Raw genomic sequence first — 57,671 nt, 5'->3', positions numbered from 1 at the left:
CATCACCAAATAAATTGAAAGTTAGCATTGTTAATGCTATAAACATAGCTGGGAATATTAATTGATTTGGGTAAAATAACATTACTTGTTGCCCTGCTGATGCCATTGCTCCCCAACTAGTTTCTGGTGGCTGAATTCCTAAACCTATAAAGCTTAAAAATGCTTCTGCAAATATATAACTAGGTATATCAAAAGTTATATATACAATGATTATTCCTATTGTATTTGGTAGCATATGCTTTAGTATTATTCTAAAAGAACTTCCACCTAAAGCTTTAGAAGCCATTACATATTCTGAATTTTTAAGCTTCATTACTTCTCCACGAACCATTCTAGCAATACCAGTCCACCCAGTAATAACTAAAGCAATTATTAATGGAATTATTCCAGTTCCTAATCTTACCGAAATTAATATAACTATTATTAAGTAAGGAATACTATTTAAAATTTCTACAATTCTCATCATTATAGCGTCTACTTTTCCACCAAAATATCCACTTATTCCACCATATAATATTCCAAATGTACACTCTATTAAAGTTCCAACAAAAGCTATTAAAAGTGATACTCTTCCTCCAATCCAAATTCTATCAAATAAATCTCTTCCTAAGCTATCTGTTCCAAATAGATGTTTTAAAGAAGGTCCTAAATTCATTTCATCTAAATTTTGTATTTTATAATTATCTCCTGCAATCATAGGTTGTACTATACACATTAAAACCAAAATTAAAAGTACAATTAAAGAAGCCATAGCTACTTTATTCTTTTTTAATCTTCTAAAAGCATCTTGAAAATAAGTTAAATTAGGTCTATTTATTTCTTCACTAATATTTTTATCTATTCCAATTCTCTTAAACTTTTCTCTAGTTATTTCTGCCATAATACCCCTCCTTATGATTTTCCAAGTTTTATACGAGGATCTATTAAGCTATATAAAATATCAACTATTAATATAGATAATATAAATAACGCTGAAAAGAATATTGTTAATCCCATTATTACGTTATAATCCTTTGTATAAATTGCATCTATTAAAGCATTACCAATTCCAGGTACAGCAAATATTCTTTCAATTACTACTGTTCCAGTAATTATTGTTGCTATTTGTGGCCCAAGTATAGTTACTATTGGTAATATTGAATTTCTTAAAATATGTTTTAAAGAAATATCTCTAAAAGATAATCCTTTAGCTTTTGCAGTTAAAATATAATCTTGTCCAATAACATCTAAAACTGAAGCTCTCATATATCTTGCATAAGTTGCAATTCCACCAAAGCTAAGAGCAATAGTTGGAAGTATTGCAAATTTAAATCTTTCTAAAAACGGAGTTGAGCTATCATACCAACCTGCAATTGGAATTCCAGCTGTTCCTCCCAAAAATGATTGAATTAATGTAGCTAATACAAAACTTGGTATCGAAACTCCTAAAATTGCAATTATCATAACACCAAAATCAATTGGTGTATCTCTTTTAAATCCTGCAATTATTCCTAGAAATACTCCTACAACTAATCCAACTGCTACAGCTCCAAGACCAATTCTAACTGAAGCTGGAAAATTATCTTTAATTTTATCGTTAACTGTTACACCTGGAGTTACAAAAGATTCTCCTAAATCTCCTTTTAAAAGATTTTTTAAATATAAAATATATCTTTCAGTAATAGGTTTATCTAATCCATATTTTTGTTCCATAGCTTTTGATACATCTTTTGGTAATTTTTTAGCTTGAGAACTAACTGGATTTCCTGGCATACTATTCATTAAAAAGAAAGTTGCAGTAATGACTACAAACAAAGTTATAATCATTAAAGCTATTCTTCTACCAAAGTATCTAAACATTATTATTCACTCCCCTAAAATTTATTTATATCCAATTGATAAGTCTCCTTTAAGAAATTGAAGTCCATCTTAATTGATAAGTTCCCCCAAACCTAGGTAGTTCTAATCCTTTTACATATTTCTTTTGGAATGAATATATTTCTTTAAAATAATTTGGTGCCACTGCTGGATTATCTACCACTTCAATCTTTTCAACTTCTTTATATATCTTTAATTTTTCATTATCATCTGTCATTGTTTTTATTTTTGATAAAAGTTCATTTACTCTTTCATCATTATATTTACCATAGTTACTTCCATTTTCAGGAGTAAATAAATCTAAGAATGTCATAGGGTCATTATAATCTGCTCCCCATCCTGAACTTGACATATCAAATTCTCCCTTATCAACTTTACTTAAAAAGTCTGAAAAATCTGCTGAAGTAACTAATTTAACATTTACTCCTATAACTTGTTTCCAAGTATTTTGCATGTATTCTCCTTGCATCTTACTAACTGCATCACTATTTTGTAATAAATAATTTATTTCATACTTACTTGGATCCGGATCAAGTCCAAGTTCTTTTAATCCTTTTATAAATAAATTTTTAGGATCTTTATTCATTACCTCTTTTAAAGGTTCACTAACCTCACTTCTATAATTTATATTTCCAACTTGAATCCCCTCTGGAACTAATCCATAAGCTGGTATATTTCTTCTCATTACTTTTTCAGTTAATCCTTCTCTATTGATTGCAATTGATAAAGCTAATCTTATATTCTTATTTTTAAGTAATTTATTACTAGAATCTAAATTATATAATGTATAGAATACAGAAGAACCTACCTCATTTATTTCATTCCACTTTCCTTCTTTAACCCCATCTTTAAGTGGTTTTAAATATTCACCAGAACCTGAAATTACATCTAATTGATTACTAACAAACATTTTATAAGCTGTATTTGCTTCTTTTATTTCAGTAAACTTAACTTTATCAAGTTTTATATCTTTTGAATTCCAATAATTTGGATTTCTTACTAATTCAATTTTTCCACCTTTTTGCCACTCTGAAACCATAAATGGTCCACTATATACTTGTGTATTTAAATTAGAACCATATTTGCTTCCATATTTATTAACTACATCTTCTCTTTGAGGTGCCAAAGCTGGAAATGCTACTATTTGTGTAAAATATGATATTGGCTCTGATAATTTAACTATTATAGTACTATCATCAGGTGTTTCTATTCCAACTTCAGATGCTGGAACTTCATTTTTAAAATATTTTTCTCCATTAACAACCCCAAATAAGAAAAATGAATATGGTGCTCCTGATTTTGAATTTAATAATCTCATCCATGCATATTTATAATCTTTTGAAGTTAGTGCTTTTCCATCACTCCACTTTAAATTTTTCCTTAACTTAAATGTATAAGTTTTTTTATCATCACTTACTGTATAACTCTCTGCTGCTCCAGGTATTATTTTATTATCTTTAAAAATCAATAAATTTTCCTGTGTATTTTGTATTATATTAAAAGAAACCTCATCACTACCTTTAACAGAATCTAACGTTTTTACTGCTCCTGTAACTAATCTTAGAGTTTTTTTATCTTTCGTCTCTTTTTTGCTGCTGTCCCCACAAGCTGTTAATGCAAATGAAACTACTGATACTAAAAAAGCTAGCATTATTATTTTTTTCTTCATATAGAAAGCCCCCTTCCGAACTGCTTAAGAAAGATATTATCAAAATTTACACTAATTTGTTATTTATAATTTGAAAATAATATATTAATTTTAAAATTTTATTAAACTTGACTTTCTATAATTATTCCTATTTCAAAATTATCAGTTTTATATTATTAATTTAATACATATGTATTTTATACAAACACATATGTATTTAGATTATAACTTTTGGAACTAACCTTATAAAACTTTAAAAATAATCTAATAAAAAAAATCTAAGAGTTAAAATAAACTCCTAGATTTCTATCTATTTTTCTTTACTTCTCTAATTAAAGTACTTTTACTTATTTTGGTTATTTGACTTACCTCATTATAACTTAAAGCTCCACCATTTACTGCTAATAAACTCAATGCATGATCCAACTGCTTTCTTGTATACTTTTTTGGTCTCCCATCTTTAAAGTCTTTATTTTTCTTAGCTATAATTTTTCCTATTGCAGCATTTTCAATTAAAGAATCTTTTTTAAATTGAACCATACATCTAAATGTATCTATTATTTTTTTATTTTCTATTTTATTATCAATAACTCCTAAATCTAGTACTTTTATACTTCCACCTTTTTTAAGTATTTCCTCAACTATATTTCCACAATCTATTATCTCTCTAGAAAAATTTATTAAACTTTCAACTACAACAGTATCTCCTTCTCCTATTAATGATAATAAATTTCTTAAATTTGGTCGTTTATTTGAGTATGTACTAGAAGAATCATAAAGTATTTTATCGCATTTTTCTTTTTCTAAAATATTTATTTTTTCTAATAGTTGCCCTTTTTCTTCATTAATTCTGATATATCCATATAACATAGAATCGCCCCCTAAACTATATTTTGATACCAACTTATGAACCAAAAATATTATGTGATTTTTTTACATAAATTTTCTTATTAATATAAAGTTGTTACGAAATTAATAATTATATTTAAACATAGTTTTAATATATTTCTTTCTATTATACGCTATATATTTTATGAATTTTATTTACATTTAGTAACTAAATAATTAATTTTATGTAAATAAAAGCTGTAAGATTCTAAATATTTTAGATTCTTACAGCTTTTAAAATTATCTTTAATTAATTATTTAGTTCCAAATAATCTATCTCCTGCATCTCCAAGTCCAGGTACTATATATCCATGCTCATTTAATTTTTCATCAATTTGAGCTACAAATATATCTACATCTGGATGTGCTTCTTTAACCATTTTTATTCCTTCTGGTGAAGATATTAAACACATAAGTTTTAAGTATTTAGCTCCTCTATTTTTAAGCATTGTTAATGCATCAGCAGCTGAACCTCCAGTTGCAAGCATTGGATCAACAACAATAACTTCTCTTTCAGCTATATCTTGTGGTAATTTACAGAAATACTCTACTGGTTGTAAAGTTTCTTCATCTCTATATAATCCTACATGCCCTACTTTAGCTGCTGGTATAAGATTTAATATACCATCAACCATTCCAAGACCTGCTCTTAAAATTGGAACTACAGCAAGTTTTTTACCTGCAAGCATTTTACATGTAGCAGTACATATTGGTGTTTCAATTTGTACATTTTCTGTTGGTAAATCTCTAGTAACTTCATAAGCCATTAACATTGCTACTTCTGAAACTAATTGTCTGAAATCTTTTGACCCAGTTTCTTTATTTCTTATAAATGCTAATTTGTGTAGAATTAGCGGATGATTAATTTCTGTTACTTTACTCATAATTTAATTCCTCCAAAAAACTATTTATTGTATTTTTCTTCTATTTTTGAAATTTTATCAATTCTTTTTTGGTGTCTTCCACCTTCAAATTCTGAATTGATAAAAGTATCAACTATATCTAATGCTAATCCAGGTCCAACTACTCTTTGTCCCATAGCAAGAATATTAGCATTATTATGTTGTCTTGTTGCATGAGCACTAAATGTATCTGAACATAAAGCTGCTCTTACTCCTGGTACTTTATTAGCTGAAATGCTTATTCCAATTCCTGTACCACATACTAATATTCCTATTTCAAATTCTTTATTAGCTACTGCTTCTGCTACTGGAAGTGCATAGTCTGGATAATCACATGAATCATTTGTCATAGGACCAAAATCCTTAATTTCATGTCCTTTTTCTTTTAGATGCTTAATTATTTCATTTTTTAATTCAAATCCGCCATGATCTGAACCTAATGCAATTTTCATAACTTTACCTCCAAATTTACTTTAATCTATAAAAAAAGAAAGTAGTAGAACATAAATAAAATTTATGCTCTTCCTTCTTCCTTTATTTTATCTAAAACAATAGGCATTAATCCCTTTAGTTTTCTATATATTTTTTCATAAACACTAACTGAGCTACCATAAGGGTCTAAAATTTCACCACTTACGCCAGCATATTCGCATATTGAAAATATTTTTTCTTTATATTTTGGAAAATTCTCTTTTATAAATTCTTTTGAATAATTAGTCATAGTTAAAACTAAATCAGAATCTCTTAATTTATCTTCATTAATAGAAATAGCTTCCCTACCTCTTATATCAATATGTAGATCATTTAAAATTTCCATAGCAGCATTTTCTGTAACAACACTACCTCTAATTATTGATATTCCTGCTGATTTTGCAATTATTAAATTTTCAGATTCTATTTTATTAAATATTGCTTCTGCCATAACACTTCTACAAGTATTTACAGTGCAAACAAAGAGAATATTCATAAAAACCTCCAAAATTATACTGTTATAATATCATATCCTGCTGCTTTATTAAGTCTATTCATAATAGCAATACCAAGTCCTTTTTCTTCAAATCCCTCTGCTAATATAATATCAACTCCAAGTTCATTGAATTGTCTAAGAGCTTCAAAAAGATTGCTTGCAACTTCGTCTAATCTCTTATAACTTCCTATTACTATCTTTTCTCCTAACTTATAGCTGTCTTTTGATTCTTCTGTTGCTAAAATTCCAACCTTCTCTCCAGCATCTATATAATTGTGTACCATTTCGTTTATTTTTTCAATAGTTTTTTCTCGATTTCCAAGAATTATTTTTAATTTAGCGTTTGGTGCATAGTGTCTATACTTCATTCCTGGTGCTTTTGGTTTAAAATCACTATCATTTCTTAATAAACCTTTATCTATTTCTATATCTTCTCTAATAGTCCTAAGCATTTCTAAAGTAATTCCACCTGGTCTTAAAACTAATGGTGGCTCAACTGTACAATCAACTATTGTTGATTCTAAACCAACATCACATTTTTCCCCACCTATAATGTAATCAACTTTTCCTTTTAAATCTTCAACACATACATCTATAGTTGTTGGACTTGGTCTTCCACTTATATTAGCAGATGGTGCTGCTATAGGAACTCCTGATTCTTTTATAAGTTCTAATGCAACTTTATTATTTGGCATTCTTATTCCTATTGTATTTAAATTTGCACTTGTTTGCATTGGTACAATATCTCTTTTTTCTAATATTAAAGTAAGTGGACCTGGCCAAAATTTTTCCATTAATTTTTTAGCTACTTCTGGAACATTTTTAACATACTTATCAATTTCTTTTGATGCTACATGTATTATTAAAGGATTATCTTGAGGTCTTCCCTTAGCTTCAAATATTTTCTTTACACACTCTGCTTTTAGTGCATTTGCACCTAGTCCATATACTGTTTCTGTAGGAAATGCTACTATTCCATCTTTTTTTATACATTCTGCTGCTTCTTTTATAAACTTACTATCTTCTTTTCCATCTAAAACATAGACCTTTGTTTCCATGTTAATGCCCTTCCTTCTTAATCTATAGTATATCCTCTTGATATTTTTATATTTTGTATAGCCTCATCTGTGTAACTTGATCTAGCACAATATGTAAATAAATCTCCTAACATTGTATATTTTTTTAATCCACCTTTTTTTAATATAAGATAATAAAAAACTTTATCAGGATTCACATTCTTAATCTTTTTATATTCATCACTCATTTTAGGATATTTTCTTAAAAGTCCCTCAACTACTGGTTTAAATCTAGAATTTCTAAATTTTACTGTACTTATTACTATAACCTTCATATCTTCTTCTATACCTTCTGTATGAATTAAAGCTACTTGATCACATAAAATAAGATTCTTCTTATTAAATAAACCAGTTTTAAATGTTAGTTTATTATTCAAATATTTATATTCTAATTTGAAGCTATCTATTCTTTTTAGAATTACTAATATTATTAATAATTCCATAATTATTGCATAACCTATAAAAAAGCCATTTATAATACTTGTAGCCCATAATGCCCCAGGTATTATTATAGCTAAAATACACATGTAAATATAAAATCTTATATTTTTCTTCTTCTCTACTCTTAATGCCTTATTTATATCCATACAAGAGCCCTCTCCCTTAAGTACTTCTAATAGATAAATCTAAAGGTGAATAAAAACAATAATTAAACATTAATTTTTTGTTTCATTATTGTTCATTCACCTTATAGAAAATTTTCAATTATTTAAAAATTAATTAGCAGTATTACCCATCAATTTCATTTTTTCTGCTTGATCAGCAGTAATAAGTGCATTTATTACTTCTTCGATATCTCCATTTAAGAAAGTATCTAATTTATATAATGTTAAACCAATTCTGTGGTCTGTTATTCTTCCTTGTGGATAGTTATAAGTTCTTATTCTTTCACTTCTATCTCCAGTACCAACTTGTGATTTTCTATCTTCAGCAATTCCTGCTCTTCTTTCTTCTTCAGCTAATTCATATAATCTAGCTCTTAAAACTTTCATAGCTTTTTCTTTGTTTTTAAGCTGTGATTTTTCATCTTGACATGAAATAACTATTCCTGTTGGAAGGTGAGTAAGTCTAACTGCTGAGTCAGTTGTATTTACACATTGTCCTCCATTACCTGATGCTCTAAATACATCAAATTTAATATCTTTTTCATTGATTTCAACTTCTACATCATCAACCTCTGGTAATACAGCAACTGTAGCTGTTGAAGTATGAATTCTACCACTTGATTCTGTATCAGGAACTCTTTGTACTCTATGTACTCCACTTTCATATTTAAGTTTTGAATAAGCTCCTTGACCTTTTATCATGAATACAACTTCTTTAAATCCACCAATTCCAGTTTCATTTGCATCCATTAGCTCAACTGCCCATCTGTTGCTTTCTGCATATCTTGTATACATTCTGAAAAGATTAGCTGCGAATAAAGCTGCTTCATCTCCACCAGCACCAGCTCTTATTTCAACAAATACGTTTTTATCATCATTAGGATCTTTTGGTAATAAAAGAATTTGAATTTCATGTTCTAATCTGTCTCTTTTTTCAGTTAAATCATTGATTTCTTCATGAAGCATTTCTCTCATTTCTTTATCTGATTCTTCTTCTAACATCATTTTATTAGCTTCTAAATCTTCTAAAGTAGTTTTGTAATCTCTATAAACACCAACTAGTATTTCTAGTTCAGCATGTTCTTTACATAACTTTCTCCATTCAGCTTGATTTGCCATTATAGATGGATCACTGATTTTTACTGAAAGTTCGTCATATTTATTTTCTGTAAATGCTAATTTATCTAATAACATATTATCTCACTCCGTACTAAATTTTTTCATATTCTATAATTATATCATAGTCTTTCTCTCATTTTCAACAATATACCTTCCAATAACCACTCTATCAAGCCCTGCTAAATCTTTAATAACCTCTATCTCTTTATAGCCTGCCTTCTCCATTAATCCTTTAACATCATCACCTTGGTCAAATCCAATTTCAAAAGCTAATACTCCATTTTCTTCTAAAGCCTCTACACTATGTTCAACTATATTTCTATAAAATACTAGTCCATCAGCTCCACCATTTAAAGCAGTATAAGGTTCATATTCTTTTACATCATTCATTAATTCTTTTATATCTTCTTCCTTTATATAAGGAGGATTAGATACTATTATTTTATATTTCTTAGAATCTTCTATTATTTTATCTAATAAATTACTCTTAATAAAATTAACTCTTTCTTCTAAACCATGCTTCATTATATTTTCCTTTGTAACCTCTTCTGGTATAGGAAAATAATCTATTGAATCAACAGTTATATTCTTCCTAAAATGAGCTAATGCTATTCCAATTGCTCCACTTCCACAACATAGATCACAAATTTTTATTTGGTCATCTTCTTTTATCTCTTTTAAGACTCTCTCTACTAACACTTCTGTGTCCCCTCTTGGAATTAAAACTCCCTCTCTTACATTTAAGTCTAATCCCATAAACTCACAAGTTCCTAAAATATATTTTATTGGTTTATTTTTCATTCTTTCCTCAATTAATGAAAAATACTCTTTTTCATCTTCTAAACTAACTTCTTCATTGCCATTAGTTAACATATATAGTCTATCTTTATTTATGACTTTTCCTAAAAGAAGTGTAGCATCTAATCTTGGTGTTTCAATTTTATTTTCTTCTAATTTTTTAGTTCCTAAGTTTATTAAATCCAGAATCATTTTTTTATCCTCCGGTATTCCTTCTGCTGTTTTTAATGCGGCTATAGCAACCTCTAATTGGCTATCATCTGGTTCTCTAGTTGTTAAATTTTGAAGTTTTAATCCTGGTGCAGATATAATCTTTGCTAATTTGCTATTATTTTTTCCTAGCCATCTTATTATTTCGTAACTTATTCCTGATACCAATGGAATAAGTAATATTCTTAAAATTAGCCTCTCGAAAAATCCACCCCATCCTGTAAAAGTAAAAAGAAGTATACTGACAAGCATAACTAAAAATAAGAAATTAGTTCCGCATCTTGGATGAAATCTTGAATATTTTCTTACATTTTCAACAGTTAACTTTTCTCCTGCTTCATAACAAAATATTGTCTTATGTTCAGCTCCATGATATTGAAATAATCTATATATATCATCTAATTTACTTATTCCATACATATATAATATAAGTATACTAATTCTAATAATAGCTTCTATTATATTTAAGCCTATATCTCCTAAGCCAAAATATTTAAATAAAGATGCTATTGCTGTTGGAATAGCTAAAAATATAATTGCTGATAATACAAGTGATAATCCTATTGTGAAGTATATTATTGCATCATTTGCTTTTTCCCCTAACTTTCTTCTAAGAAAATCTTCAAATTTAGACTCTTCACAATCTTCAAAAAAACTAGAAGAATAATTTAAAGCTTTTATTCCTTGTCTAAGAGAATCAACAAGTACAAATACTCCTCTTATAAATGGTATATTTAAATATTTATGTTTTTTAGTAACAGGAATAGTTCTTTGCATATCAATTTCAATTTTACCTTTTTCGGTTCTAACAGCTGTTGCGATTCCTTTAGAGCCTCGCATCATAACTCCTTCTATAACCGCTTGCCCACCAACATCACTTCTCTTCATTCAATACCCTCCAAAAATTTATTTATTTTCTTTAAATCTAAAAAAGCATTCCCCACATAAAGATTCATATTGAATATCATCTGTATTATCAATAGCTACTTGCTCTCCTTCAAAAACAAACTTTCCATTTATTTTTCTTGCATTAACTATTGCTTTATTTCCACATTTACATATAGTTTTCATTTCTTCTATACTATGTGCTATTAATAATAGTCTCTCACTACCTTCAAAACCATTCATTTTAAAATCTGTTCTAAGTCCATAGCAAATTATAGGAATTCCATTTTTAACTGCTATTTTAAATAATTCATCTATTTGATAGCTCTTTAAGAATTGTACTTCATCTACTAAAATGCAGTTAAGTTTCCCTTTTTGTTCTACATCTTTTTCTATAATTTCTACTATATTATCTTTCTCTTCAATTAAATAATCAACTTCTCTTATTACTCCTAATCTTGAAACTAAATTATTTCCACCTTTTTTATCAGTAAAAGGCTTTAGTAAGACTACTCTCATTCCTCTTTCTTCGTAATTATGTGCAACTTGCATTAAGTGTGTTGATTTTCCTGAGTTCATAGCCCCATATCTAAAGTATAATTTGCTCAATTTTTTATCTCTCCCTCTTCTTTAAACTTTTATAATTGATTATATCATTTATATAAATTTATAAAAAGACATTTTTCCAAATAGCACTTGTTGACTGCCCTATATACATATGTTATACTCTAGTAGTTATTTGAAAAATAAAATTTTTTATAAAGAGGTGAAATAAATGAAACAAGGCATACATCCAGAATACCATCACGATGCTGTGGTTAAGTGTGCATGTGGAAACACTTTTACAACTGGTTCTGTTAAAGAAGAGTTAAAAGTTGAAATATGTTCTAAATGCCACCCATTCTTCACTGGTAAGCAAAAAATTGTTGACGTTGGTGGAAGAGTTGATAAATTCAACAAAAGATTCAACCTTAACAAATAGAAATTTAGGGGAAAGACATCGTCTTTCCCATTTTTCTTATAAAAAATTGTATTTTATTTAGTAAAAATAAATGTTAGACTATATTTATCAATTTTAAATAAAGAGAGTGAATTTAATGAAAAAGGTTTTAATTTTATCAGCTTCAACTGGACAAGGTCATAACCAAGCTGCTGATTCATTAAGTGTTGCCTTTAAAAAGAGAGGATTTGAAACATCTAGACGTGACTTTTTAGAAGGAAGTAGTAATCTTCTACTAGCATTATTTGTTGGGTCCTATGAAGTTTCTGCTATGAATTTTCCTGGAATGTATGGATTATTTTATAAATTAACTAATAATCCTACAATTAATACATTATCAACTATTCCATTTTATCTTGTTAGAAAAAGAGTTTTTAATATGATAAAAGAGGAAAATCCTGATTTAATTGTTACAACACATCCTCTTAGTATTTGTTTAATTTCAGGACTAAAAAGAATGGGAGTTAAAGTTCCATTTATATCAATAGTAACTGATTTTAAGGCACATTATACATATGTTAGCAAATCTACTGACCTTTATATAACTGGAAGCAAATTTACTAAGAATTGGCTCATAAAAAAAGGAATAAATGAAGATAAAATATACCCTCTTGGTATTCCTATAAAGGAAGATTTCTTCTTAAGAGACCCTAATATAGATGATATTAAACAAGATGGTTATTTCAACGTCCTATTAATGAGTGGCAGTATGGGATTAAGAAATATTTCTTTTGTATTAGAAGAACTTTTAAAAAATCCAAATAAACTTAGGATAACTGTAATATGTGGAAATAATAAAGAACTTAAGAAGAACTTAGATCATCATCTAAGTGAAAATTATAAAGATAAAAAACTTCATATATTAGGCTTCTCAAATGATATAGCTTCATTTATGGAGTATTCTGATGTTTTAATTTCAAAACCAGGTGGACTTACTGTTACTGAATCAGTAGCAAAAAATTTACCATTAATAATTCCATTCTCTATTCCTGGTCAAGAAAGCGAAAATACAGAATTTTTAACTTCTAATGGCTTAGCTCTTAGTGTAGATAAAATTTCAGATATAAATACTCTTATTAATGATTTAATAGAAAATCCTAGTAAGCTTTCTGAAATAAAGTTTAGAATAAAAGCTCTATCAGATACTTATTCTATTGAAAAGATAATAGATTTATCTGAAAAGCTAATAAAGTGATACAGAATTTAAACTCTGTATCACTTTATTTTTTATAATTTTGTCATCTTTTCAAATACTCTTATAAAATCATCATTATTTTTTGTTTTTGATAAAATCTTTATAAGATTTTCAGTTACATTATCTCCATTTCCATCAGAATACATTGTTTTTCTAATGTTGTATGCAACTTCTTTTTCTTCTTCTGATAATAATAAATCTTCTTTTCTTGTTCCAGATTTATAAATATCTATAGCTGGGAATATTCTTCTTTCTTGAAGTCTTCTATCTAAGTGAACTTCCATATTTCCTGTCCCCTTAAATTCTTCGAAAATCATATCATCCATTCTTGACCCTGTATCAACTAAAGCTGTTGCAAGAATAGTTAAGCTTCCACCTTCTTCAATATTTCTAGCTGCTCCAAAGAATTTCTTTGGCATAATTAAAGCTCCTGGATCTAGTCCACCTGAAAGTGTTCTTCCTGTTGGAGTTATTGTTAAGTTATATGCTCTTGAAAGTCTTGTTAAACTATCTAATAGTATAACTACATCTTGTCCTTGCTCAACCATTCTTTTTCCTCTTTCAAGAACCATTTGTGAAACTTTAGCATGATTTTGAGGTTCTTCATCAAATGTTGAATATATAACTTCTCCATTTATTGAACGTTGCATATCAGTAACTTCCTCTGGTCTTTCATCAATTAAAAGAACTATTATTTTTATATCTGGACAGTTAATAGATATATTTCTAGCAATTGTTTTTAAAAGTGTTGTTTTACCTGCCTTTGGAGGTGCTACAATAAGACCTCTTTGTCCCTTTCCTATTGGACAAATAATATCCATAAGTCTTGTTGATAATTCATTATTATCTTTTCCCTCAAGTCTTATTCTTTCTTTTGGATATATAGGCGTTAATTTTTCAAATCTAGTTCTTCTTATAGCTTTTTCTGGAGATTCATCATTTACTGTATCAACATAAATTAATGCCTTAAATTTTTCTCCTTCTTTTGCTTCTCTAGCTTTACCTTGAAGTTTATCTCCAGTAGAAAGATTAAATCTTCTTATTTGTGCTGGTGAAACATATATATCTGCACTACTACTTAAATAGTTTTCTCCTCTTAAGAATCCAAAACTATTACTCTCTTGTATCTCTAATATTCCTGAAACAGTTTGAACATTTGATGAGAAACCTGTTTCTGTACTTCTATTATTTCCATAATTACTATTTGAATAATTATTATTAGAATAATTTGAATTTTGATTTTCTACTTGTTTATTTTCTCTTGTTTTTGGTGATATTTTTTCTTGTAATATAACACCATCTTTATTTATTTTATTTTCTACAGCATTTATCTTATTTTCTATTTTACTCTCTTTATGATTTAATATTTCATTTATTAAATCATCTTTTTTGAACTTTGATATATTTTTTATTTCTAGCTCTTTAGCTATTTCTTTTAGCTTAACTAAAGTCATACTTGAATATAATTCTTTTGACAAAGCTACACCTCCATATTTATATGTAATTTTATAATCAATTGGGAATTTTAACTAAGAATATTAGAATTACAAGACTTTTATTATATTATCCTTTATGATTTAAAATTTTGCAAGATTAAATATTTAAATAAAAAAAGAATACTCTATTTTAAAGAGTATCCTTTTTTATTATTATTTATTCTTATTTTCCATAGCTGCTTTAATAAATCCTGCAAATAATGGATGTGGTCTATTTGGTCTTGATTTTAATTCTGGATGGAATTGAGCTGCAACAAACCATGGATGATCTTTTATTTCTATTATTTCAACAAGTCTTGAATCTGGGCTTGTTCCTGCTATTGTCATTCCTGCTTCTTCTATTCTTGTTCTGAATTCATTATTAAACTCATATCTATGTCTATGTCTTTCGTATATAACTTCATCTTTGTATAATTCATATGATTTAGTATTTTCATCTAATCTACAAGGATATAATCCTAATCTCATAGTTCCACCTAAATCTTCTATATCTTTTTGGTCTGACATTAAATCTATTACTGGATATTTAGTTTCTGGATTTAATTCTGAACTGTGAGCTCCTTCTAATCCTAAAACATTTCTCGCAAACTCTATAACAGCACATTGCATTCCTAAACATATTCCTAAGAATGGTACTTTATTTTCTCTTGCCCATCTTATAGCTTCAATTTTACCTTCTACTCCTCTATCACCAAATCCACCTGGAACCAATATACCATCTACTCCTTTTAATGCTTCATTAGTATCCATATTTTCTAATTCTTCTGAATTAATCCATTTTATATTTACTTTAGAGTTATTATCTAATCCACCGTGACTTAATGCTTCAACTACTGAAATATAAGCATCATGTAATTCAACATATTTCCCAACTAAAGCTATGTTAACTTCTTCTTTTAAATTCTTTATTTTTTGAACCATATTTATCCATTCAGTATTATCTATATCTCTGCATCCTAAGTGTAATTTTTCGCATACAAGATTATCTAATCCTTCATCATGTAATAATAATGGTACTTCATATAAATGTTCCGCATCTAAGTTTTGAATAACTGATTTTCCATCTATGTTACAGAATAAACCTATTTTATTTTTTATATCTTCTGATAATTCTTTTTCTGATCTACAAACTATTATATCTGGTTGGATACCTATACTTCTTAATTCTTTAACTGAATGTTGAGTTGGTTTAGTTTTTAGTTCTCCAGCTTTTCCTAAGAAAGGAACTAAAGTTACGTGTATGAAACAAACATTTTCTCCTCCAACTTCACTTCTTACTTGTCTTATTGCTTCTAAGAATGGTTGTGATTCAATATCTCCAACAGTTCCCCCGATTTCTGTAATAACTACATCTACATCTCTTTCTTTTGACACTCTATAAACTTTTTCTTTTATAGCATTTGTTATGTGAGGTATAACTTGAACTGTTCCTCCAAGATATTCTCCTCTTCTTTCTTTTGAGATTACTGACCAATAAATTCTTCCTGTAGTAATATTACTATTTTGACTTAAATTTTCATCTATAAATCTTTCATAATGTCCTAGGTCTAAGTCTGTTTCTGCTCCATCATCTGTTACGAATACTTCCCCATGTTGATATGGACTCATAGTTCCTGGATCTACATTTAAATATGGGTCAAATTTTTGTATTGAAACTTTAACTCCTCTATTTTTTAATAATCTTCCTAATGAAGCTGCAGTTATTCCTTTTCCTAATGCAGATACTACTCCACCTGTTACGAATACATATTTTGTTTGTTTCATTTTATATCCTCCCTTAATTTTCATCTTTTTTGTTGACATTCACGTTTTAACTCTGTATAATAGATATTACCCCATAAAAATAAATTGTGGGGTTATTTGCGCTTGTGCAAATCTTAACAACATAGATATTATACTATCACAATCAAAATTCAATTTCTAGTCTTATTTTGTTCATATTATTGGTATTTTTTTACTTTGTTCGCATAAGGCTTTATTTTTTTGCCCTTTTTTACTTAATCATATTATTATCTTACCTATTTCCTTTTATACTAATTCAATACTTATATATCTTTGTTCATTATTATAAAAAAATATTTTATATTTAATTTAAAAATATAAATATTTATATTGCAAAACTAATTATGTTTTTTATAAAAATATATAAAAATTATGCCTTAAAAGGAATTCCTTTTAAGGCATTATGTTCTTTTATTTAGTTTGTATGTCTAAACTTATTTGTGTTTTAAAAGGTGCTTGATCTAAAACTTTCATATCATATTCGATAAAAACTTTACCACCATTTTCTGTAACATCAATATTTAATTTATGTGTATTTATTGTAAGCTCTAACATACCATAAGGAGTATTATATAAAGATACAGTAGATTCACCTTTTCTAAAATCCATTTTAGTACTTGTACTTCCTTCTCTTTCAAGTACTACATAATCTTTATTTACTCTTAAAGTAGTATTAGTACCAGCCATTCCTGATATTTCTGTTTCCTTATATTTGGCAACAAATTCATCTTCAGTAATTATAAATTTTCCTGGTGATAGAACTTCAATAAGTTCATTGTTTTCCATAGTAGCATTACTTAATATTTTTATAACTGCGTCTTTTTCCATAAAAATACCTCCTACTTCATTTGAACTATATATTTTTCTATCTCTTCATCAGTTGCAGGTTTAATAGATAATGTACCATCAAATTTACATCCAAATTTACCATATGATACTTCTACAGCTTCCTCATCTTTTCCTTTGCTATATCTACCTGCAATTTTAGCTCCTAATTTAATATCTTCTTCACTAGCATCTCCACTAATTATAACCATAGCTCCATTATGGCTTACAGGATACATTACTGTATCTTCTTTAGATAAAAGACTTTTTATAGCATCTCCTTCTTCTTTTGTTCTTGTTACTATAATAGTCTTACCAGCTTCACTTACAAAGTGTCTACCATATCTTAAAAGCTCAATTTCTTTTGGTGTTGCATCACCTTGTCTTTGAAGTGTTTCTTTTAATCTTAATGAGAAGTTTGGTTCTGTTAATCTACATCCACCTGCTGGTGATGGATAATCTTTTATTCCCCATTCTTCTGCAAGAGCCATTTGTGGTTTTCTACTTCTTCCTGAAATTTTAAGTAATTTTGATCTATCTACTAAACCACTTTTCTCCATTTCAGTTTCTTCTAAGTTTTGTGCACATAAAGGTCTTAAGATTTTGTCTGCAAATCCAGATTCAGCTTTTACTTTTCCTAGTGCTTGTTTATTTTGTGACATTGGTCTTTGATTTAAAACTTCACCAGTTATTATAAAGTCTGCATCAAATTTTTTTAATAATTCTCCTGAATATCTCATCATCATTGCGTGACAATCTATACATGGATTCATATTTTTTCCCCAACCATGCTTTGGATTTTTAACCATTTGGAAGTGTTCATTTGAAAAATCAACTACTTCTAATGGAATATCTATTTGCTTTGTCATTCTTCTCGCATTCTCTTCATTAAAGAAATAAGATCTAAAACAAACTCCTATAACTTCAATACCTTGATCTTTTATTAATTTTGCTGCTAGTATACTGTCTAATCCACCAGATACCATTGCTAATGCTCTAGTCATAAATTTTCCTCCTAATTTATATATATAAATAAAAATCCCTAACTTCTTTTTTATTTAAGCTACAAATTAAAGTTTATGATTATTAAGACTTTTTATCAAGTATTTTTTGAATTTTAAAACAATTCTTTTATTACTTCAAAAATTTTAACTTTAACTTTTACATCTTCTTCCTTTTCATACGCTACATTCCCATCTATCATACTATCCATAGTCTTTTCTGTTTCTTCATAAGATAATTCACCTTTAGTTACATCAGTAAAACATAATGGTGGAAACATAACACACCACCAATTTTCACCTTTATAATCACCTATTAATATTCTAAATGCTTCATACTCTCCTTGAGGAAGAATTATATTCCCATAAATTTTTTCTGGGAAATTTTCTTTTTTAAGTTCAATTGAAACTTTATAATCATAACCTTCTTCTTTTATTATTTTTTCTGCTATAGCTTGTACTTTATCTTTATTCTCTTTTAATAACTCTCTAGTCATTTCTAAGCTTTCAGATTTCTTTAAAATTGGCTCCATATATTTTATAACATTATCTTTTACTTTTAATTTTAAAGCTTGATCTTCATCACTATTACTATTAGCTAACACATGAAATCTTATTAGCTTGTCCTTAACATCTTCATAAGAATAAGTTATTCCTCTGTCTGATTCTACTTTTTTTATATTTTCTACACATCCTGTAAGTGTAAATAAATTTATAATTAATACTATTCCTAATAATTTTCTCATAAATAAAACCCCCTTAATAGTAATGATTATTACCAATCAAGAGAGTTTTATACAAAAGTTATATATTTTTAAATTGTTCTAGTCAAAAATACATCTTTATATCTTTTTTTCATATTGTCGTAACAATATTGAGCTTTTAACATATCATCAAAAAACGCAAAAACTGTTGGGCCACTTCCACTCATCATTGAACCTAAAGCCCCCATTTTAATCATTGAATCTTTTATTTGAATAATTTCTTTATGTTTTCTTAAAGTTACATTTTCAAGTAAGTTTTTCATGTTTTTAGATACAAATTTTAAATCATCTTTATCCATTGCATCTAGGATATCTTCTGTGTTTGGATGAAATATTACTCTATCTAAATCAAACTCTTCATATACTGCTTTAGTTGAAACACCAAAAGCTGGCTTTACTAAAACTACTATTTTATTTTTAAAGCCCTTTAGTTCAGTAACTTCTTCTCCGATTCCTTCACAAAGAGCTGTTCCCCCTTTTATACAATAAGGTACATCTGCTCCCAATTTTAAACCAAGTTCCATTAATTTTTCTTCACTAGCATTTATATTAAATAATTTATTCATTATCTTTAATACAGCTGCACCATCAGTACTTCCACCTGCAAGTCCTGCACATACTGGAATATTCTTTTTAATTGTTATGTTAACCCCTGAGTTAATATTATAATTTTCCATAAAAAGCTTTGCTGCTTTATAAGCTAAATTTCTCTCATCATTCGGAACATAAGGCTTATTACAATTTATATTTATTCCACTTTTACATTTATCAATTATGATTTCATCATATAAATCAATAGCTTGCATTATCATTTTTAATAAATGATATCCATTTTCTTTTTTTCCCACTATATCAAGTGAAATATTAATTTTGGCATGTGCCTTTATCTTCATACGATTCCCCTTCTCTTAATAAATATTAATCATAATTTTAACATAGGAAAAACTATGTGTCTATTTAATGATTAAAAATAAGCAATGCATATAGTGTTTTTGTTTATTTAATATAAAAATTTATATTTTTATAAAAAAATAAGAACTAAAGTAAATTATTTTATATCTATTACTTTAGTTCTTATCACAAATTTCTACTATTTTTAAAATACAATAAATAATTTTCTCCTTAAAATATTAAATAAATAATTTAATTATTTTAAATTTTATTTTTGTTCTAATTTATTTCTAAATTACTTTATTTAATTAATTATTGAAAAATGATCAAATTTTAACTTCTTATTGCAAATTATTTTTAACATTATTTTCAACTAAATTATCATTTTTACATTTTTCAATTACACTTAAGACTTTTTCTCTATCCTCATAGAAAACTATTATTAAATCTCCCTCTTCACTTATTTCTAAAGCTCTCTTCATAGCGTCTCTTTCATCAATAAAAAGTTCTTTTTGGCTATTTTTAATATTTCTAAATATTAAACTTGCCATTTCTCCTGGAGCTCTTCCTCTTCTATCATAATCTTCTTTTACTATTATCATATCTAAGAAGTCACTACATAATCTACCTATTTCAGCAGCCATTTCATCACTTCTATCTCCAGCTATTCCAACTACTCCAATAACTCTATTTTTTTCTAACTTATCTATTGCAGCAAATACTCCTTTATAGCCTTCTCCATTATGTCCATAATCAAGAATTACAGTTCTACCAAAGACATCATACATATTAAATCTTCCAGCATTACATTTGCTATCTAACGCAAAAGTTTTAAAGCCTCTTGAAATCATACAATAATCTATTCCCATTCCAACTAAAGCAGCACAAGCCGCTAAGGAATTTTCAATATTAAATTCTATCTTTCCATCTAAAGTTATTGGAACATCTGATACTTTTATAACATCATATTTTCTATTGTTATTTACAACACTTATATAATCATTATCTATAAATACCCCTATTCCACCAGTTAATATCTTCTCTTTTAATAGTTCATTTTCTTTATTTTTTGTAAAATAAATCGTATTACCTTTAACTCTATCTAATATTTTTACACTCCAAGGGTCATCAATATTAATTACAGAATAACCATCTTCTTTTACTTCTTCTAATACAAGAGATTTTACAAACGCTAGATCTTCCATTGTATAAATCTCATCTAAACCTAAGTGATCTTCTGTTATATTAGTTAAAACTCCAACATCAGCTAAATCATATGCTAATCCTTTTCTTATCATTCCGCCTCTAGCAGTCTCTAAAACAGCTACATCAACATCATTATTCATAAGAATGCTTTTAGCACTTTCATATCCTGTATCATCACCTAAATCAATACATTTATCATCTATAAAGATACCTTCAGTTGAAGTCATACCAACCACATTTCCCATCATTTTTAGAACATGTGATATCATTCTAGTTGTTGTAGTTTTTCCGTTAGTTCCTGTTATGGCTACTAAAGGAATATTTTTAGGATTTCCTTTATATAAATAATTTACTATCTCCTGTCCAACATCTTTTACTTCTCCATAAGATGGATGATGGTGCATTCTTATTCCAGGTGCAGCATTTACTTCTACTATTATTCCTCTTCCTTTTAAAGGTAAACTTATATCATCTGTACAAACATCTATTCCACAGATATCTAATCCTATAGCTTTAGCAGCTCTTACTAATAGTTCTTTATTTTCATCACATATTTTATCTGTAACGTCCTCTGCTGTTCCTCCAGTTGATATATTAGCATTTCTTCTAAGAATTATCTCTTTTCCATTTTCTAAAATATCTTCTTTTGAATATCCTGCTTCTTTTATTTTACTTAAAACTTCATTATCTATTTTTATTTTTGTTAATGGTTTTTCATGGTCTTCTCCTCTTAAAGGATCTTCATTAACTTTTTCTATTAGTTGCAATATTGTATCTTTTCCATTTCCAACTATTCTCGGTGGTCTTCTTAAAGATACTGCTACTACTTTGTTATTTACTATGCATACACGATAATCATTTCCTACAATATATTTTTCAATTATTATTTCATCAGAAATTTTAGAAACTTCCTTATAAGCTTTTAAAAGTTCTTTTTCATTTTTTATATTTAGAATAACTCCATTCCCTTTATTCCCATATTGTGGTTTTAGTACTAATGGATATCCTATAACTTCGCCTTCTTTTAGTAATTCAATAACATTTCTAACTTTACTTATCTTACCTACTGGTATGTTTTGTATATCTAATATTTGTTTAGTAAGAAATTTATCACAAGCAATATCTGAACTTAAGCAACTTGTAAAATTACTTATAGTTGAACATATTATTCTTCTTTGTTTTCCATAACCTATTTGATAATATCCTGAATTATCTATTTCAAATACTGGTAATCCTTTTTTAACAGCTGAATCAATAATAGCTTTAGTACTTGGGCCAACTTCTTCGTTATTTTTTATTTCTTTTATTATTTCAATTCTTTTTTCAACATCAACTTCTTGACCTTTTATTATTCCATTTATAATGTCAATTGCTAAATTTGATATCTCTAAAGCTGTTCTTTCATACCAATATTGAAATATTATATAATAATGCTCACCTTTTACTTCTCTTGCTTTACCATAAGATATTTCTATTCCTAATCTATTTTGTAATCCAATTATTATGTGCTCACAGATATGTGAAAGATATGTTCCTTCTTTTAATCTTATTAAAAATCCACCCTCTACATCTATACCACACCTATGTTCTTTAAGCTCAGGTACATATTCAACAATTTTTTCGTTAAATCCTTCAATATCTTTACTTGGAATTTCAGCATATCCTTCTAGGTCTAAATCAAGTCTTATACATTTTTTTCTTGAGTAAATATTTTTCCCTCTATATACTCTTTTGCTTATTATTTTCATTACCTATTTCTTCCTCCTCAAAAGGTATCTTACTCTTAAGATCAAAGCTATTTCCACTTATTAGCACATGTAATTTAACATTAAATATACTTAATACTTTATCCATATCTTGTGCTGATATATTAGTGTAATTTATTCCATCTCCATCTATTACATATACACTACCATTACCAATAACTTTTATTAAGTTACCTGTAACTACAATAGCAGTATTTTCATCAATTCCTATACCTAATATTCCTGGATGTTCTGCAACAGCTGTAAGAAGCCTTCCTATTCTACCTCGTTGTGCAAAATGTTGATCTATAACTACATTATTTAAAAATCCCAATCCTGGAGACATATTTACTATACTTTTCTTTGGAGATTCTTCATCTTCTCCATCAATTATCATAGTCCCACTCATTACAGATGCTCCTGCTGAAGTTCCTACAAAAATTTTATCTTTACTACTTAAAATTTCATCACTTATTTCTGTCCCACCTAAAATACTAGTAATCCTTAATTGATCTCCACCTGTAAAGAAGATGAGTTTTGATTTTTTTACAAACTCTATATTTTCTTTTAAATTAGCTTCTTCTCTGCTATTAATATTTAATATTTTTATATTTTTTACCCCTAATGATTTAAATACCTTTAGATAGTCTTCTCCAATTAATAAAGGAACTTCTGATGCTACTGTCATTACTACTAATAAATCTTTTTCATTATCAATTTCATTACAGATTTCCTTAAGAATTGTTTTATTTCCTTTTTTATCTTCAGCCCCACCAATTATTATCAATTTATTATTTGGTATTTTATCCATTATCGCTCACCTCGCTTTACGCGTTTATTATTATCTCCTAGTTTTTTGATATTTATACAAAAAAAGTCCCACTAAAAATTTAGTGAGACTTAAAAGCAAAATTTATTAACTTATTCTACCTGGAATTAGAAGTTTTTCACCTGGAATTAATAAATTTTCATCTTCTAATTCATTCATTTCTTTTATTTTTTCAATTGTTGTTTTATATTTTTTAGCTAAATTCCAAAGAGTATCTCCTTTTCCTATAACATAAATAGTTATACTAGCTTTTTTAGGTTGCTGTTCTTCTTCCTCTGATTCTTTTATATCACTTACAATTTCTTTATTAACAGCAAATAAAACTTTTGCATTAATTTGAACATTAGCTTTAACTGCTATAGTATTAGCTTCTATGCTTAAATCTAAATCTTCTATACATGCATTTACAATACCTTGCATATTTTGCTTTGAACCTAGTGTTTCTATAGCTGCAGTAAATGGAATATCTCCGTCAACTCTAGCTAAATATTTATCTGCATCTCCTGTTTTATAAACAACACTTAGTTTTATATATCCTTCAACAGTTAATCTATCATCTTCAACTGCTTTATCTGTAATTATAATATTTCCTGACCATGCTATGATACTCTCTGGTCTAGCATCCTCTTCTTTTATATAAATATTATCTTTTACAAGAATATCATTGTTATATATACCATGGATCATTCCCATTTCACAATTTTCTTTTTTGATTTCAACTGGGAATTTAGGTGAATAAGCATCTGTTATAACTTCTAAACTTTCTCTTGATAAAATTTTTATTGCACAAGCAACTTTAAATTCAACATTTAATATTCTTACTTCACCTAAATCATCTTCTTCTACATTTACATCCTTATTCATTAACTCCATTTTTGAGCTTATATTCATATCAGGATTTACATCTGGTGCAGCAATCTCTTTTGAAATATATACATTATCAGTTAAGCGGTATATTTCTTTACTTTCATTTCCTAAGTAAAGTATGTTTATTTTACAGTAACATCCACAATATACTTTTTCATCTCCAATTTTTATTTCTTTCTTTTGAAGAGATATATCTGATTTTAATATTTTTGCTATTTGAGGTTTATCCATGCTTACTCTTATTACAGATTTACCAACTATTTCTTCTAAGTCATCAAGCTTAGTTTTATTTACAGTTTCAGTTTTCTTAAGCATTTCTACTTCATCTTCTGATTCTACATCTTTTATAAGTTCTATTTCTTTTTCTTTATATTTTTCCCAGTTAATATTTAATACTCCGTTTATAGCTACTTTTCTTTCATTTATAATTTTTGCTTCAATATGTTCCATTTTGCAATCTATTTCACAAATTACTTTATGTTCTCCATCCTCTAAATCTAATGTATTAGAAAATTTTTGTGAATAATTTACTGAGCATACTATAAGTCCATCTTCTCTAGCAAGGTAAAGTACATTATAATCTACTTTTCCTTCTATGTTTACTTTATCTCCCGCAGTATCTTTTGAAGTAATTATAGGTTTAGCATCTACCATTAATATCTCTTCTACATCTGGGTGAGTATCAGGTATTAAGTATTCTTCATTTAGCATTGCTGTAGTGTTGCTCTCATTTAATAACTGTTCAAATTGAATATTTTCTTTTATAACATCTATTCTTGACATTTTACCCCTCCTACATAAGTATCTACTAACATATATATACGAATATTACTAATAAAATTACTATATTAGTAATACAAATTTCGACACAAAAACTTTTCTTTTAATTTTTTTTTATTTATTTTAAATTTTTTTCTCCAAATATGTTGACAAGATTTATTTTTTGTCGTAACATAGTAATTGGTTATTGACCATATAACCTCTCATAAATTCTCAATACCCTTTTATACCATAGTTGAAAGATGGAAACCCACCATCTTTCTTTTTTTTATAATTAATTATAAAAAAAATAAAACTTCGAATAAATCGAAGTTTTATTTTTATCCTGGAAAATGTAATTGAACTGTTCTAGTTAAAACATCTGAATAACTATAAGTTACAGTTCTTTGTGTTTCATCTTCTAATCTAACAACAAATATACTAGGATAAACACTCTCTATAATTCCATCATTTACTAGAATTTTTTTTCTTCCGCCGTTCGCTTTTAGGGTAACTTTCTCACCAATATGACCTTCAATACTTTTTTTAATTGAAGCGATTGTTCTGATTCCATTCATATATACACCCTCTTTCATATTTTATATTATACCAGTAATTTGAAAATAAGTCAAACAAAATATTTTATTTTATCATTTACTTACCATAATGTCAATAAATTTGTTTAATATATATTATTATTTTCTTATTTTTTTAGAATTTTATACATAAAAAGTATCTTTTTTATAAATAAGGTGATTTGGGATATCCTTTTCTATATTTTCCTCTAGTTTGAAGCCCTCCTATTCCTTTACTTCCTGTTATTGTATTTTCAATTATATCCTTTATAGGAATAACTTCGTCTATATTTGAGTAAGCTATTTTTTCGCAAACAAACACAGGATCTAAGCAATGTATTAATACTCTACTTGGAGAAGATGCAAAATTAGCTCCTGCATCTAAAATACATTCATAACAACTTTGACATGCACCTGCAAATATAATTAATTCATCATAGTTGTTATTATACTCTCTAAGAGCTTTGACTGATTCTATATAATATTTTGTATTTCTATAATTATTTAAATTTAAATAATCATTTGTATTTCTCAAAACACTATCATGCCCTGTTAATACAACTATATCAGGATTATTTTTTTTTACTAACTCAACTACTCTTTCAGGTTGTTTGCTCTCTGGGACTGCTTCTCCTACAGCTTCTAAAGATAATTGTTTATATACCTTAAGACATGTATCTAAATATTCACTATCTCCATCTATGTGAAGTATTTTTCCTGGTCTCCCAAAAAAAAGTTCATCCTTCTCAGGAGCAGGAGCTTTTTTTGCTTTACTAGATGATTTATCCCCTTTTCTCTCTTTAAGATCTCTATATATCATTATATTTTTTAAAGCTTTATTTACTCTACTATTTAAAATTTTATCTTTTTCCCCACTAAAACTATCTCCAACAGTTTCTAGATCACTCTCTTTAGCATCTGCTACTATTCTTATATTTATTCCTTTTAATATATAAACTTTTTTCCCATCTACTTCTTTTATATCAACAATTTTAAATGTTACATCTTTATTATAAGATTTTCTAACAACAACATCTCCTATACGCATAATATCCTCTTCTTAAAAAATGCTTTATATTAATTTATTCTATATAAAAAAAAATAGTTACAAAAAAACCTTAAGTCTAACTAAAAGTTAGACTTAAGGTTTTAATGTTTAATCTAAATTGTATAAACTTTTGAATTCTTTTAAGAAATTTAAATATTTTTCTTGCTCATCTATAATACCTTGAATTTTTTTAGCAAAAGTATTAGCTCCCCAAGTAACTTCATTATAATAATATCTATTAGCTAGTCTCCAATATCTTTGTGGGAATTGAAGATATGCTAAAAGAACTTTATATTCTGAATCTTCTAATGGACTAACTTCATTATATGAATCGATTATTTCTTTTGCAAATTGTATATCCCAGTCAACTCGCTTAAGTACTTTAATCATAAAATTAGATATGTCAAAAGCTCTTATCTCTCTTTTACAATAATCAAAATCTATTATATTTACTTCATCATTATCATCTATAATTATGTTATGATATGTGAAGTCATGATGACATAAAATCTTTTCCTTTTCTGCAATTTCACACAATCTTTCATAATCTGATGTCATTAATACCTTGCTTGCTTCTTTAGCTAACTCTTTATAAAATTCAACTGATTTTATATATAGAAGATCAAATTCACTTTTATTGTTTTTCTTTCTAGCCATTTCCTTCATTTTATCTAAGGCTTTTAGTCTTTTTTTCATAAGGCCTGGCCATCTTCCTAAGTCACTTTTAAGTTTTGAATTTTCTGGTGGATCATATCCTTTAGATGCAATATGCAATTTTGCAAGTGTGCTTGCTGCTAATTTAACTTCATCAATTTTGTGAAAATCACACTCTCTTCCTTTTAACCACATTGATAAAGTATATAAATCTTCATTTACTAATGCATAAGGATATCCATCTATGTTTAAAAAATATCTATCAACCTTATCAAATCCATTCTTTATTAGGTGTTCTTTAGCACCACATACAAACAATAATTTTTGAGGTCCGTAATTTATCTTTTTTAAACATCTTTCTCCTTTGTTAGTATTCAAATAATATACACCTTTATTAGCCTTTATTGACTCAATTTTGATATTAAATTGTCTTTCGATTTCAAACTCTCTCATCATTGTAATCACCCCCTCTATATCTATATGTTAACTATGTCAAATTTATTAACACTTTTAATATAACTTAATATAATAATATTAGCAATATTTGGGAAGGGATAACAAAATGAAAATTGGCATAGATGGACGTGCAGCTAAATGGTACAGAGGCACTGGAATAGGAACATATACTTATCAGTTAATAACAAATTTAAATAAAATAGATACTTTAAGTGAATATTTATTATTTTCTCCTGAAGGTTTAGATATAAAAAATCTAAATAATAATTTTACCTTAAAAAAAGTAGATGATAATACAACAGAAAATTTTTGGGAAAATGTTAGAGTTCCAAATATTCTCACAGATAAAAGTATGGAATTATATCATATTCCTCAAAATGGTGTTGGATTATCTGAAAATATATACTGTAAAAAAATTATCACACTTCATGATATAATTCCTCTTAAAATGCCAGATACAGTAAGTGATAGATATCTGAAAATATTTAATGAGGAAATGCCTAAAATTATAGATAGCTGTGATGGAATAATAACTGTATCTGAATTTTCAAAAGAAGATATTGCAAAAGAATTTAATTATCCTAAAGATAAGATATTTGTAACTCACTTAGCAGCTGAAGATATTTATAGACCCCTTGGCAAATCAAGCTGTCAAAAAATAATAAAAGAAAAATATAAAATAGATAACAATTTTATATTATATGTTGGAGGGCTTAGTCCTAGAAAAAATATAAAAGGTTTAATTGAAGCCTATTCTTTACTACCTGCGGAAACAAGAGAAAAAACTAAATTAGTTATAACAGGAAAAAAAGGACTTTCCTATGATTCCTATCTTAAAAGAGCTAGAGATTTGAAAATTTCAGATGATGTTATATTTACAGATTTTATTCCTTTAGAAGATCTTCCTATTTTTTATAATGCTTGTGAAATGCTAGTATATCCCTCTTTTTATGAAGGTTTCGGGCTACCACCTTTAGAAGCTATGGCTTGTGGTACTCCTGTAATTGCATCAAATAGAACTTCAATTCCTGAAATATGTGAAAATACTGCTATTTTAATAGATCCTGAAGATATAACTGAACTAGCTGAAAGAATTTTTTTAGTTTTAAATGATAGTTTATTAAAATTATCTATGGTAAATAATTCTATAAAAACTAGTAGAAAATTTTCATTTGAACAAACTGCTTTAAAAACTTTAAACGCATACAAAAAAACAATAGGATAAAATAAAGGAATATCAAAAGATATTCCTTTTTATTTTATATCACTTATTCCTTTTTCTATAATACAAAATAAATCATTTAATTTATTCTCTATATTTTCTTTATTTAACTTCTCTTCTTTTTCTATCATTAAATCAAACAATAATCTAAAAGGTGCAATTAAATTTATAGCTATTATTTTTGATTTCATATCTGATAAATTAAGCCTTGTATCTTTTTTTAAAGTATCAGCTAATTTATATTCGTAATTTTTCCACATAAGTAAAAGACGTGATTTAATACTTGGTGTGTTAGAAATCATTTTTATTAATGAGTTCTCCTCTAATTTAACTATATCTTCTTCATCTTTAATTAATTTAAATATTAACTTCTTTTCTACTTCTATTAAACTCTCTTTATCTTTTCTATTTTTAAAAGAATATATTATTTTATTAATTAGCTCATCTTCTCCTGCAAAAACGATATCTTCCTTTGAATTAAAATATGTAAATAAAGTCTTTACAGATATATTAGCCATATCTGCTATTTCTGCTACTTTAACTTTATCAAATCCTTTTTCATTAAATAATTCCCATGCATTTTTTATTATATCGTTATGAGTTTGTATCTTTTTTCTTTCACGTAAACCTAATTTCTTCTCCATATTTAGAGTTACCTCCATATTATCTATATAGAAATGGTAACTTAGATTTTTTATAAATTCAATATAAAACGAAAGTTAATCACTATTTTATAATATAATCTCGCTTTAAAATATAAATAAGGAATATAAAATATTCCTTATTTATATTTTTTCATTATATTCTTTTAAAAAACTTTTTCTATATATATCATTTTCTAATTTCACTTTAAATTTATTTAAATAGCTTTCATATTCCCAACTCTTTTCTTTATGATAATAAACTCTTATTATTGAATATATATCTCTTGGGAAAGCTAATAAAATTTTTATAAGTTCTAATTCATCTTTTCTTATAGGATTTACTTCATCATAGCTATCAATTATAAACTTTGCTTTATCTATATCAAAAGCACTATTTTTTATCCATTTTAATATTAAATCACTTAAATCTACACATCTTAAGTTTATACTTGAATAATCAAAATCTATAATATTTACTTCTCCATTCTCTATTAAAAAATTATGATGAGCCAAATCATTATGACAAAGAGCTAAAATATCTTCATCATCTTTCATATTATTATAATTACTTTTTGAAAGTAATCTTTCACATTCTTCTATTTCTTTTACATATCTATCTACATTTTCAATAAATAAACTATCAAATTCATTTTTATATTTATAACTGCAAACAAATTTCTTTATTTCTAATAAATCTTCTCTTGCTTCACTATATGATTTAACTAAGTCTTCTCCCATTATTACCATGCTATTTTCTTTTTCTAGGCTATTTTTTAGTCCTTTAGATGCTTTATGAAGCTTAGCAATAGACTTAGCACAAATTTCTAAATCTATTGGATTTGTACAAGATGCTTCTATTCCTGTAATTTTATCCATTACTATATAAAATTCATCTTTCCATTTTATATAGTTTTCTTCATTAGAAAATTTATTTAATCTCATTGTATTTGGATAAGTCTTATTTATATATTTTAATGATTTCTCTATAAAATTTATTTTATTTTGGTCATAATCAACTTTTTTAAGTATTTTATCTCCCTCTTCTGTTTTTAAAATAAATACTTTTCTCAATGGTTGTACATCTTTAACCTTTACTCCTATATTATTGAAAAAACCAATACTTAAGTCATAACTACATAAAAAATCTTTTTCTAAATATCTGCTCATCAAACTCTCCTTTTAAATTACTTTATCACTTATCATTAAATTCTTAAGAACTTCTTTATTTATTTTGCTTTTAAACTTATTTATATATCTTATGCTTTCCCAAGGAGCTAAAGCCATTACATTTATATAATTAAAACTTTCCTCTCCTAACTTAGACTTTAATGTATATTCTCCTATTATCTTTTCCAAATTTAAATGAGCATCATTTTTTCTTATCCTAACAATATATTTAATAAAATCCTCTTCTATTAAGTTATAATTTATTTTTTTTATTTTCCCTATTTCTATTTCATCTAATATTCTAATATTTTTCTCATCTAATCTTCCTATAGATATTTCTTTTCTAATTGAGCTACGTTTTATTAAACTTTTAATATCTATTTTTTTTAAATCTATTAGTAAATTATTCAATCTATTTTTTATAATATTATAAATTTCATCATCCTCTAAATTTTTTAAAACAATATAAGAATTTTTTATTTTTTCTAAATCTCTCCCTATTGAACTATTAATTCCACCAACCTTGCTTGAATTAAAGCTATAAAGAATTTTTTGAAATTCCACAATTAAATTTACATGAGCTAAAATTTCATCTTCACTTTTTAATTCATTAGAATTAAAATACTCATTTCTTATATAAATATTTTTATAAAAAAGATAGTCTTCTAATGCCTTATTTACATTCATATTCTCCCCCTTAAATCTTAATTGATTCAATCATATTTACTTTCCCTTCTATAATCTTTAAATAATTTTCTAATTTATTTATCATAAACTCTTCTCCCCAAGGTTGCTGTTCCCAATAAACTTGAAGTCCAATTTGCCAAAATTCTTGTGGGAAACTTAAAAATGCTTTCATTATTTCAACCTCTTCTTTATCTACAGAAACCTTCTTTGTATATCCCTTTAAAATTTTATCTGTCTTTTCTACTGATGGAGTAGAAAATTTATTTACTCTCCAAATAAGTGAAGCTAAATCATGTAAATTGCTATCTAAAATACAATAATCAAAATCTATAAAATTAATGTTATTTTCTTTATCTAAAATAATATTATGATTGGCTAAATCATGATGACAAAATCCCATCTTCATAACTTGCTTTTCCATTACATTTAAATAATTACTTTTCTTTAGTGCCTCTATCGCTCTATCACATCTTTTTATTTCAGAATCAAAATTTTCTAAATACAATTTATCAAAATCATTTTTATAAGCTTTTTGATATATTCTATTTTTAAAATCATATATTTCATTTTTTCTTGTTTCAAAAACTTTTATCCAAGACATCCATCCTATCCTTGGCTTACTAAATTGAGGTATACTAAAATTTCTACTTTTAACATGAAGTTCTCCAACAGCTTCCCCAATTCTATCTAATTGATTTAATACATCAAAATTACTCTCTTCTCCATTAATCCATTTTGTTAAATATGCATTTTTATTTCCAAGTCTTATATACTTCTTATCACTTTTAGTTTTTAAAAGTGGAAGAACACTTCTTAATCCCTTCTCAAAAAGATGATTCATTGCCTCTATAATAAATAAAAAATGAGGGTAGTCATATTTTATAATTTTTAAACAATATCCCTCATTTCCATTTATCCTATAAGTACTCTTAAATTTTTCAATTGATTTAACTTCTATGTTATATTCACTTTCTATACTTTTTTTTATTAATGTATTTTCCATACTTCTCTCCCTAAAACCTTTCTCTATTTTTCATTATATGTTTTTACTAACCTTTGGTGATTTTTTATTCACCTTTTTATATATTTTTAATACTTTATATTATAAGAATAGAAAGAGGTGTTAAAATGAAAATTGCTATTGATTCAAGAAGTGTTAATCTTCATAGCGGAACAGGTATTGGAACATATACGGAAAATGTTATTTCAGAAATGATTAATATAAATAAAGATGATAATTTCACTTTAATTTGGACTGGTGAAATCGCTGAAAAATTTAAAAAGGATAAGGTTGATTTTTTATACTCTTCAGGAAGACATGGTAGATTTTTTGAAAACATTTATATTCCTAATAATTTAAATGATAGGTCTATTGATTTATATCATATTCCTCAAAATGGTATTGGTTTTCCTTTCGAGCAAAATATAAATACAATTGTAACTATTCATGATTTAATTCCTTACACCATGCCTGAAACTGTTGGAACAGGATATTTAAATAGATTTTTAAAAGATATGCCAAGAATAATTGAACAATCTAAAGGAATATTAACTGTATCCGAATTTTCTAAAAGAGATATTTTAAGATTTTTTAAAGGATATCCTGAAGATAAAATATTTGTAACTCCGCTTGCAACTAATTCAGCTTATAAGCCTTTAGATAAAAAATTATGTAGAAAAAAAATTTGTGATAAATATAATTTTAACACTCCATATATTCTTTATATTGGAGGTTTTAGCAGTAGAAAAAATGTTAGAGCTTTAATAGACTCTTTTATAGAAATAGAAAATAATCTTTCAAAAGAATATAAACTTCTTATTGTTGGTCCTTTAAAAGATGAAGGTGAAGAATTATTTAATTATGTAAAAAATAAAGATAAATTATCATCTATAATTTTTAGTGGATTTGTAGATAATGATTTATTACCTATTTTATATAATGGAGCAGATCTTTTTGTATATCCATCATTTTATGAAGGATTTGGTCTTCCTCCATTAGAGGCAATGAGCTGTATGACACCAGTAATAACTTCAAATGTAACTTCAATTCCTGAAGTTACAGGCGATTCAGCATTGCTAATTAATCCAAATAGCAAAGATGAACTTAGTAATGCTATATTCAAAGTATTAGAAGATGAAAATTTAAAGAATTCTCTTATAAAAAAAGGATATGAAAAAAGCCTCCAATTTTCATGGAGGCAAACTGCAAAATTAACTTTACAAGCTTATAAATCTATTTATGATTATTTATAATATCATTTCTTAACTTTAAATATTCATTATAATTTTGTATTTCAAAAGCCTTCTCAGTTATGTTACTCATAACTATGAGTGGGCTTTTTCCACTAAAATTTTTTATTTGATTTTCTACTGCTACATTTTTATAAGTGTATAAATAGCTTGAAAATACATCACCTGATAAAGTATATTCTAGTGAAGTTTTAGTATCATTAGTCACAAAAGATATGAAGGCTTCACTTAAATTTTCTTTTTCTTTATTTAATGAAACTAAGTTTTCTCCTCCAGCTTCATAAAATTTATTTCCTCCTACAACTAGTGCTGGAGGGTTATTAGCAGTCCAAGTACATTTCTCTTTAGTTTCAGCTATAGCCTTCATTTGGACTATAGAACCAATCTTAGCTGCATATTCTGAATTTGGTTCAGTTGCTATTATATTTTCTTTCTTTAAAGTATTTAGCATATCTTCTGTATTTTTTAATATATCTTGCTCATCATTTCCTGAGCCCATATTTTCCATTAAAATTAAATCTACTAAATCAACATAGTCTTGGCCAACTGCATTTATAAGTCTAACTTTTCCATTACTCTTCTTATAAATATCTTTTCCAATTCTAATTGCATCACTCCAAGTATTTATATCTGTATTATTATAACCATATTTATTAAGCAAATCATTTCTTACATATAAAACTAATGGTGTACTTGTAAATGGAACTCCATAATAGTTTCCATTTATATATACTGATTGAACTCTTGAATTACTAAAGTTCATATTATAAGTGCTTATAACATTTCCAATACTCATAGGTATAATATTTTCTTTTAGAATTAAACTATTTAATTGTTCTCCATTTAATAATGCTATATCTGGTTCTTTCCCCTCTTTATAGCTTTTAACTACTTCATTAAAATAATCTTTACTATCTAAATTTTTAATATCTATAACTACATGTTTATTTTTGGCCTCAAAATTCTCTGCAACTGTCTCCATATATTTGTAATTACTATTTGTAGTCCATATAGTAAGTTTCCCTGAAAGATCTGGCTTCTGCGATTTTTCTACAAAACTTATTATTCCTAAAGAAATTAAAGCTATAATTACAACTGCTATTAGTATTTTTATTTTTTCTCTCAATTTAATCATTCCTTCACTAAAGATTAAGATTGAATTACTTCTACCATTTTTTCTTCTACTAAGCTATTAATCCATTTTCGGCCTCTTATTCTCTTTACACATAATATCATTTTAACTATCTCTTCTAAACCACATAAAGCATAAACTATATATACTGGAAGTCCTAATAAAAATGCTCCAATTAAAGCCGCCGGAACTCCAATAAACCACATTGTAGATGCTTCTATATAAAATGATACCTTTGCATCTCCTCCACCTCTTAAAACACCTACAATAGCTATAATGTTATAAACTCTTACAACCATAACTACAGAGGTTACATAAAGGATTGCTTTAGTCCATTCTTTTACCTCATTTGATATATTATAAATATCAACTATTTTTCCAGCTAATAAAATTATAAGAATAGATAATAATATACCTATTATACAACCTAGATTTAAAGAATTCTTACCATATTCAATAGCTTTTTCTACTTTATTTTTTCCTACTTCTTTTCCAACTATAACTAATGATGCACTAGCTATACCAAAAATAACCACTAAAAATAAGTTAGTAACAGTTGTTGCTATTTGAACTGCTGCTATTGCACTTGTTCCTATTCTTCCATATATAATATTGTACATTATTGATCCAAATCCCCAACATGCCTCATTTAAAAGAACTGGCATTACCGTAATCCAAACTTTTTTAACAAAGCTAAACTCAAAGCTCTTAAACTCTTTAAAACTGCCTGCAATTATATTTTTTGTGTAATATAAATATGCAATTATTATTATACATTCAATTATTCTTGCAATAAGAGTTGCTATAGCTGCACCCCTTACTCCCATTGCTGAAAAACCAAATTTTCCAAAAATAAGACCATAATTAAGAACAGTGTTTATACATAAAGCTATTGCACTAGCAATCATAGGTACAGTTGTTTTTTCTACACATCTTGATGCTATTCCAAAATTAAAGCTTATTGCAGTAAAAATATAACTTAGACAAACTGTTGATAAATATTCTGCTCCTATAGCTATAACATTTGAATCAGTATTAAATAAACCTATTATTCCATTTGGAATTGCAAGTGCAAAAACAGTAAATAATCCACCTACTATAAAACTTGCAAATAATCCCATTCCAACTAATTTTCTAATGCTCTCTTTATCATTTTTTCCAAAATATTGTGAAATAAAAATTCCTATTCCACTAAAGAGTCCCATCATAACTATGTTCATTAAAAAAAAGTATTGATTTCCAATACCAACAGCTGCTATTTCTTTTTCACCTAAACTTCCTATCATTATTGTGTCTACAATATTTAAAGAAGATGTTATAAAGTTTTGTATTACTATAGGAAGAGCTATAATAAATACTTTCCTATAAAATTTTTTATCCCCTCTTAATAAATTCCCCATTTATTCCTCCTGTTTTTTAATTTAACATTTACCATTATATCATATTTTTAATATTAATATATTCTACAATTTTTATAAAAAAAGAGTTATCTATTAAAATAGATAACTCTTAATAAAAATATTCATTATTCAAAATGATGTTTAAATTGTGGTAAATAATCTTTGTGAGCTTCTAATAACTCATCTAAAAGAGTTTTAGCCATTTTTTCTGATGGAATTAATGGATTAAGTGCTAAAGCAATTAAAGCTTTATGATAATCTCCTTCTACTGCTGCTTCAACAACAAGTGTTTCAAAAGATTTTATTGTTTGTATTAATCCGTTAACTGAAGCTGGAATTTTACCCATTGCTATTGGTTTAGGTCCATCTTTAGTTATAATACATGAAATTTCTACAGCTGAATCATTATCAATTCCTGTAATAGCTCCATTATTTCTAACATCAACTGGTTGAATATCACCTTTATCATTATAAATTGAATAAATTAATCTACAAGCAGCATCTGAATAATAAGCTCCACCTCTTTTTTCTAATTGTGGTGGTTTTACATCTAAGCTTTCATCTTTGTATAATTCAAATAAATCTTTTTCAAGTCTCTTAACTACCTCAGCTCTTGTTTCACCTTTTGAGAATTCTTTTAATTCATCTTCTAACATTTCTGAAGTTTGGAAATAATATCTGTGATATGGACATGGCATCATTCCTAATGCTTTTATAAAATCTCTATCCCATTCAAAGTCTTTTATATTTTTAACTATTGAACCTAGTTTACCATCAGCCATAGCTTCCATAACTGTATCAGTTACATTATTACCATCTAGATAAATTTCTTTACCAAATACCATATGATTTAAACCAAAGAAATCTAGTCTTATTCTACTATGATCAACTCCTAACATATTAGCAGCTGCTTTTTCCATACCAATTGGAACATTGCAAAGCCCTATAACTTTTTTATTTATTCCATATTTAAGTAAAGCTTCTGTAACCATTCCTGCTGGATTAGAGAAATTTATTAACCAAGCATTTGGACATAATTCAGCCATATCTTTATCAATATCTAATATAACTGGTATAGTTCTAAAAGCTTTAAACATTCCTCCTGCACCATTTGTTTCTTGACCTATAACCCCATGACTTAATGGAATTCTTTCATCTTTAATTCTTGCATCTAAAAGCCCAACTCTAATTTGTGTAGTTACAAAATCAGCATCTTTTAAAGCTTCTCTTCTGTCTAAAGTTAAATGAACTTCCATTGGAATTCCAGCTTTTTTAACCATTCTTTTTGCTAAGTTTCCAACTATTTCAAGTTTTTCTTTTCCCTCTTCAATATCAACTAACCAAAGTTCTCTTACTGGAAGCTCATTATATCTTTTTATAAATCCTTCTACTAATTCTGGTGTATAGCTTGAACCTCCACCAATAGTAACAATTTTTATCCCTTTTTTCATAAGCTTTGCCTTCTTTCCTGTTAACTTATTGATTAAATTTATACAATAAAAGACTATGGTCCAAAGCCCATAGCCTTTTAAGTATAGGCTATTTTTTTAACTTAAAACCAAATTTTCCCCATGGTTCTATTAAGTCTATTAAAAACTTTTCTTCTTCAACTACTCTTGCAACAACATTTGTTTTACCACTATTTTTCATTTCTTTTCTTGCAAGTTGTAATTCACCTGCATATCTAGTATAAAGATCTGATTCAATCATTACATCACCTTTTACCATATCTGGAGTATATGCTGGTGGGAAACTTTCTCCTTTATATTTAACTCTTGATTGAGTTGATCTTATAACATAATCTGAACAATCTCCTCTATTAAAGTGGAATTCTTCTAAAATTATTTTCTTTTGAATTTCTGGAAGATTATCTACTAATTCAACTGTAAGTTCTAACATTTCTCTATTAACTTCACTTAATGCTTTTAATTCTTCTTCACTAGCAAAACAATTTGCTATTATTACATCATCAACTAATCCAGTTGCAAATAAATGTTTAGCTTGTACATCTATAGGTAAATTTCTATGTTCTTCTAAAGTACATAAACCTTCTGATACAGGCCATGGTCCATTTTCAGCAGTTGGTGAATTAACAAATGCTGCTACTTTTATTCCATAATCCTTAAATTGTTTACTACATTTTATAAAATGATCATATCCAAGTCCTGTATAAACATGTGGATAGAAATTATGACATCCATAAAGATTTTCTGTATTTGGATGATATGACATTACATTATCAATATATTTTGTTCCATTACTTACATTTAACTCAATTTTTAAACCATATTTATTGAAAGTCATTATTGCCTCTTCATTACCTGCAAATCCCATATCAAGTCTGATTCCACTTAATCCCATATCTTTAAACATTTTAAGATCTGTTATTGATGCTCCAAGTCCATTGAATACAGTTGGATCTAAATCAGCTATAACTTCCATTCCATGCTTATTAGCCGCATCTAACATTACTTTAAATTCTTTTACTATTTGGTCAACTGACTTTCCTTCAGCTGATAAAAGACAAGTAAATATTCTGCTAAATCCGTATTTAGCTGCTAAATCAATATATTCTACTATTTTATCCATATCACAGTGATTTGGATATATTGAAATTCCTAATCTTTTCATTTATACGTATCCTCCATTCTTAAAAACAAAACTTTTATTTATTATTTTTTTTATAAATATAGTAAGCTCCCTTTGCAGCTGAAACTTCTTCATCAACAAATGAATTTACTTTTATATTATTATTTAAATATTCTTCAAAAGCTTCTCTAAGTATTTTTGATTTTCTTAAAACTCCACCAACTAATCCAATACTACATGATTGGAAATCTAAATATTTGAATACTCTTTCAGCTGCTTTAGCTATTTCTATACCTTCATTAACTAATATAGCTTTAGCCTCTTCATCACCATTTTCAGCATGCTTTGAAACAAGTCCTGCCATTTGTGCTATTTCGTCTTTAGTAGAAGAATAAATAAAATCTATTATATTTGAAACTTCTTTTATGTTTAATTCTTTTAATATGTCTTTAGAAAGTTCACTTCTCTCTAAACCAAAATCTTCTTCTCTTATCATCTTTTTAAAAGCTTCTATAGATATTTTATAAGCACTACCTTCATCACCTAGAAGATGTCCCCATCCTCCACATCTTTTTTCTTTATCTCCATTAATTCCAAAAGCAATTGATCCAGTACCTGCAATAACTAAAATACCATCTTCACCTTTTAATAACGCTTTTAGGGCTAAATCACCATCATTCATAACTAGGGAGTCAAAACCTATTTTTTCTTTTATTTCATTTCTTATAGCTTCAGCATGATCTCCTACTTCAGAACCTGCAATTCCTAAATATAAACCTTTTAAACCTTCTTTACCTAATTTATTAACTATTCCCTCTATAGAATCTGTAATATTTTTCAATGCCTCTTCTCTACCATTTACCAAGTTTCCAAATCCTGTTAGTGTTGTCTCTAAAACTTGTCCTTCTAAGCTGTATGCTACTGCTTCTGTTTTAGTTCCTCCACCATCTACACCTATTACATAATTCATAGCCTTCTACTCTCCTTAAAATATAGTCAATGAACTCTAATGCTACCATTAGAGTTCATAATTTCAATTTATCTTTAAATATAAACTTATCAATTCTTTTGCAACATCTATTAAAAACATACTTGTCATTAATTGATCTTGCGCTTGTACTGATAATAATGAGATTTTAAGACTGATGTCATTTTTCTCATTTTGCATTAAAGTTGATTGTGAAAGTTGTGCATAGGCAAGCTCTTCATTAGCTTTTTGAAGTAAGTAATCTGCTTTTTCAAATCTATTATTTTTAGAAGCATTTATAGCTTCCATAGCATAACTTTTGGCTTCACCACTATGAGCCATAAGATTCAATATAACTTCCTCCATACTATGCACTCTCCCAATCAAGCAATATAAATTTTATTATTTTTCTAATAATTTTAATGCGTGAGCTAAAACTTTTGCTCCATTCATTGTTCCATAATCAACTGTGTTTATTACATCTACTGGTATTCCAGCTGGCTCATATTTTTCTCTCATTTTGTTAAATAAAAATCTAACTTGTGGTCCTAATAATAAAACATCCATTTCGTCTTCATGATTTTTTACATCTGCTTCTGAATATGCTGCTATTTGACATTCAATTCCTTGCTCTCTTGCAGCTGCTTCCATTTTTGTTACTAAAAGACTTGTTGACATTCCTGCTGAACAACATAATAATATTTTTTTCATAATAGTATCCCCCTCATATTCTGGTAATTTTTATTTTATATTTTAAAACCCTTTTATCAGTTATCACACTATTATATATAGCAAGTTGTATGCCAAATTATGAATTCTTTTTTAATATACTTTAATTCTAGTAAAATGTAGCCGTTTTCCTAACTATTTTTCTCTCTATATAGTGTGTATTTATTAAGCACACTATTTTTTCTTTTACACACTTGTTAATTTTTTGTAAAAGAGCATAAAAATAAAGCTAATCACTTAAGACTAGCTTTATTTTTAAATTTAACTTACTAAAAATATATTTATTTTTTAATAAGTTTTTATTTTAATTTTCCATTGTAAGAGTTAAATCTACCTTTTTACCATCACGTTCTACTACTACAGGCACTTTATCTCCAACATTTTTAGTTTCTTTTATTTTATTTAATTCTTCTGCAGTTTTTACTCTTTTTCCATCAAATGAAATAATTACATCTCCTGGTTTCATTCCACCTTTTTGAGCTGATGAGAAATTATTTACTCCTGCAACATATATACCCTCTGGTAATCCTTTTTCTTCAGATAATTTCTTATCTATTGGAACTATTTCTATTCCAAGCATTATTGCTGGTTTTGATAAAACGTCAAGTTTTGATTTAACTTCATTTATTGGAATTGCAAATCCTAAACCTTCTGCTCCTCCACTAACTTTTAATGTATTAATTCCTATTACTTGACCTTCAGCATTAACAAGTGGTCCTCCACTATTTCCAGGATTTATTGCTGCATCAGTTTGAATAAGATTTATTTGTTTTCCAGTTTTAGTATCAACAGTTCTTCCAACTGCACTTATTATCCCTTGCGTTATTGTACTTGCAAATTCTTTTGAAAGAGGAGTTCCTATAGCAACAACTGTTTGACCTGGTTGAAGATTATCTGAATTTCCAAGCTCTGCAACTGCTGGAACTTTAATTTTTTCTTTAAGTTTTAATAAAGCTATATCTTGTGCTTCATCATAATTTACAACTTCAGCAGGTACTTCTTTTCCTGTACTTAAAGTTACATGAACTTCTTTTGCTCCTTTTACTACATGGTAGTTAGTTAAAATTTCACCATTTTCATTTATTATAAATCCTGACCCAATTCCTTCTACTTCTTCTGGGAATATTCCATTTGTCAGTGCAACACTTTTAGTTGAAACTATTACTACTGCTGGTGCTACTTTTTTATATACTTCTTGAATTGTCATTGGTGATGTAGTTTTAAAATCTGGCGAACTTTGCGTAGTAATATTATTATTCTTCTTTAAGAAATAATAAGTTATTCCCCCTCCAACTATTCCAGATATAAAAGAAATTAAAATTATTACTATTACGCCTATAAATATTTTTCCTTTTCCTCGTTTTTTCTTTTTGTCAGGCGAAAAATCATTTATTTCTTCTATATTTTCATGTTCATTTCTAAATTCATTGCTCTCCATTATTATTTCTCCCTCCATTTTATTTCCTATTATATACAATATTATATTAAATTTTTGTGTCATTTTTATGTCATTTTGTAAAAAAAATAATACCTAGCATTCCACTAGGTATTATTCACCAAAAATATAAATTTAATACTTTTTATATTTATTTATTGTTTTCTTTTTCTCTTGCATTTATTCTAATTGCTTGATCAACTACTCTCGTAATAGCTGATGAAACATCTTTAGGATTTTCACTTGCAAATGAATGGCCTGAATAATCTGTATAAAATTCAGTTGTATAATCTTTACTTCCTAAATCTTTCAAAGGATTATCTTTTATATTGCTTATTATATATAATGGAATATTATTAAACATTCCTTTTGTTTCGCTATTACTACTCATATCATATAGATTTTTTGATTCATTATATATAGCTTTTCTATATGGAGCTTTATTCTTTAACCAATCATATTGATCTTTTTCTTTTTCATTAGTAAGATTCTTTTCAAAATCTGGATAATTTGTCGCAAGCCCAATCTTGTCTAATAACCAAGTTAAAGTAAAATTAGCTCCTATTGCTTGTATTTTTTTTCCTCCAAGAGACATAAAATTCTTAAAATTATGATACTCTGATTTATTAGCCTCATTTATTGGATTTATTAAAACTACTCCTTTTACATTACTAGGATGTTCTTTTGCAAAATTAGTTAAAACTAAGCTTCCGTAACCTTCCCCAACTAATATATAATTTCCTGTTATAGCAGCTTTCTTTAAAACTTTTTCTAATTGCTCTGCTTGTTCTTTAGGAGTCATTTTTTCACTTCCATCACTTAATCCATATCCATTTCTATTATATACAAAAGTCCTAACTCCTAATTTATCTAGGCTTTCTATAGTTTTATTCCATTCATACATATTAGTACCTATAGGATTACTAAAAATAACTGTATAATCTCCTGCTCCAGCTGCATGATAATATACTTTTTTTGTATCTATAGTTACATATGTATTCTTTGTCTTAATCATTTCACCTGAAACAAAATTGTATACTAATTGAATTCCAAATCCAATAGCAAATATAGCAATTATTATATAAATAATTCTCTTTATTTTTACTGTCATTGGAACTTTTTCTCTCATATTAATTTTTTTCAAACTGTTTGATTCTGCTAATAAACTCATTAATCTCTTTTAAGTCTATAATTTTAGATTTGGTTTTGCATTTAAATCTAAACTTGACTCCTCTCCTTTTATAAATCTAAAATAAGCAGCACTACCAATCATTGCTGCATTATCTGTACAAAGAATTGGTGATGGGAAAAGAATTTTTATTCCTTTTTCTTCACCTTCACTTATTAATGCTTCTCTAAGAGCTGAATTTGATGCTACTCCACCTGCTATTGCAATTTTATCTAAACCTTTTTTCTCACAAGTTAAGAATACATTATCTTTTAATACACTAACAACTGCATTTTGGAAAGATGCTGCAACATTAGCTTTATTAACTTCAACACCTTGCATTTTAGCTTTATTTAAATAATTTAATACTGCTGATTTAACTCCACTAAATGAAAAATCTAAAGTTTCTTCATGAGCAAATCTTGCTCTTGGGAAATCTATTGCATGAGGATTCCCTTCTTTTGCAAGTTTATCTATCTTTGGTCCTCCTGGATATCCAAGACCTAAAGCTCTTGCAACTTTGTCATAAGCTTCTCCAGCTGCATCATCTCTTGTTTGACCAATTACTTCATAAACTCCATAATCTTTAACATAAACTATAAAAGTATGACCACCTGATACTACTAATGAAACAAATGGTGGTTTTAAATCTTTATGTTGTATGTAATTGGCTGAAATATGTCCTTCAATATGATTCACTCCTATTAAAGGCTTTCTAGTTGCCATAGCTAAACCTTTTGCATATTGAAGTCCAACTAATAATGCTCCTACTAGCCCTGGTCCATAAGTAACTCCAATTGCATCTATATCTTCTAATGTAACATTAGCTTCTTTTAAAGCTTTTTGTACTACTTCATTAATAACTTCAGTATGCATTCTTGATGCAACTTCTGGAACAACTCCTCCAAACTTTTTATGAGTTTCTATTTGGGTTGATATTATATTTGATAATACTTCTCTACCATTTACAACAACAGCAGCAGAAGTTTCGTCACAACTTGATTCTATTGATAATATTGTTTTTTTATCCATTACTCTTTACCTCGTTTAAACTTCCTTAAAAGTAAATTCACTATTTGTAATTATACTTCATATACACTCTATTATCAATTATATACTATGTTATTCAGTATATTTTAATAATGTATGTTAAAATAATCTAAAATAACTTTTATTTTAATTATACCCATAAGGAGTAGTATTATGTCAGATTATGCAAAAATAATTGTTAATGGATCTCCAATAACAAAATCAAATTTTAAATTACATAACAAAGATGGAAGAGCTATTCTTCCTTACAATACTGGTAAATACCATGATAGATATGCTTTATACGAACAAGAAATAGCTTATGTTGCAAGATTACAAAATCCTAATATAGTATTAGAAGAAGGTTTAATTGCAATATTAAAGGTTTTTTATAAAAGTGAAAAAAGACACCCTGATACAATAAATATATCTAAAAGTATATTTGACGGAATTGAGAAAAGTGGACTTATAGTTAATGACGCTCAAATAAAAAAAATTTTTGTTGAAGAATATTATGATAAAGAAAATCCAAGATTTGAATTAGAATTATTTGCGGAAAGTTCTTATGATATCTCTTATTCAATAAATAAAAAAGAAAATCCAACTGAAAAAACAATATATTCACCTATAAAAAATTCTAAAACTTTAAAAACATTAGATAAAAAGAAATCTGAAAAAAAAGATTCACCTAAAGCTTCTAAAGAAAAATTACAATGTGAAATTTGTAATAAATCTCTTAAAGAAGGTGAATATTTAAAAGGAAATGGTGGGAAAACTTTAATTTGTAGAGCTTGCTTTTCTAATCTATTTTAAAGGAGGATTTTTATGAATTTAGATACTATAGTTTTTATTGGAGACAGCTTAACTTTTGGTTATGGAATTTCTAAGAAAGATTCTTTTGTTTATAAAGTTTCTGAAGCACTTCCTGATAAAAAAATTTTAAATAAAGGAGTAAATGGAGATACTTCAAGTGGAATTTTATCTAGATATTATAGAGATGTTATTTCACATAATCCTAAAACTACATTTATTATGTGTGGAACTAATGACCTTTTATCTGGTAGAGATGTTAATTATATTATTGGAAATTTAGAACTTATGATTAAAGATTTAATAGAAATTAATTCTAAGATAATAATTGGTATACCTCCAATTATTTTAAAAGATTTAGCTGAAAATCTATTTTCTCCTTCTTCTTATTATGATTATACAGTTAAAAATCTACCTATTTTAAAAGATAAAATAAATGATTTAAAAGAAAAATATCCTCTAGATATAGTTGATTTTTATACATTATCAAAATCAAACTTATCTAAAGGAATATTTTTAGATGGTATTCATTTAAATGCTTTAGGTAACACTCTTATGTTTAATGAAATTATTAAGCTTTTTTAAGGGATTCTAGGTACTTATGTGCCTCAGTCCCTGCCAATTTTCCCTCAATTTCTTTAACTTCAACACATCTAGCTCCATAAATCACATTACCACATGCAAAAATCCATTCTATTGAAGTTCTATAATTATTTACTTTTAAGCTTTTATTTATTTTATCCATTTCAATATCTAATTTTTCTAACATTCCTATTTCAGGATAATATCCAACAGATAAGAATAAAGAATCACATTCAAATTCTTTTTCTTCAAAAGTCTTTAAATCAATTACTTTAACACTATCCACTCTTTTTCTACCAGCTACCTCTATAAGCTTTGAGTTTTCTAGCAAGTTAATATCAAAACCTTCTATTATTTGTCGATCCTCATCAGAAATTTTATATCCACTATCTGGATTTACTATTAATGCTTTAACATTTCCTCCCTCTAGTTCTACTCTTCTAGCTAAAATTAATGCCCATTTGCTATTTGCTATAATAACTGGATTTTTTCCAGGTAATATTCCATCTATAGTTATTATCCTATGTGCATTTCCTATAGTAAATACTCCTGTAAATTTACTTGTAGGTATAAGCACACTTCCTGTATATCTTTCTCTACATCCTGTAGCTATTATAAGTGCCTTTGTTTTTACTATAGATATTCCATCTTGCTCATTTATATATGTTACTTTTTTATTTTTAGCTACGTCTAAAACAGTTGATTTAAGCTTCATTTCATAATTATATTTATCTAATTGCTCTTTTATATTCTCTACCACTTCTGGTCCTGTTATCATTTCACCATTTAAAGAGAATCCACAATGTATACATTGATTTAATATACCACCATAGTTTTCTTCTCTCTCTAAAATAAGAACTTTCTCAATTCCACTTTCTAGAGCTTTTAGAGCAGCATTCATACCTGATATTCCAGCTCCAACTATAATTAAATCATATTCCTTCATACATTATTCCTCCCTTAATGTAAAGTAATCTTATAATTTTATTACCCTCTTACTATTCATTATTTCTACGATTGTATACATATTTCCTATTTCGCCAACTAGAAGTTTATCTTTTAAATCATAAAAATCTAGACATGCTCCACAGCTTATAACTTTTGTACCTTTATTTTTAATTTCATTTATACTCTCTATAACATTACTACCTTCTGTTGTAAGTTTAACTCCACCATTTAAGAATATCAATTCATCTGGAAACTTATCACTTTCTGATAAAGCATAAAGATAACTCTTCATTAATGTCTTTCCTAATTCATCATTACCTTCTCCTAATTTATCTGTAGTAATTACTATAGAAAAACCATCCACCTCTTCTTTCTTTACTGAAGTATTTCCTTTTTCTATAGTTATATTAAACTCTCCATTAATTTCTTCACTATATGCTTTATATCCTGCACCTTCTGCAAATCTTAATATATTCGCATTAGCAATTTCATTATCAACAATTACAATAGCTGTTCCCTTTTCTATATTATCAAAATATTTTTTTGTTTCTATTACAGGTTTTGGACATAAAAGACCTTTACAATTTATTTTTTCCATATATACACCTCTTTTTTTACTATATTATATCATTTTTAAAGTATTATTTCTTCTTTACTTATACACTAATTCATAATTAATTACATATCTTTTAAATCTAAATCGTTTAAATTCTTAAATTTCTAATTTATTGATATTCTGTAATGTATGTACTATAATTTAGAAAGATAATATTATTAAGGAGTTTTCAAATGATTAAAGATATTAAAAATTTTTCATTAAAAAATATTAATAAAGACCAAATCTTTAGATCAATATTATTTTTAATACCATTATTCGGAATCGTAATAAAAGGAATCCTTCTTCAAGGGTTTATTTTAAACTCCGATCCTTATAAACTAAATTTTAAACTCGGTTTCTCAGATACACGTTATTGCTTAGGTTACTATTTTGCTTTTACTCTTATATTTTTAAGCTTTTCATTGCTTTTTAAAGGAAAGGGACGAGTTATTTATCTATTTATTATAGACTTAATTTTAACTATTTTAACACTAGTAGATTTATGTTATTTTAGAGGATTTTTAACAGTTCCATCAGTTTTAATATTAACTCAAACAGCAAATTTAGATAATCTATCTGGGACTATTTTATCTTTATTTAGTCCATATGATTTATTATTCTTTATAGATTTTATAATAATGGCGATTTATGTTTTCTTTACTAGAAAATCTTACATAAATAGAAAGAAAAGAGCTATTAAAACTTTCATAGCAACTTTAATAATTCCAATTTTATTTATTGCTTATGTTCCATTCAATCTTTATGTCCTGGGAAATAAAAATGTAAAAAATGCGTATTTTTTCGATAATTATGACCCAACAAATACAGTGAAATATTTTTCACCTATAGGTTATCATATAATGGATGCAATAAATGTATATAAAGATTCTAAACCTTATGAGCTTAGTAATGAAGAAAAAACTCAAATAAATGATTACTATAAATTCAAAAATGAAAATTTAAAAAATAACGAATATTTCGGAATGGCAAAAGGTAAAAATTTAATAGTTATTCAAGTTGAATCACTTGAAAGTTTTGTTATTGGACAAAAAATAAATGGAAAAGAAATTACTCCTGTAATGGATAATTTAATAAAACATGGCCTTTACTTCCCTAATATATATGAACAAGTTAATGAAGGTACAAGCTCTGACTCTGACTTAATGGTAAATACATCAATGTTACCTTTAAGACGTGGTTCAACTTTCTTTAGATATCCAGTTAGAGATTATAACTCAATGCCAAGAATACTTGATAGAAATGGATATGAATCAGTAGCTATTCATCCTGATAAAGGTTCTTTCTGGAATTATTCAAAAGGATTACCTGGATTAGGATTTGAAAACTTTATTGACTTCCACTCATTTAATCCTGATGAATTAGTTGGAATGGGACTTAGTGATAAAACTTACTTTAAACAAGTAGTTCCTATGCTAGAAAAACTTAAACAACCTTTCTATGGATTTACAGTAACTTTAACTAATCATGGTCCATTTGATTTACCAAAAAATATGAGAAAATTAAATTTACCTGATGATTTAGATAAAACTGAAATGGGCGGATACTTAGAAAGTGTTCATTATACTGATGAGCAAATAGGAAACTTCTTAACAGATCTTGAAAAAACTGGTTTATTACAAAATAGTATAATTGCTATAGTTGGTGACCATACTGGAGTTCATAAATATTATCAAAGCAGTATAGATTCTTTAAAAACTAAAGAACCTTGGTTTGATGATAAAGGAAATCCAACTGTTCCATTAATTTTATATGAGCCAAATAGTAAAGTTGCTCCAAAAACTTTTGATACTGTTGGTGGACAAATTGATATAATGCCAACTCTTCTATATGCTCTTGGAATTCCTTCAAGTGAATACGAAAATACTGCACTTGGTAGAAATTTATTAAATACTAATAGATCATATGCTGTTCTTAATAATGGAAAAGTAGTTGGAAATTTAAAAGACTTAACTTCTGAACAAATAAAGCTTATAGAAGAAAGTCCTCAAATGTCTGATAAAATGATTAGAGCAAATTATACTCATAAATAAAGTATTCTTTAATAAAATATTTATTTATATATAATTTAAATAGCTAGTTATTTAAATTAAAAACTCTCATGATTATTTCATGAGAGTTTTATTATTTAAAAATATTATAATTTTTAAAGTTTTTATTTAAATAAAATTTCTATAATCTATTCTCCTGCTACAGACATTTCTCCAACATAGATTGAAGGTGATCCAAAACTAGTCATTGGGAATTTTATATCTGAACATACAACTTGAATATTCTTTAATAACTCAAAGAAATTACCTGCTACAGTTATTTGTTCTACTGGTCTTCCTTGCTTTCCATCTACTATCAAGAATCCTTTAGCTGCTAATGAGAAATCTCCTGTTATTGAATTTGCTCCTGAATGAAGCCCTGAAAATTCAGTAACTATAAGCCCATCTTTAACTTCTTCTAAAAGTTGTTCAAAAGTAGTAGTCCCTTCTTCAATGTAGAAATTTGTTGGCCCTACACTAACAGGTGATGCATATGAATTTTTAAATCCACTTCCTGTTGACTTTCTATTAGCTTTATTAGCTGTTTTTAAATTATGAAGAAGTGTTACTAGTTTACCATTTTCTATTATTGATTTCTTAAATGTAGCTACTCCCTCATCATCAAAAGCTACTGATGCTAATCCATCTTTCATAAGTGGATTATCTATTATAGTAAGTTTATCTGAGGCAATAACTTCTCCTTCTTTTCCACCTAAAAGTGAAATACCTTTTTGAGCTAAATCTCCATCAAATATTGACCAGAAAGATTGAAGAAGTGAAACCATAGCTTCATTTTTTATTACAGTTTTATATTTTTTAGATTCTATAGTTTTAGCTCCAACTTTATCCATAGCTTCTTTTATGGCCATTTTAGCTATTTTATTAGGATTTACATCTTCTACTGATTTTGCTACAGCATAACCAAATCCATCATATTTAACATCATCTATATCTAATATTGGAACTATATATGCAGTTAAAAGATTTGATTTATCAGTAAGTTCTAATCCTTTTGAATTCATTAAACCATACTTAACATTAACATAGCCTATTCCACATCCGCCAAAATTAGCTATTTTATCACTTTCTTTTTTACATTCCTTTTCCATTTGAATTCCAAGTTCAATTAACTTATCAGCTTCAATATTTTCTAATTGTGGATGATAATTTTCAACCTTTGAGTATTCTTTATCTCCTTCATAAATAAATTGTTTATCATCATCTTCTATATAAAGAGCTGCAGCTTTTGCATTATTTATAAGCATATCTATTGATGCCTCATCAATTATCTCTGTATAAGAATAACCCATTTTTTCATTTATTTTTGCTCTAAATGAAACTCCAAAAGATTTATTTAGACTATATTTTTCAACCTCTTCTTTATAAATGTTTATACTTAAACTTTCTTTATCAGAAAAATATATTTCAAATTCTTCTAATCCTTCTTCTCTTGATCTATTAAAAAGTTTTTCTTTAAATTCTTTAAACTCCATTTACTGCACCTCCTATCTTCCACCTACTGTAATTTCTTTTACTCTAATCATTGGTTGACCAACATTTACAGGAACACTTCCTGATGATGAACCACACATTCCTTGAGCTTGAAGCCCATTAGTTCCAACCATATCAATATCCATTAAAACTTGGCTTCCTTTACCTATAAGTGAAGCTCCTCTAACAGCATCACCTATAACACCATCTTTAACTAAATATCCTTCTGCAACATTAAAGTTAAATTCACCTGTTACTGGATTTACTGAACCTCCACCCATTTTCTTAGCATAAAGTCCATTTTCAATAGATTTGATTATATCCTCTGGCTTATCAGTTCCTGCTTGAATATAAGTATTAGTCATTCTTGAAGTTGGAGCATATTTATAGCTTTGTCTTCTTGAATTCCCTGTTGGTGCCATATTCATTCTTCTACCATTTAATTTATCTATCATATATCCTTTTAATATTCCATTTTCAATAAGAATATTTTTATTTGAAGGAGTACCTTCATCATCAATATTAATAGATCCCCATGAATTAGGTATTGTTCCATCATCTATTGCAGTAACTTTAGTTGATGCAATTTGCTCTCCTAATTTGCCTGCAAATTCTGAATTTCCTTTAGCAACTGATGTAGCTTCTAAAGAGTGTCCACAAGCCTCATGGAATATAACTCCACCAAATCCATTATCAATAGCAACTGTCATTTTTCCAGCTGGACATTCTTTAGCATGAAGCATTGTTACAGCAGTTCTAGAAGCTTCTACTGCATATCTTTCTGGATCTACTTCTTCAAACATTTCGAATCCCTTACATCTTCCTGGTCCTTCAAATCCAGTTTGATTTTCTCCATCTTTTGATGCAATAGCATTTATTCCGAGTCTTGTTCTAACTCTTCTATCTTCTACAAATGTTCCATCAGTATTTGCAATCATAACCTTTTGGTCTTTATCAGTATAACTAACACTTACTTTTGTAATATCTGTGCTATAATCTTTTGCTTTATTATAAGCAATTTTCATAATATCTATTTTTTTGCTATAATCAACTGCTTCTGGATAAAATTTTATTATATGTTTATTAGGAACTATTATCTTGTCATTTAATACAATATCCATATTAGCTTTAAGCTCACCTAATGCTACTGCTGCTTTATGAGCTGTATCTAAAAGACTAGTTAATGAATTATCATTAGTATAAGCATATACACTCTTTAGCCCCTTAAATATTCTTATTCCTACTCCATAACTTCTTCCACCAATAATATTTTCAACTTTTCCATCTAATATTCCTAAAGAATTAATGATAGAATCCTCTACAAATATTTCAGCAAAATCTCCACCTGTTATCATACATTCTGATAAAACTTTTCCTACTACTTCTTTTGATAACATATTACTCCTCCTCTACTTTCTTTTTGTATTCTTCAAACGATGTATTCCAATAAGTTACATAATCACCTGAACACCATTCTGCCATTATTACTTTAGCTCCTTCATTTAAATCATATCTGAATATAGGGCTTCCTTCTAATTTATTATTATTATTTATTTTATAAACTAATAGTTCCCCTTTTATTAATATTATAGCTAATTTTCCATTTGGTGATGTATAAGCATCTTCTATAGTTGGCATATCTGCTCTTAATAATCTCCAAGGTACATATAAAGTATCATACTTAACTAAATTTGCATTTGGTTTTATATTTGTATCAAAATTATATGATGGATAATTATCATTTACAGGTGATATTTTCCCTTGTATAATCCATTTACCTTGTTGCCTCAAAAGCGTAAAATTCTTATAATTAACATTATTATCAACGAGTTTCTTTTGATTCGGATTTAAATTATTAAGTTCACTTTGAAAAGCGGCTGCAAATACAGGATTTATTTGATTATTATAAATATCTTCTAGTGCTACTCCTTTATTTGATGAGAATATATCAATTGGTACCATTTTATAATAAGGATATTCACCTTTAAAATCATTTCCTCTATATGTTTCTAACCCAATATAATCATTTCCTATATAATTTATACTTTGATATAAATTATAATTTCCATCTAAAGTTTTAGGAACATTGTCCTTCTGTTTTCCGTTTAAAGGATTTACATCAAAAAATTGTTTATAAAATCCATTTTCATAAGTATATCTAGGGAAAACAGTCCACATTCCTGTCATTCTTGGGAATAAAATATAAGGAGCTTCATGTATGCTTACCTTATTATCTTTATAGTTTATCCACAATGTCATATATTTATATCCTGTTTTTCCGCTATCAGTTTTAATAGGAACTTTAAGACCCATTAATACTCCAGTTTCAGAACTATCTTCATTTACTGAAAGACTATTTATATTTGCCTCACCATCACTTGCTATAAAATCTTGATCTTTAATATCACCTATTTTCTTAACTTTAAGCAATATTCCTCTATAATATACATATCCTTCTGTACTATCTATACTAAAAAAATCAAATATAACATTATTCTTATCAGCTGCAGTTATTACATTGACATTATTTACTCCTAAATTTGATACATTATATTTTGATTGATATGAAATGCAATAATTTCCTTCTACAACCTTTAATTTATAATTTACATTTTTAAATATTTGACTATCAATATTAACCATACTATCGCTTATATATATTTTTTTATTTATTAACTTATTGATATCATCTTTAGGATACATATTATTTTCTAAAATCTTATAAGTTTCAACTTTCCATTCTCCTGCTATTGAGAGATCATCATTTACAGGAGGTTTTATCTTAAGCATATTTGTTCCTGGGACTCTTTCACAGCCAGCTAAAGCTAATATAAAAATAGCTAATATAGCTAATATTATAACTATTTTTCCTCTCATATACTAATTTCCTCCATTATTTTTGGAAGCTTAATAGTTACTTCAGTTCCTTCTAAATAAGTACTTTCTATTTCGCACTCTCCTCCATGAAGCTTAACAATTTCATCTGCTATTGATAACCCAATCCCCGCATTAGATTTAGCATTGCTTCCTTTATAGAATTTCTCCTTTACCCTTGGTAATTCTTCTTCTGGTATTCCACATCCATTATCTTTAACTTTAATAAACACGTTTTTATCATCTTGATCAAATATCAAATTTACACATCCATTTGGCTCAGTAAATTTAAAAGCATTATCTAAAATATTAATTAAAACTTGTTTCATTCTATCTATATCCATATTAATATTTAAGTTCCCAACTTTATTATCAAGGTTAAAAATTATCATTTCTCTATTTGCTCTAGGCCTCATATATGCATCTATATGATTTGCAAAATCATTTAAATTAACAATTGTATTTCTTAAAGCAATTTTCCCGCCAGTTAATCTAGAGAAATCTAATAATTCTTCAACCATTGAAGATAATCTATCAGTTTCTTTTTCAATAATACTAAATCCAAGATCTAATGTTTCTTTATCTGTATTTTCATCTTTTAAAGTAATAACCCATCCTTTTATTGCAGTAAGTGGAGTTCTTAACTCATGAGAAACTGAAGATATAAAGTCATCCTTCATTTTCTCTCTTTCTTTAATCTCCTCTGCCATAAAATCAATTGTATTAGCTAGTTGCCCAATTTCATCATCACTTTCAACATTACTTTTTTGATTTAAATCTCCACTTGCTATTTTTTTAGCTGTATCTTCTAATTTTAATATTGGATCTACAATTTTTTTAGCCATAACTAAACTTAATGTAATACCTATTATTAATACAGCTGTAGATACAATAATAAAGAAGCTAATAATAGAATTAATACCTTTATCTATATCTTGAAGTGAAGTAGTAAATCTTATAACTCCTATTATATTGCCATTAGCTATAAGTGGTTTAGTAACAGCCATTACCTTATAAGGACAATAATCAACATTACCAACCCATCTACTAGTTACACCTTTTAAAGCATCCTGTACAGCTACTTCATAAACTGATTTATTATTATGTGCTGCTATAGAATCCATTATAAGTTTTCCGCTTTTATCAAAAATTTGAACTTGAGCAGTACTTTGATTCCAAAAAGCATCAACATTATCATAAATATTTGATATTAATGATGTTGTTGAATAGTATCTATCATAAAAGTTTGATGCTATATCAATTTGATTTATTAACATAGCTTCAGTATTATCATAATAGTATTTCTTTACGAATATAGCTAACAATCCATCTAAAATTATTATTGTTGAAAATATTACTATTAGAAAATTTCTTATTAATTTATGTTTAATACTTTTCATCCTTATTCTTTCCACCTATAACCTATTCCCCAAACTGTTTGTATATAACTAGGACTTGATGCATCATCTTCTATTTTTGATCTTAATCTTCTTATATTAACATCTATTATTTTAGGATCTCCAAAATAATTATATCCCCAAACTGAATTTAATAATTCATCTCTAGAAAAAGCTTTGTTAGGATTTTCTATAAAAGTTTTCATTATTAAATATTCCTTTGGAGTTAAATCAATTTCTTGACCATTTTTAGTTATTTTTTGAGAGTATAAATCTATAATAAAAGGACCATTTATTAATTTATCTCTATTATCCTCATTTTTATTTTCAATTCTTCTAAGTATAGCTTTAATTCTTAATACAACTTCTAAAGGATTAAAAGGCTTAACTATATAGTCATCAGCTCCATATTCAAGTCCCATAATTTTATCCATATCTTGTCCTTTTGCAGTAAGCATTATTATACCTAAATCAGGATACTTAGCTCTTAATTCATTACAAACTTGGAATCCATCTATTCCTGGTAACATAACATCTAACACAGCAACATCTGGCTTATCTTGTAATGCCATTTTTATACCATCTTCTCCTGTACCAGCTTCAATTACTTCGAAATCATTTCTCATTAAATTTATTTTCAAAAATCCTCTTATACTAACTTCATCTTCTACTAAAAGTATTTTAGCCATAAAACTCACCTCTATCTTAATCTTTTATATTTAAAATTTATTTATACTAATTTAGATATATTTTTGTATATTTATATAAATAAGTTTATACTTACGTTTATTATAAACTATTTAAAGTAATTTAATCTACAAAGACATCTATGTATTCATTCATAATTGAAATTTAATATTATATCTACAAAAATTTCTAAATCTAATATAAAAAAGTTATTTATAAAAAAAGCGTAAAATCTAATATGTAATCAAATTTCACGCTATATTCTTCTATTTTATTGTTCTAAACTCGAATCCTTTTTCTTTTAAAAACCTAATAGATTCTTTCAATGATTTTAACGTAGTCTCCTTATTATAAGTATCATGCATTAAAACAATTATATTATCTGCATTATCTCCCAGCTCATTTACACTTGCTTTAAGCTTTTTTAGTAAATTTTTTTCTGATATTTTTGCTCCTTCAGCATCACCATTTAGTGTGTTCCAATCAATATTAAAATATTTTTTCTCTTCTAATTTTCTTTTAACAGCTTCTCTTCCATCCCAAGACCAATATCCTCCCGGAAATCTTATAACTCTATTGTTAAAACTATCTCCAATTACATTTTTTATAGATTTATTAGTTTTCTCTATTTCTTTAAAAAAATAATCAACATCTATTTTTCCATTAGGATATAATTTTTTATAATCATGTGTATATGTATGATTTGCAATAGCGTGTCCATCTTTAACTATATCTTTAAGTATTTCTTTACTTTTATCATTTTTATCTAAACTGCTTCCTAAAACAAAAAAAGTTGATTTTATATTTTCTTCCTTTAAAACTTTTAGAATATCTGGTGTTATCGTCGTTGAAGGTCCATCATCAAAAGTTAAATATGCAACTTTTTTTCCATCATCTCGAATAGGAAAAGTTTTTTTTCCAGTCAATAACTCTCTAATGTTTTTCTCAACCACTTTAGCGTCATCTGCAAATGAATCTTCTTCTAATGGCAAATATCTAATCTCATTTTTTTTCTTTATATCTTCCTTTGTTTCAACTAAGTCATTAGATATTTCACCTGCTATTGCTTTTTTATCATCATTTTTATACAATGATCCGATAGCAATAAATATTCCTACTAATCCTATAATACCAAAAACAGCTAAATTTCTTTTTTTTATTTTTATCCCCATTATAACCTCTTCCCCATAATTTATCTCCAATAATATAATATCATCTAATACTCTATTTTATATTACAATTGATTAAAATAAATATTACAATTTAGTAATATTTATCATAAATTCAATTTTATTTCATTTTATTAAATAGATTAAATTCTCAAAACTACGAAATTTTATTTAAAAGCAAAAAAAAAGAAGCTTATGCTTCAAAATAAAAATGGCTCCGCGAAGAGGACTCGAACCTCCAGCCTATCGGTTAACAGCCGAGTGCTCCACCATTGAGCTATCGCGGAATATTTTTAATTCAGATGTTCTCTGAAAATTACACATGAATTAGTTGATATATATTGGTCAAGCCCTCGATCTATTAGTATTAGTCAGCTGAACATGTTACCATGCTTACACCCCTAACCTATCAACCTTGTGTTCTTCAAGGGATCTTACTAGCTTACGCTATGGGAAATCTAATCTTGAGGTGGGCTTCACGCTTAGATGCTTTCAGCGTTTATCCCTTCCCGACTTAGCTACCCAGCTATGCTTCTGGCGAAACAACTGGTACACCATAGGTCAGTCCATCCCGGTCCTCTCGTACTAAGGACAGCTCCT

Annotated in this window: 53 protein-coding genes, 1 tRNA gene and 1 rRNA gene (1 of these 55 running past the window's edge); 7 read left to right on the top strand and 48 right to left on the bottom strand. The window is 27.2% G+C overall.

The features are described from left to right. The 12 genes from CLTHE_RS04010 to CLTHE_RS03955 all read right to left on the bottom strand — a co-directional run. Nucleotides 1-880, bottom strand: partial view of an ABC transporter permease gene (locus CLTHE_RS04010; protein WP_080022100.1) — the 5' portion only. Its footprint begins 38 nt before the window's first position; only the first 880 of its 918 coding nucleotides appear in the window; the start codon lies at nt 878-880; its stop codon lies beyond the left edge, outside the window. 11 nt (nt 881-891) lie between these two features. Beyond that, nucleotides 892-1,839: an ABC transporter permease gene (locus CLTHE_RS04005; RefSeq protein ID WP_080022099.1), complete on the bottom strand. Its 948-nt coding sequence runs from the start codon at nt 1,837-1,839 to the stop codon at nt 892-894. A gap of 49 nt (nt 1,840-1,888) precedes the next feature. Then, nucleotides 1,889-3,526: a peptide ABC transporter substrate-binding protein gene (locus CLTHE_RS04000; RefSeq protein ID WP_080022098.1), complete on the bottom strand. Its 1,638-nt coding sequence runs from the start codon at nt 3,524-3,526 to the stop codon at nt 1,889-1,891. A gap of 285 nt (nt 3,527-3,811) precedes the next feature. Then, the gene (locus CLTHE_RS03995) at nt 3,812-4,375 is read right to left on the bottom strand and encodes a recombinase family protein (protein ID WP_080022097.1); all 564 of its coding nucleotides are present in this window, start codon (nt 4,373-4,375) and stop codon (nt 3,812-3,814) included. Between the two features lie 272 nt (nt 4,376-4,647). After that, nucleotides 4,648-5,277, bottom strand: a complete 630-nt coding sequence (upp, locus tag CLTHE_RS03990) for a uracil phosphoribosyltransferase (protein ID WP_080022096.1) — start codon at nt 5,275-5,277, stop codon at nt 4,648-4,650. A gap of 20 nt (nt 5,278-5,297) precedes the next feature. Beyond that, a complete protein-coding gene (gene rpiB, locus CLTHE_RS03985) occupies nt 5,298-5,747 on the bottom strand; it encodes a ribose 5-phosphate isomerase B (RefSeq protein WP_080022095.1) in 450 nt (149 codons plus the stop codon). A gap of 62 nt (nt 5,748-5,809) precedes the next feature. Next, the gene (locus CLTHE_RS03980; protein WP_080022094.1) at nt 5,810-6,262 is read right to left on the bottom strand and encodes a low molecular weight protein arginine phosphatase; all 453 of its coding nucleotides are present in this window, start codon (nt 6,260-6,262) and stop codon (nt 5,810-5,812) included. A 14-nt stretch (nt 6,263-6,276) separates the two neighbouring features. Beyond that, nucleotides 6,277-7,320 carry an L-threonylcarbamoyladenylate synthase gene (locus CLTHE_RS03975; protein ID WP_080022093.1) on the bottom strand — a complete coding sequence of 348 codons (1,044 nt, stop codon included), beginning with the start codon at nt 7,318-7,320 and terminating at the stop codon, nt 6,277-6,279. 17 nt (nt 7,321-7,337) lie between these two features. Next, nucleotides 7,338-7,925, bottom strand: a complete 588-nt coding sequence (locus CLTHE_RS03970) for a hypothetical protein (protein WP_080022092.1) — start codon at nt 7,923-7,925, stop codon at nt 7,338-7,340. Nucleotides 7,926-8,054: 129 nt separating this feature from the next. Beyond that, nucleotides 8,055-9,137, bottom strand: a complete 1,083-nt coding sequence (gene prfA / locus CLTHE_RS03965; RefSeq protein WP_080022091.1) for a peptide chain release factor 1 — start codon at nt 9,135-9,137, stop codon at nt 8,055-8,057. A 39-nt stretch (nt 9,138-9,176) separates the two neighbouring features. Continuing rightward, complete coding sequence (gene prmC, locus CLTHE_RS03960) at nt 9,177-10,958, bottom strand: peptide chain release factor N(5)-glutamine methyltransferase (RefSeq protein WP_080022090.1); 1,782 nt, start codon at nt 10,956-10,958, stop codon at nt 9,177-9,179. A gap of 18 nt (nt 10,959-10,976) precedes the next feature. Continuing rightward, nucleotides 10,977-11,564 (bottom strand): thymidine kinase, encoded by a 588-nt coding sequence (locus CLTHE_RS03955; protein WP_080022089.1) that lies wholly within the window; start codon nt 11,562-11,564, stop codon nt 10,977-10,979. 166 nt (nt 11,565-11,730) lie between these two features. Here CLTHE_RS03955 and rpmE point away from each other — a divergent pair, with 166 nt between their 5' ends. Both rpmE and CLTHE_RS03945 read left to right on the top strand, forming a co-directional pair. Further along, entirely contained in the window at nt 11,731-11,937 is a 207-nt protein-coding gene (gene rpmE / locus CLTHE_RS03950) for a 50S ribosomal protein L31 (protein ID WP_002598683.1), read from the top strand. Nucleotides 11,938-12,052: 115 nt separating this feature from the next. Continuing rightward, entirely contained in the window at nt 12,053-13,150 is a 1,098-nt protein-coding gene (locus CLTHE_RS03945; protein ID WP_080022088.1) for an MGDG synthase family glycosyltransferase, read from the top strand. 32 nt (nt 13,151-13,182) lie between these two features. Here the strand turns inward: CLTHE_RS03945 and rho are convergent, their stop codons facing one another. From rho to CLTHE_RS03885, 12 genes are all read right to left on the bottom strand, one after another. Beyond that, the gene (rho, locus tag CLTHE_RS03940; RefSeq protein ID WP_423237259.1) at nt 13,183-14,604 is read right to left on the bottom strand and encodes a transcription termination factor Rho; all 1,422 of its coding nucleotides are present in this window, start codon (nt 14,602-14,604) and stop codon (nt 13,183-13,185) included. 195 nt (nt 14,605-14,799) lie between these two features. Then, nucleotides 14,800-16,410 carry a CTP synthase gene (locus CLTHE_RS03935; protein ID WP_002598686.1) on the bottom strand — a complete coding sequence of 537 codons (1,611 nt, stop codon included), beginning with the start codon at nt 16,408-16,410 and terminating at the stop codon, nt 14,800-14,802. A 429-nt stretch (nt 16,411-16,839) separates the two neighbouring features. Then, nucleotides 16,840-17,256, bottom strand: a complete 417-nt coding sequence (locus tag CLTHE_RS03930) for a YwiB family protein (protein ID WP_002598687.1) — start codon at nt 17,254-17,256, stop codon at nt 16,840-16,842. An 11-nt stretch (nt 17,257-17,267) separates the two neighbouring features. Then, nucleotides 17,268-18,257, bottom strand: a complete 990-nt coding sequence (locus tag CLTHE_RS03925) for a DUF814 domain-containing protein (RefSeq protein ID WP_002598688.1) — start codon at nt 18,255-18,257, stop codon at nt 17,268-17,270. A 113-nt stretch (nt 18,258-18,370) separates the two neighbouring features. Beyond that, nucleotides 18,371-19,000 carry a stage II sporulation protein R gene (gene spoIIR, locus CLTHE_RS03920; RefSeq protein WP_080022086.1) on the bottom strand — a complete coding sequence of 210 codons (630 nt, stop codon included), beginning with the start codon at nt 18,998-19,000 and terminating at the stop codon, nt 18,371-18,373. A 68-nt stretch (nt 19,001-19,068) separates the two neighbouring features. Further along, on the bottom strand, nt 19,069-19,911 hold the full coding sequence (gene ispE, locus CLTHE_RS03915) for a 4-(cytidine 5'-diphospho)-2-C-methyl-D-erythritol kinase (RefSeq protein ID WP_080022085.1): 843 nt from the start codon (nt 19,909-19,911) through the stop codon (nt 19,069-19,071). 339 nt (nt 19,912-20,250) lie between these two features. Beyond that, on the bottom strand, nt 20,251-22,863 hold the full coding sequence (gene cphA / locus CLTHE_RS03910) for a cyanophycin synthetase (RefSeq protein ID WP_080022084.1): 2,613 nt from the start codon (nt 22,861-22,863) through the stop codon (nt 20,251-20,253). Continuing rightward, nucleotides 22,835-23,671 carry a cyanophycinase gene (locus CLTHE_RS03905; protein ID WP_080022083.1) on the bottom strand — a complete coding sequence of 279 codons (837 nt, stop codon included), beginning with the start codon at nt 23,669-23,671 and terminating at the stop codon, nt 22,835-22,837. Before CLTHE_RS03905 ends, cphA begins: the two co-directional genes overlap by 29 nt. A gap of 105 nt (nt 23,672-23,776) precedes the next feature. Then, nucleotides 23,777-25,339 carry a DUF3794 and LysM peptidoglycan-binding domain-containing protein gene (locus CLTHE_RS03900; protein WP_080022082.1) on the bottom strand — a complete coding sequence of 521 codons (1,563 nt, stop codon included), beginning with the start codon at nt 25,337-25,339 and terminating at the stop codon, nt 23,777-23,779. Between the two features lie 317 nt (nt 25,340-25,656). Beyond that, nucleotides 25,657-25,893, bottom strand: coding sequence for a Veg family protein (locus tag CLTHE_RS03895; protein WP_002598694.1), 237 nt, complete (start codon nt 25,891-25,893; stop codon nt 25,657-25,659). Between the two features lie 163 nt (nt 25,894-26,056). Next, nucleotides 26,057-26,938 (bottom strand): sporulation peptidase YabG, encoded by an 882-nt coding sequence (gene yabG / locus CLTHE_RS03890; protein WP_080022081.1) that lies wholly within the window; start codon nt 26,936-26,938, stop codon nt 26,057-26,059. 108 nt (nt 26,939-27,046) lie between these two features. Beyond that, complete coding sequence (locus CLTHE_RS03885; protein WP_080022080.1) at nt 27,047-28,048, bottom strand: CotS family spore coat protein; 1,002 nt, start codon at nt 28,046-28,048, stop codon at nt 27,047-27,049. A gap of 106 nt (nt 28,049-28,154) precedes the next feature. On the opposite strand from CLTHE_RS03885, the gene CLTHE_RS03880 reads away from it, so the two are divergent. Next, on the top strand, nt 28,155-29,273 hold the full coding sequence (locus CLTHE_RS03880; RefSeq protein WP_080022079.1) for a glycosyltransferase family 4 protein: 1,119 nt from the start codon (nt 28,155-28,157) through the stop codon (nt 29,271-29,273). 29 nt (nt 29,274-29,302) lie between these two features. On the opposite strand, the gene CLTHE_RS03875 is transcribed toward CLTHE_RS03880, so the two are convergent. From CLTHE_RS03875 to CLTHE_RS03860, 4 genes are all read right to left on the bottom strand, one after another. After that, a complete protein-coding gene (locus CLTHE_RS03875) occupies nt 29,303-29,914 on the bottom strand; it encodes a TetR/AcrR family transcriptional regulator (RefSeq protein ID WP_158082654.1) in 612 nt (203 codons plus the stop codon). 141 nt (nt 29,915-30,055) lie between these two features. Beyond that, a complete protein-coding gene (locus CLTHE_RS03870; protein WP_080022077.1) occupies nt 30,056-31,081 on the bottom strand; it encodes a CotS family spore coat protein in 1,026 nt (341 codons plus the stop codon). 12 nt (nt 31,082-31,093) lie between these two features. Beyond that, the gene (locus CLTHE_RS03865) at nt 31,094-31,768 is read right to left on the bottom strand and encodes a hypothetical protein (RefSeq protein ID WP_080022076.1); all 675 of its coding nucleotides are present in this window, start codon (nt 31,766-31,768) and stop codon (nt 31,094-31,096) included. Nucleotides 31,769-31,778: 10 nt separating this feature from the next. After that, nucleotides 31,779-32,771, bottom strand: a complete 993-nt coding sequence (locus CLTHE_RS03860) for a CotS family spore coat protein (protein ID WP_080022075.1) — start codon at nt 32,769-32,771, stop codon at nt 31,779-31,781. A gap of 125 nt (nt 32,772-32,896) precedes the next feature. Between CLTHE_RS03860 and CLTHE_RS03855 the strand changes: the two genes are divergently transcribed. Then, complete coding sequence (locus tag CLTHE_RS03855) at nt 32,897-34,021, top strand: glycosyltransferase family 4 protein (RefSeq protein ID WP_080022074.1); 1,125 nt, start codon at nt 32,897-32,899, stop codon at nt 34,019-34,021. On the opposite strand, the gene CLTHE_RS03850 is transcribed toward CLTHE_RS03855, so the two are convergent. The 10 genes from CLTHE_RS03850 to tsaD form a co-directional block, all read right to left on the bottom strand. Further along, complete coding sequence (locus CLTHE_RS03850) at nt 34,002-35,153, bottom strand: ABC transporter substrate-binding protein (RefSeq protein ID WP_080022073.1); 1,152 nt, start codon at nt 35,151-35,153, stop codon at nt 34,002-34,004. The two genes, CLTHE_RS03855 and CLTHE_RS03850, sit on opposite strands and share 20 nt — an antisense overlap. Nucleotides 35,154-35,167: 14 nt before the next feature. Then, a complete protein-coding gene (locus tag CLTHE_RS03845) occupies nt 35,168-36,550 on the bottom strand; it encodes an MATE family efflux transporter (protein ID WP_080022072.1) in 1,383 nt (460 codons plus the stop codon). Between the two features lie 125 nt (nt 36,551-36,675). After that, nucleotides 36,676-38,001 (bottom strand): 6-phospho-beta-glucosidase, encoded by a 1,326-nt coding sequence (locus CLTHE_RS03840; protein ID WP_080022071.1) that lies wholly within the window; start codon nt 37,999-38,001, stop codon nt 36,676-36,678. A gap of 88 nt (nt 38,002-38,089) precedes the next feature. Continuing rightward, on the bottom strand, nt 38,090-39,181 hold the full coding sequence (locus CLTHE_RS03835; protein ID WP_080022070.1) for a DUF871 domain-containing protein: 1,092 nt from the start codon (nt 39,179-39,181) through the stop codon (nt 38,090-38,092). A gap of 34 nt (nt 39,182-39,215) precedes the next feature. Then, nucleotides 39,216-40,109, bottom strand: coding sequence for an N-acetylglucosamine kinase (locus tag CLTHE_RS03830; protein WP_080022069.1), 894 nt, complete (start codon nt 40,107-40,109; stop codon nt 39,216-39,218). A 63-nt stretch (nt 40,110-40,172) separates the two neighbouring features. Continuing rightward, the gene (locus CLTHE_RS03825) at nt 40,173-40,472 is read right to left on the bottom strand and encodes a PTS sugar transporter subunit IIA (RefSeq protein ID WP_080022068.1); all 300 of its coding nucleotides are present in this window, start codon (nt 40,470-40,472) and stop codon (nt 40,173-40,175) included. Nucleotides 40,473-40,508: 36 nt separating this feature from the next. Continuing rightward, entirely contained in the window at nt 40,509-40,817 is a 309-nt protein-coding gene (locus CLTHE_RS03820; protein ID WP_002598709.1) for a PTS sugar transporter subunit IIB, read from the bottom strand. 322 nt (nt 40,818-41,139) lie between these two features. Continuing rightward, nucleotides 41,140-42,273 carry a S1C family serine protease gene (locus tag CLTHE_RS03815; RefSeq protein ID WP_242945614.1) on the bottom strand — a complete coding sequence of 378 codons (1,134 nt, stop codon included), beginning with the start codon at nt 42,271-42,273 and terminating at the stop codon, nt 41,140-41,142. 148 nt (nt 42,274-42,421) lie between these two features. Further along, nucleotides 42,422-43,414 (bottom strand): alpha/beta fold hydrolase, encoded by a 993-nt coding sequence (locus CLTHE_RS03810; RefSeq protein ID WP_158082653.1) that lies wholly within the window; start codon nt 43,412-43,414, stop codon nt 42,422-42,424. Nucleotides 43,415-43,456: 42 nt separating this feature from the next. Beyond that, complete coding sequence (gene tsaD / locus CLTHE_RS03805) at nt 43,457-44,470, bottom strand: tRNA (adenosine(37)-N6)-threonylcarbamoyltransferase complex transferase subunit TsaD (RefSeq protein WP_080022066.1); 1,014 nt, start codon at nt 44,468-44,470, stop codon at nt 43,457-43,459. Nucleotides 44,471-44,641: 171 nt separating this feature from the next. On the opposite strand from tsaD, the gene CLTHE_RS03800 reads away from it, so the two are divergent. Beyond that, a complete protein-coding gene (locus CLTHE_RS03800) occupies nt 44,642-45,280 on the top strand; it encodes a RusA family crossover junction endodeoxyribonuclease (RefSeq protein WP_080022065.1) in 639 nt (212 codons plus the stop codon). A 12-nt stretch (nt 45,281-45,292) separates the two neighbouring features. Beyond that, nucleotides 45,293-45,862, top strand: a complete 570-nt coding sequence (locus CLTHE_RS03795) for a GDSL-type esterase/lipase family protein (RefSeq protein WP_080022064.1) — start codon at nt 45,293-45,295, stop codon at nt 45,860-45,862. On the opposite strand, the gene CLTHE_RS03790 is transcribed toward CLTHE_RS03795, so the two are convergent. Further along, nucleotides 45,849-46,805, bottom strand: a complete 957-nt coding sequence (locus CLTHE_RS03790; RefSeq protein WP_080022063.1) for an NAD(P)/FAD-dependent oxidoreductase — start codon at nt 46,803-46,805, stop codon at nt 45,849-45,851. The genes CLTHE_RS03795 and CLTHE_RS03790 overlap by 14 nt on opposite strands. A gap of 30 nt (nt 46,806-46,835) precedes the next feature. After that, nucleotides 46,836-47,405, bottom strand: coding sequence for a sulfurtransferase-like selenium metabolism protein YedF (gene yedF / locus CLTHE_RS03785; RefSeq protein WP_080022062.1), 570 nt, complete (start codon nt 47,403-47,405; stop codon nt 46,836-46,838). Nucleotides 47,406-47,596: 191 nt separating this feature from the next. Here yedF and CLTHE_RS03780 point away from each other — a divergent pair, with 191 nt between their 5' ends. Further along, nucleotides 47,597-49,456: an LTA synthase family protein gene (locus tag CLTHE_RS03780; protein WP_080022061.1), complete on the top strand. Its 1,860-nt coding sequence runs from the start codon at nt 47,597-47,599 to the stop codon at nt 49,454-49,456. Between the two features lie 146 nt (nt 49,457-49,602). Here CLTHE_RS03780 and CLTHE_RS03775 read toward each other — a convergent pair whose 3' ends face one another. The 8 genes from CLTHE_RS03775 to CLTHE_RS03740 form a co-directional block, all read right to left on the bottom strand. Continuing rightward, nucleotides 49,603-50,946, bottom strand: a complete 1,344-nt coding sequence (locus CLTHE_RS03775) for a TldD/PmbA family protein (protein WP_080022060.1) — start codon at nt 50,944-50,946, stop codon at nt 49,603-49,605. Between the two features lie 12 nt (nt 50,947-50,958). After that, nucleotides 50,959-52,341: a TldD/PmbA family protein gene (locus CLTHE_RS03770; RefSeq protein WP_080022059.1), complete on the bottom strand. Its 1,383-nt coding sequence runs from the start codon at nt 52,339-52,341 to the stop codon at nt 50,959-50,961. 1 nt (nt 52,342) lies between these two features. Next, complete coding sequence (locus CLTHE_RS03765) at nt 52,343-53,821, bottom strand: hypothetical protein (RefSeq protein ID WP_080022058.1); 1,479 nt, start codon at nt 53,819-53,821, stop codon at nt 52,343-52,345. Next, nucleotides 53,818-55,218, bottom strand: coding sequence for a sensor histidine kinase (locus CLTHE_RS03760; RefSeq protein WP_002598721.1), 1,401 nt, complete (start codon nt 55,216-55,218; stop codon nt 53,818-53,820). Before CLTHE_RS03760 ends, CLTHE_RS03765 begins: the two co-directional genes overlap by 4 nt. A gap of 2 nt (nt 55,219-55,220) precedes the next feature. Further along, complete coding sequence (locus CLTHE_RS03755; RefSeq protein WP_002598722.1) at nt 55,221-55,904, bottom strand: response regulator transcription factor; 684 nt, start codon at nt 55,902-55,904, stop codon at nt 55,221-55,223. Nucleotides 55,905-56,168: 264 nt separating this feature from the next. After that, nucleotides 56,169-57,074 (bottom strand): polysaccharide deacetylase family protein, encoded by a 906-nt coding sequence (locus CLTHE_RS03750; protein ID WP_080022057.1) that lies wholly within the window; start codon nt 57,072-57,074, stop codon nt 56,169-56,171. Between the two features lie 209 nt (nt 57,075-57,283). Beyond that, nucleotides 57,284-57,358, bottom strand: a tRNA-Asn gene (locus tag CLTHE_RS03745). Between the two features lie 54 nt (nt 57,359-57,412). After that, nucleotides 57,413-57,671: ribosomal RNA gene (locus CLTHE_RS03740) — 23S ribosomal RNA — on the bottom strand; the annotation flags it as partial.

The sequence above is a fragment of the Clostridium thermobutyricum DSM 4928 genome (genome assembly GCF_002050515.1).
GTDB lineage: Bacteria > Bacillota > Clostridia > Clostridiales > Clostridiaceae > Clostridium > Clostridium thermobutyricum.
This window is presented reverse-complemented; position numbering and strand designations above follow the sequence as displayed.

Bases quoted from the DNA above. Each gene is read 5' to 3' on its own strand.
- CLTHE_RS03820 (WP_002598709.1), bottom strand. From the start codon at position 40,817: ATGAAAAAAATATTATTATGTTGTTCAGCAGGAATGTCAACAAGTCTT.
- CLTHE_RS03780 (WP_080022061.1), top strand. From the start codon at position 47,597: ATGATTAAAGATATTAAAAATTTTTCATTAAAAAATATTAATAAAGAC.
- CLTHE_RS03795 (WP_080022064.1), top strand. From the start codon at position 45,293: ATGAATTTAGATACTATAGTTTTTATTGGAGACAGCTTAACTTTTGGT.
- CLTHE_RS03925 (WP_002598688.1), bottom strand. From the start codon at position 18,257: ATGACTAGAGCATTAGCAATGGTATCTGGTGGATTAGACAGTATACTA.
- CLTHE_RS03830 (WP_080022069.1), bottom strand. From the start codon at position 40,109: ATGAATTATGTAATAGGTGTAGATGGTGGAGGAACTAAAACAGAAGCA.
- CLTHE_RS03865 (WP_080022076.1), bottom strand. From the start codon at position 31,768: ATGAATGTAAATAAGGCATTAGAAGACTATCTTTTTTATAAAAATATT.
- CLTHE_RS03850 (WP_080022073.1), bottom strand. From the start codon at position 35,153: ATGATTAAATTGAGAGAAAAAATAAAAATACTAATAGCAGTTGTAATT.
- CLTHE_RS03855 (WP_080022074.1), top strand. From the start codon at position 32,897: ATGAAAATTGCTATTGATTCAAGAAGTGTTAATCTTCATAGCGGAACA.
- yedF (WP_080022062.1), bottom strand. From the start codon at position 47,405: ATGGAAAAAATAAATTGTAAAGGTCTTTTATGTCCAAAACCTGTAATA.
- CLTHE_RS03860 (WP_080022075.1), bottom strand. From the start codon at position 32,771: ATGGAAAATACATTAATAAAAAAAAGTATAGAAAGTGAATATAACATA.
- CLTHE_RS03775 (WP_080022060.1), bottom strand. From the start codon at position 50,946: ATGGAGTTTAAAGAATTTAAAGAAAAACTTTTTAATAGATCAAGAGAA.
- rpiB (WP_080022095.1), bottom strand. From the start codon at position 5,747: ATGAAAATTGCATTAGGTTCAGATCATGGCGGATTTGAATTAAAAAAT.
- tsaD (WP_080022066.1), bottom strand. From the start codon at position 44,470: ATGGATAAAAAAACAATATTATCAATAGAATCAAGTTGTGACGAAACT.
- CLTHE_RS03880 (WP_080022079.1), top strand. From the start codon at position 28,155: ATGAAAATTGGCATAGATGGACGTGCAGCTAAATGGTACAGAGGCACT.
- upp (WP_080022096.1), bottom strand. From the start codon at position 5,277: ATGAGTAAAGTAACAGAAATTAATCATCCGCTAATTCTACACAAATTA.
- CLTHE_RS03760 (WP_002598721.1), bottom strand. From the start codon at position 55,218: ATGAAAAGTATTAAACATAAATTAATAAGAAATTTTCTAATAGTAATA.
- spoIIR (WP_080022086.1), bottom strand. From the start codon at position 19,000: ATGAGAAAATTATTAGGAATAGTATTAATTATAAATTTATTTACACTT.
- CLTHE_RS03980 (WP_080022094.1), bottom strand. From the start codon at position 6,262: ATGAATATTCTCTTTGTTTGCACTGTAAATACTTGTAGAAGTGTTATG.
- CLTHE_RS03885 (WP_080022080.1), bottom strand. From the start codon at position 28,048: ATGATGAGAGAGTTTGAAATCGAAAGACAATTTAATATCAAAATTGAG.
- CLTHE_RS03845 (WP_080022072.1), bottom strand. From the start codon at position 36,550: ATGGGGAATTTATTAAGAGGGGATAAAAAATTTTATAGGAAAGTATTT.
- CLTHE_RS03995 (WP_080022097.1), bottom strand. From the start codon at position 4,375: ATGTTATATGGATATATCAGAATTAATGAAGAAAAAGGGCAACTATTA.
- CLTHE_RS03945 (WP_080022088.1), top strand. From the start codon at position 12,053: ATGAAAAAGGTTTTAATTTTATCAGCTTCAACTGGACAAGGTCATAAC.
- CLTHE_RS03905 (WP_080022083.1), bottom strand. From the start codon at position 23,671: ATGGATAAAATACCAAATAATAAATTGATAATAATTGGTGGGGCTGAA.
- CLTHE_RS03900 (WP_080022082.1), bottom strand. From the start codon at position 25,339: ATGTCAAGAATAGATGTTATAAAAGAAAATATTCAATTTGAACAGTTA.
- CLTHE_RS03970 (WP_080022092.1), bottom strand. From the start codon at position 7,925: ATGGATATAAATAAGGCATTAAGAGTAGAGAAGAAGAAAAATATAAGA.
- CLTHE_RS03790 (WP_080022063.1), bottom strand. From the start codon at position 46,805: ATGAAGGAATATGATTTAATTATAGTTGGAGCTGGAATATCAGGTATG.
- yabG (WP_080022081.1), bottom strand. From the start codon at position 26,938: ATGCGTATAGGAGATGTTGTTGTTAGAAAATCTTATAATAAAGATGTA.
- CLTHE_RS03765 (WP_080022058.1), bottom strand. From the start codon at position 53,821: ATGAGAGGAAAAATAGTTATAATATTAGCTATATTAGCTATTTTTATA.
- CLTHE_RS03750 (WP_080022057.1), bottom strand. From the start codon at position 57,074: ATGGGGATAAAAATAAAAAAAAGAAATTTAGCTGTTTTTGGTATTATA.
- prmC (WP_080022090.1), bottom strand. From the start codon at position 10,958: ATGAAGAGAAGTGATGTTGGTGGGCAAGCGGTTATAGAAGGAGTTATG.
- CLTHE_RS03840 (WP_080022071.1), bottom strand. From the start codon at position 38,001: ATGAAAAAAGGGATAAAAATTGTTACTATTGGTGGAGGTTCAAGCTAT.
- CLTHE_RS03770 (WP_080022059.1), bottom strand. From the start codon at position 52,341: ATGTTATCAAAAGAAGTAGTAGGAAAAGTTTTATCAGAATGTATGATA.
- CLTHE_RS03815 (WP_242945614.1), bottom strand. From the start codon at position 42,273: ATGGAGAGCAATGAATTTAGAAATGAACATGAAAATATAGAAGAAATA.
- CLTHE_RS03895 (WP_002598694.1), bottom strand. From the start codon at position 25,893: ATGAATGGAATCAGAACAATCGCTTCAATTAAAAAAAGTATTGAAGGT.
- CLTHE_RS03755 (WP_002598722.1), bottom strand. From the start codon at position 55,904: ATGGCTAAAATACTTTTAGTAGAAGATGAAGTTAGTATAAGAGGATTT.
- CLTHE_RS03975 (WP_080022093.1), bottom strand. From the start codon at position 7,320: ATGGAAACAAAGGTCTATGTTTTAGATGGAAAAGAAGATAGTAAGTTT.
- ispE (WP_080022085.1), bottom strand. From the start codon at position 19,911: ATGAAGATAAAGGCACATGCCAAAATTAATATTTCACTTGATATAGTG.
- rpmE (WP_002598683.1), top strand. From the start codon at position 11,731: ATGAAACAAGGCATACATCCAGAATACCATCACGATGCTGTGGTTAAG.
- CLTHE_RS03930 (WP_002598687.1), bottom strand. From the start codon at position 17,256: ATGGAAAAAGACGCAGTTATAAAAATATTAAGTAATGCTACTATGGAA.
- CLTHE_RS03800 (WP_080022065.1), top strand. From the start codon at position 44,642: ATGTCAGATTATGCAAAAATAATTGTTAATGGATCTCCAATAACAAAA.
- prfA (WP_080022091.1), bottom strand. From the start codon at position 9,137: ATGTTATTAGATAAATTAGCATTTACAGAAAATAAATATGACGAACTT.
- CLTHE_RS03870 (WP_080022077.1), bottom strand. From the start codon at position 31,081: ATGAGCAGATATTTAGAAAAAGATTTTTTATGTAGTTATGACTTAAGT.
- CLTHE_RS03935 (WP_002598686.1), bottom strand. From the start codon at position 16,410: ATGAAACAAACAAAATATGTATTCGTAACAGGTGGAGTAGTATCTGCA.
- CLTHE_RS03835 (WP_080022070.1), bottom strand. From the start codon at position 39,181: ATGAAAAGATTAGGAATTTCAATATATCCAAATCACTGTGATATGGAT.
- CLTHE_RS03875 (WP_158082654.1), bottom strand. From the start codon at position 29,914: ATGGAGAAGAAATTAGGTTTACGTGAAAGAAAAAAGATACAAACTCAT.
- cphA (WP_080022084.1), bottom strand. From the start codon at position 22,863: ATGAAAATAATAAGCAAAAGAGTATATAGAGGGAAAAATATTTACTCA.
- CLTHE_RS04000 (WP_080022098.1), bottom strand. From the start codon at position 3,526: ATGAAGAAAAAAATAATAATGCTAGCTTTTTTAGTATCAGTAGTTTCA.
- rho (WP_423237259.1), bottom strand. From the start codon at position 14,604: ATGACTTTAGTTAAGCTAAAAGAAATAGCTAAAGAGCTAGAAATAAAA.
- CLTHE_RS03825 (WP_080022068.1), bottom strand. From the start codon at position 40,472: ATGGAGGAAGTTATATTGAATCTTATGGCTCATAGTGGTGAAGCCAAA.
- CLTHE_RS04005 (WP_080022099.1), bottom strand. From the start codon at position 1,839: ATGTTTAGATACTTTGGTAGAAGAATAGCTTTAATGATTATAACTTTG.